The sequence below is a fragment of the Algoriphagus sp. Y33 genome (assembly GCF_014838715.1).
Classification (GTDB): domain Bacteria; phylum Bacteroidota; class Bacteroidia; order Cytophagales; family Cyclobacteriaceae; genus Algoriphagus.
In genome coordinates this window covers 115,343-173,013 of sequence record NZ_CP061947.1, presented here as the reverse complement: position 1 = coordinate 173,013, position 57,671 = coordinate 115,343, and the positions used below count along the sequence as shown (strand labels likewise).

Annotated in this window: 43 protein-coding genes and 2 pseudogenes (2 of these 45 running past the window's edge); 16 read left to right on the top strand and 29 right to left on the bottom strand. The window is 42.7% G+C overall.

Annotation, left to right across the window (positions count from 1 at the left end; genetic code table 11):
- Positions 1-101: the 5' end (the start) of an HAD family hydrolase gene (locus ID165_RS00710; protein WP_192348500.1), read on the bottom strand. 484 nt of this gene lie to the left of the window's left edge; 101 of the gene's 585 nt are visible here — the first part of the coding sequence; its start codon is at positions 99-101; its stop codon lies beyond the left edge, outside the window.
- Positions 83-1,624 (bottom strand): carbon-nitrogen hydrolase family protein, encoded by a 1,542-nt coding sequence (locus ID165_RS00705; protein ID WP_192348499.1) that lies wholly within the window; start codon positions 1,622-1,624, stop codon positions 83-85. The genes ID165_RS00710 and ID165_RS00705 overlap by 19 nt, the downstream gene beginning before the upstream one ends.
- Positions 1,625-1,941: 317 nt before the next feature.
- Here ID165_RS00705 and ID165_RS00700 point away from each other — a divergent pair, with 317 nt between their 5' ends.
- Positions 1,942-2,844 (top strand): mechanosensitive ion channel family protein, encoded by a 903-nt coding sequence (locus tag ID165_RS00700; RefSeq protein WP_192348498.1) that lies wholly within the window; start codon positions 1,942-1,944, stop codon positions 2,842-2,844.
- A gap of 51 nt (positions 2,845-2,895) precedes the next feature.
- The gene (locus tag ID165_RS00695) at positions 2,896-3,819 is read left to right on the top strand and encodes a DUF6089 family protein (RefSeq protein WP_192348497.1); all 924 of its coding nucleotides are present in this window, start codon (positions 2,896-2,898) and stop codon (positions 3,817-3,819) included.
- Between the two features lie 29 nt (positions 3,820-3,848).
- On the opposite strand, the gene ID165_RS00690 is transcribed toward ID165_RS00695, so the two are convergent.
- Positions 3,849-4,310, bottom strand: a complete 462-nt coding sequence (locus tag ID165_RS00690; RefSeq protein ID WP_192348496.1) for a GNAT family N-acetyltransferase — start codon at positions 4,308-4,310, stop codon at positions 3,849-3,851.
- 76 nt (positions 4,311-4,386) lie between these two features.
- On the opposite strand from ID165_RS00690, the gene ID165_RS00685 reads away from it, so the two are divergent.
- Positions 4,387-4,893: a RidA family protein gene (locus ID165_RS00685; protein WP_192348495.1), complete on the top strand. Its 507-nt coding sequence runs from the start codon at positions 4,387-4,389 to the stop codon at positions 4,891-4,893.
- A gap of 74 nt (positions 4,894-4,967) precedes the next feature.
- Here ID165_RS00685 and ID165_RS26830 read toward each other — a convergent pair whose 3' ends face one another.
- The 5 genes from ID165_RS26830 to ID165_RS00665 all read right to left on the bottom strand — a co-directional run bounded on the left by ID165_RS26830 (position 4,968) and on the right by ID165_RS00665 (position 7,913).
- Positions 4,968-5,096: a hypothetical protein gene (locus tag ID165_RS26830; RefSeq protein WP_255505111.1), complete on the bottom strand. Its 129-nt coding sequence runs from the start codon at positions 5,094-5,096 to the stop codon at positions 4,968-4,970.
- Positions 5,097-5,158: 62 nt separating this feature from the next.
- Complete coding sequence (locus tag ID165_RS00680) at positions 5,159-5,884, bottom strand: hypothetical protein (RefSeq protein WP_192348494.1); 726 nt, start codon at positions 5,882-5,884, stop codon at positions 5,159-5,161.
- Positions 5,871-6,248 (bottom strand): GntR family transcriptional regulator, encoded by a 378-nt coding sequence (locus ID165_RS00675; protein WP_192348493.1) that lies wholly within the window; start codon positions 6,246-6,248, stop codon positions 5,871-5,873. The genes ID165_RS00680 and ID165_RS00675 overlap by 14 nt, the downstream gene beginning before the upstream one ends.
- Before the next feature lies 1 nt (position 6,249).
- Positions 6,250-7,065: a hypothetical protein gene (locus ID165_RS00670; protein ID WP_192348492.1), complete on the bottom strand. Its 816-nt coding sequence runs from the start codon at positions 7,063-7,065 to the stop codon at positions 6,250-6,252.
- Positions 7,062-7,913, bottom strand: coding sequence for an ATP-binding cassette domain-containing protein (locus ID165_RS00665; RefSeq protein ID WP_192348491.1), 852 nt, complete (start codon positions 7,911-7,913; stop codon positions 7,062-7,064). Before ID165_RS00665 ends, ID165_RS00670 begins: the two co-directional genes overlap by 4 nt.
- A gap of 104 nt (positions 7,914-8,017) precedes the next feature.
- On the opposite strand from ID165_RS00665, the gene ID165_RS00660 reads away from it, so the two are divergent.
- Positions 8,018-8,551: a GNAT family N-acetyltransferase gene (locus tag ID165_RS00660; RefSeq protein ID WP_192348490.1), complete on the top strand. Its 534-nt coding sequence runs from the start codon at positions 8,018-8,020 to the stop codon at positions 8,549-8,551.
- Between the two features lie 124 nt (positions 8,552-8,675).
- Here ID165_RS00660 and ID165_RS00655 read toward each other — a convergent pair whose 3' ends face one another.
- Both ID165_RS00655 and ID165_RS00650 read right to left on the bottom strand, forming a co-directional pair.
- A complete protein-coding gene (locus tag ID165_RS00655; RefSeq protein WP_192348489.1) occupies positions 8,676-9,494 on the bottom strand; it encodes a ferritin-like domain-containing protein in 819 nt (272 codons plus the stop codon).
- A 25-nt stretch (positions 9,495-9,519) separates the two neighbouring features.
- Positions 9,520-10,224, bottom strand: coding sequence for a ferritin-like domain-containing protein (locus ID165_RS00650; RefSeq protein WP_192348488.1), 705 nt, complete (start codon positions 10,222-10,224; stop codon positions 9,520-9,522).
- A gap of 160 nt (positions 10,225-10,384) precedes the next feature.
- Between ID165_RS00650 and ID165_RS26825 the strand changes: the two genes are divergently transcribed.
- Both ID165_RS26825 and ID165_RS00645 read left to right on the top strand, forming a co-directional pair.
- The gene (locus ID165_RS26825) at positions 10,385-10,510 is read left to right on the top strand and encodes a hypothetical protein (RefSeq protein ID WP_255505109.1); all 126 of its coding nucleotides are present in this window, start codon (positions 10,385-10,387) and stop codon (positions 10,508-10,510) included.
- 382 nt (positions 10,511-10,892) lie between these two features.
- On the top strand, positions 10,893-13,547 hold the full coding sequence (locus ID165_RS00645) for a HEAT repeat domain-containing protein (protein WP_192348487.1): 2,655 nt from the start codon (positions 10,893-10,895) through the stop codon (positions 13,545-13,547).
- 356 nt (positions 13,548-13,903) lie between these two features.
- On the opposite strand, the gene ID165_RS00640 is transcribed toward ID165_RS00645, so the two are convergent.
- The 6 genes and pseudogenes from ID165_RS00640 to ID165_RS00615 all read right to left on the bottom strand — a co-directional run.
- On the bottom strand, positions 13,904-14,710 hold the full coding sequence (locus ID165_RS00640; protein ID WP_192348486.1) for a hypothetical protein: 807 nt from the start codon (positions 14,708-14,710) through the stop codon (positions 13,904-13,906).
- Between the two features lie 228 nt (positions 14,711-14,938).
- On the bottom strand, positions 14,939-15,856 hold the full coding sequence (locus ID165_RS00635; RefSeq protein ID WP_192348485.1) for a hypothetical protein: 918 nt from the start codon (positions 15,854-15,856) through the stop codon (positions 14,939-14,941).
- A 15-nt stretch (positions 15,857-15,871) separates the two neighbouring features.
- Positions 15,872-17,095 (bottom strand): porin family protein, encoded by a 1,224-nt coding sequence (locus ID165_RS00630; protein ID WP_192348484.1) that lies wholly within the window; start codon positions 17,093-17,095, stop codon positions 15,872-15,874.
- Positions 17,096-17,461: 366 nt separating this feature from the next.
- Positions 17,462-17,959, bottom strand: a complete 498-nt coding sequence (locus ID165_RS00625; RefSeq protein ID WP_192348483.1) for an RHS repeat domain-containing protein — start codon at positions 17,957-17,959, stop codon at positions 17,462-17,464.
- A complete protein-coding gene (locus tag ID165_RS00620; RefSeq protein WP_192348482.1) occupies positions 17,938-18,084 on the bottom strand; it encodes a hypothetical protein in 147 nt (48 codons plus the stop codon). The genes ID165_RS00625 and ID165_RS00620 overlap by 22 nt, the downstream gene beginning before the upstream one ends.
- A 68-nt stretch (positions 18,085-18,152) precedes the next feature.
- A pseudogene (locus ID165_RS00615) lies at positions 18,153-18,659 on the bottom strand (transposase); the annotation flags it as partial.
- Between the two features lie 294 nt (positions 18,660-18,953).
- Between ID165_RS00615 and ID165_RS00610 the strand changes: the two are divergent.
- Positions 18,954-19,229, top strand: coding sequence for a helix-turn-helix transcriptional regulator (locus tag ID165_RS00610; RefSeq protein ID WP_192351198.1), 276 nt, complete (start codon positions 18,954-18,956; stop codon positions 19,227-19,229).
- Positions 19,230-19,367: 138 nt separating this feature from the next.
- Here the strand turns inward: ID165_RS00610 and ID165_RS00605 are convergent, their stop codons facing one another.
- The 5 genes and pseudogenes from ID165_RS00605 to ID165_RS00585 form a co-directional block, all read right to left on the bottom strand.
- Entirely contained in the window at positions 19,368-19,595 is a 228-nt protein-coding gene (locus tag ID165_RS00605) for a hypothetical protein (protein ID WP_192348480.1), read from the bottom strand.
- 4 nt (positions 19,596-19,599) lie between these two features.
- Positions 19,600-20,514, bottom strand: coding sequence for an RHS repeat-associated core domain-containing protein (locus ID165_RS00600; RefSeq protein WP_192348479.1), 915 nt, complete (start codon positions 20,512-20,514; stop codon positions 19,600-19,602).
- 120 nt (positions 20,515-20,634) lie between these two features.
- Entirely contained in the window at positions 20,635-21,291 is a 657-nt protein-coding gene (locus tag ID165_RS00595) for a hypothetical protein (RefSeq protein ID WP_192348478.1), read from the bottom strand.
- On the bottom strand, positions 21,291-23,960 hold the full coding sequence (locus ID165_RS00590) for an RHS repeat protein (RefSeq protein ID WP_192348477.1): 2,670 nt from the start codon (positions 23,958-23,960) through the stop codon (positions 21,291-21,293). The genes ID165_RS00595 and ID165_RS00590 overlap by 1 nt, the downstream gene beginning before the upstream one ends.
- Positions 23,961-24,299: 339 nt before the next feature.
- A pseudogene (locus ID165_RS00585) lies at positions 24,300-24,467 on the bottom strand (transposase); the annotation flags it as partial.
- Between the two features lie 39 nt (positions 24,468-24,506).
- Here ID165_RS00585 and ID165_RS00580 point away from each other — a divergent pair.
- Positions 24,507-24,752 (top strand): DNA-binding protein, encoded by a 246-nt coding sequence (locus ID165_RS00580; RefSeq protein WP_225586920.1) that lies wholly within the window; start codon positions 24,507-24,509, stop codon positions 24,750-24,752.
- A gap of 243 nt (positions 24,753-24,995) precedes the next feature.
- Here ID165_RS00580 and ID165_RS00575 read toward each other — a convergent pair whose 3' ends face one another.
- The 4 genes from ID165_RS00575 to ID165_RS00560 all read right to left on the bottom strand — a co-directional run bounded on the left by ID165_RS00575 (position 24,996) and on the right by ID165_RS00560 (position 34,573).
- Positions 24,996-29,159, bottom strand: a complete 4,164-nt coding sequence (locus ID165_RS00575; RefSeq protein WP_225586919.1) for a DUF6443 domain-containing protein — start codon at positions 29,157-29,159, stop codon at positions 24,996-24,998.
- Positions 29,160-29,171: 12 nt separating this feature from the next.
- Positions 29,172-32,759, bottom strand: a complete 3,588-nt coding sequence (locus tag ID165_RS00570) for an RHS repeat domain-containing protein (protein ID WP_192348476.1) — start codon at positions 32,757-32,759, stop codon at positions 29,172-29,174.
- 205 nt (positions 32,760-32,964) lie between these two features.
- A complete protein-coding gene (locus ID165_RS00565; protein ID WP_192348475.1) occupies positions 32,965-33,696 on the bottom strand; it encodes a TMF family protein in 732 nt (243 codons plus the stop codon).
- A 10-nt stretch (positions 33,697-33,706) separates the two neighbouring features.
- On the bottom strand, positions 33,707-34,573 hold the full coding sequence (locus ID165_RS00560; RefSeq protein ID WP_192348474.1) for a hypothetical protein: 867 nt from the start codon (positions 34,571-34,573) through the stop codon (positions 33,707-33,709).
- A 1,525-nt stretch (positions 34,574-36,098) separates the two neighbouring features.
- On the opposite strand from ID165_RS00560, the gene ID165_RS00555 reads away from it, so the two are divergent.
- Positions 36,099-36,881: a glycerophosphodiester phosphodiesterase family protein gene (locus ID165_RS00555; RefSeq protein ID WP_192348473.1), complete on the top strand. Its 783-nt coding sequence runs from the start codon at positions 36,099-36,101 to the stop codon at positions 36,879-36,881.
- A gap of 163 nt (positions 36,882-37,044) precedes the next feature.
- Positions 37,045-37,437: a DUF1801 domain-containing protein gene (locus ID165_RS00550; RefSeq protein WP_192348472.1), complete on the top strand. Its 393-nt coding sequence runs from the start codon at positions 37,045-37,047 to the stop codon at positions 37,435-37,437.
- A 200-nt stretch (positions 37,438-37,637) separates the two neighbouring features.
- Here the strand turns inward: ID165_RS00550 and ID165_RS00545 are convergent, their stop codons facing one another.
- Positions 37,638-39,797: a S9 family peptidase gene (locus ID165_RS00545; protein WP_192348471.1), complete on the bottom strand. Its 2,160-nt coding sequence runs from the start codon at positions 39,795-39,797 to the stop codon at positions 37,638-37,640.
- A gap of 237 nt (positions 39,798-40,034) precedes the next feature.
- On the opposite strand from ID165_RS00545, the gene ID165_RS00540 reads away from it, so the two are divergent.
- The 6 genes from ID165_RS00540 (at position 40,035) to ID165_RS00515 (ending at position 51,216) form a co-directional block, all read left to right on the top strand.
- A complete protein-coding gene (locus tag ID165_RS00540) occupies positions 40,035-41,912 on the top strand; it encodes a 7TM diverse intracellular signaling domain-containing protein (protein ID WP_192348470.1) in 1,878 nt (625 codons plus the stop codon).
- Between the two features lie 264 nt (positions 41,913-42,176).
- A complete protein-coding gene (locus tag ID165_RS00535; RefSeq protein ID WP_192348469.1) occupies positions 42,177-45,191 on the top strand; it encodes a TonB-dependent receptor in 3,015 nt (1,004 codons plus the stop codon).
- A gap of 105 nt (positions 45,192-45,296) precedes the next feature.
- The gene (locus ID165_RS00530) at positions 45,297-46,781 is read left to right on the top strand and encodes a RagB/SusD family nutrient uptake outer membrane protein (RefSeq protein WP_192348468.1); all 1,485 of its coding nucleotides are present in this window, start codon (positions 45,297-45,299) and stop codon (positions 46,779-46,781) included.
- 167 nt (positions 46,782-46,948) lie between these two features.
- Positions 46,949-48,568 carry a glucoamylase family protein gene (locus ID165_RS00525; protein WP_225586918.1) on the top strand — a complete coding sequence of 540 codons (1,620 nt, stop codon included), beginning with the start codon at positions 46,949-46,951 and terminating at the stop codon, positions 48,566-48,568.
- Between the two features lie 815 nt (positions 48,569-49,383).
- Positions 49,384-50,628: a sodium:proton antiporter gene (locus tag ID165_RS00520; RefSeq protein ID WP_192348467.1), complete on the top strand. Its 1,245-nt coding sequence runs from the start codon at positions 49,384-49,386 to the stop codon at positions 50,626-50,628.
- A gap of 309 nt (positions 50,629-50,937) precedes the next feature.
- Entirely contained in the window at positions 50,938-51,216 is a 279-nt protein-coding gene (locus tag ID165_RS00515; protein WP_192348466.1) for a hypothetical protein, read from the top strand.
- A 556-nt stretch (positions 51,217-51,772) separates the two neighbouring features.
- Here ID165_RS00515 and ID165_RS00510 read toward each other — a convergent pair.
- From ID165_RS00510 to ID165_RS00500, 3 genes are all read right to left on the bottom strand, one after another.
- A complete protein-coding gene (locus tag ID165_RS00510) occupies positions 51,773-53,620 on the bottom strand; it encodes an alkaline phosphatase (RefSeq protein WP_192348465.1) in 1,848 nt (615 codons plus the stop codon).
- Positions 53,621-53,694: 74 nt separating this feature from the next.
- The gene (locus tag ID165_RS00505) at positions 53,695-55,248 is read right to left on the bottom strand and encodes a RagB/SusD family nutrient uptake outer membrane protein (RefSeq protein ID WP_192348464.1); all 1,554 of its coding nucleotides are present in this window, start codon (positions 55,246-55,248) and stop codon (positions 53,695-53,697) included.
- Positions 55,249-55,266: 18 nt separating this feature from the next.
- Positions 55,267-57,671, bottom strand: the 3' portion of a protein-coding gene (locus ID165_RS00500; RefSeq protein ID WP_192348463.1) for a TonB-dependent receptor. It continues 658 nt past the right edge of the window; only the last 2,405 of its 3,063 coding nucleotides appear in the window; the start codon falls outside the window, past its right edge — the gene reads right to left on this strand; the stop codon is at positions 55,267-55,269.

Below are 57,671 nucleotides of genomic sequence, written 5' to 3'. Positions count from 1 at the left end.
GCGTCTATATCAGTGATGATCAGTTTTATTTTTGCTGCTCTTTCCCACACATCTTCTGTAATATGCGCAAAGTAGTCAGCGACTATTTTTTCTGTTTCCATTGAATTGAATAAAGGTCGAGCCTTCTCTGCTCTAGGTTTCGTACACTTCCTGCTTTCCGCTGCTTGGTCAAAAGATCCAGATCCACATCAGCCACGATGATCGTTTCTTCATTTTCTGAAGCCATGGCTACGACGGCATCATGGGGAAAAGAGAAATCTGACGGAGAATAAATTGCTGCCTGGGAATACTGAATATCCATGTTCTCAACTTTCGGAAGATTACCTACAGAACCGGTAATTGCTACATAACATTCATTTTCTATTGCACGGGACTTCGCACAGGTATTTACCCTAAGGAAGGCGTTCTTGGTATCTGTCCAGAATGGTACAAATAAAATATCCATTTCTTGCTCAGCCAGGATTCTTCCCAGCTCCGGAAATTCCACATCGTAGCAGATCAAAATACCTATCCGTCCGGCATCCGTATCGAAAACATTAATTCCATTCCCCCCCTGAAGTCCCCAATAGGAAGCCTCATCCGGCGTAATATGAAGTTTGTATTGTTTATCCTGAGTACCATCTCTTCGACAGAGGTAACTCACATTTCTAAGTTTTTTACCATCGTACTCCGGCATGGAACCCGCAACAATATTCAGGTTATACGAAACTGCCAAATCGCTCATTCGGCTCACAATCTCATCGGTATAATCTGCCAGATTACGGATTGCTTCTGAAGCATCCATATCATTGAATTCTGCCAAAAGAGGTGCATTGAAGAATTCAGGAAGCAGGCAAAAATCTGATTTATAGCCGGAAACTGTATCCACAAAGAACTCTACTTGCTGCATCAAGTCATCCACATTGGAAAATCTACGCATCTTCCACTGTACCAAGCCCAAGCGGACAATTGATTTCTTATTTCCTATTAGCTTTTCGTCCTTTTCGTAGTAAATATTGATCCATTCCAGAAGCGTAGCATAAGCTCTGGAGTCTGTATCCGAAGGCAGGTACTTGGTAATTACTTTCCTTACGTGAAATTCATTAGCCAACTGAAAAGACAGCACCGAGTCAAAAATCTCTTTGTTTTTAACCAAATCGATGTATTTCCTAGGGGTCATTTCATCCGCGTAATTGGAATAACCGGGAATTCTCCCTCCGGCGATAATCGACCGGAGGTTTAGATTCTCACAAAGCTCCTTTCTCACATCATACAGCCTTCGCCCAAGACGCATACCCCGATAATCGGTATGCACAAAGACATCCGTGCCATACAGCGTATCGCCGTTCATGTCATGGGTGTCGAATTTGCCAAAACCCGTGATCTGATCGTAAGTATGGTTATCCCCAAATTTATTGTAATCCACCACCAAACTCAAGGCAGCAGCCACTACTTTACCATTGTCTTCGATAGCGATTTGGCCTTCCGGAAAAGCCTTAAGCTGATTTTTAAGCTCTTCTTTCGTCCACGCTCCACCTTGGTTTTTGTATATAGAAACCATGATTTCCCGGATATCATCATAGTCCGAGAGTTTTATATTTCTAAGCTTTAGCCTATGCTCCAGCTCCTCTTTTTGCTTGCTCATGGGGCAAAATTAGCCAAAATCAATTAATTATTTCTATTGACTCCTTTCTCGGGAAAAGAAATAGAGCAATGTGGAAAATAGCATGTTATCCTAGAATTATATTACTTTAATATGAATATCCGCAATGATGCCAGCAGCACTATTTCCCTTGTTTTACCGACAGGAAGATCCCTGCCCGAAGTGGCCTCAATTCTTGAGCTTAACAACTCTTAATGGTGCTTTTGAATTCCTACTGGCAGAAAAGCGGATAATCATATACTTTAAAACTATTCGAATTAGTTTTAGGATTGATAAACAGAAATGAAAGCAATAACTTAATGCAGCAGGACATAAAAGAAGTAGCTGAACAAAAGGCTCAGGGCTTTATCGAATGGATACAGGAACTATTCAGCTATAGTCTGGTCAGTCTGGGGGATTCTAAGCTGACTGTTGGCTTGATCCTAACTTTGATTATATCATTCATAATCCTTTTTGTAGTCACAGAATGGATACGTAGACTACTGGTTCACAATATATTAAGCAGGTACCAGATCGACTCCGGGACACGGGCTTCTATCGGCATGATAGTGAAGTACGTACTGATTTTGGCGGGTGTGTTTTCTATTTTACAGACCAATGGCGTTGACTTAAGTGCTTTCGGTATTCTTGCCGGTGCTTTGGGTGTTGGTATTGGTTTTGGTTTGCAAAATATCACGAACAATTTCATCTCCGGGCTTATTATTCTTTTTGAGCAACCGATCAAAGTAGGTGACCGAATCGAAGTCGGGGATGTCACGGGAGATGTGATCAGGATTTCGGCACGTTCTACCACCATTGTCACCAATGACAATATCACCATAATCGTCCCAAACAGTCAGTTTATAGACAGTCCTGTCATCAACTGGTCACATAATGACAGAAATATCCGCTTCAATTTCCCCGTGGGAGTAGCGTATAAAGAGGATCCTGAAAAAGTGAAAAACATACTGATTGAAGCTGCAAACGAGAATAAAGGAGTGCTTCAGACTCCATCGCCCGATGTGCTTTTTGATAGCTATGGAGACAATAGCATCAATTTCATTCTGCGTGTATGGTCATCGGAGTACATCAATCGTCCCAAGGTGCTGAAAAGTCAATTATATTATGCGATCTTCAAAAAATTCGGAGAACAAGGTATTGAGATTCCATATCCACAACGTGATCTACACCTCAAATCAGGATTTGAAAAATTAGAAAATTAGGTTATTTTTCATTGGAGCTCCTATCGGGGGGAAATCAAGTGAAGCCCAACTATGAAAAAGATACTCTTTATTTTTCTTTTCCTTTCCTCTTCCCTGGCCTCTTCCCAGAGCTTTAATCGCTTTCGATTTGAAGAACCTTGGTCTTTTTCGGCAAGCGCCGGAGCTACTCAGTATTTCGGTGAATTGTATTCTTTTTGGAAATATAATGAGGGTGTACAGCCTGATTGGAATGCCAACATTGCAGCCCATTATACATTTGGAACACACTTAAGAGCCCGTCTGGATTTCTCATACATCAAAATGTCCGGTCAGGACCCCCCTTCTGATCCCCGAGCACACAGAGTGGCCAGAAACCTTCATTTTAGAGCTAAAAACTGGGAAGCTACCGCAATGGCAGAATATTATTGGTTCCCAGTCAAGGTTCCTAATATTCACAGAAACCTCTGGAACCCTTATATTTTTGCGGGAATAGGGATGTCAACCAATAATCCAGAAACTCAGTTGGATGGCAAATGGGTAGACCTTAGACCGCTTCAGCTGGAAAACAATCCCTACGAAAGAAATATTGTGGTTTTCCCGATGGGCTTGGGCCTGAAGTATAAACTCAATGTGTATATGGATCTGACATTGGAGGGGAATTATCGCTTCACTATGACGGATTACATGGACGATATTTCCGCCTATAATATCAGTGAATTCTACCTTGATCTGGTAGATGACTATGTCACGGGCAACAACCCCGACCGCCTGAGATTGGCTGTCAGAAATCCCGGTTTCTTAGATGACAACGGTTTACCGGATGTGGACAAAATCCTGAGAAACGGCGGAAGAATACGAAGAGGTTCAGGCCTCACGCACAGGTATGATGGCTACATGACCGTAAATCTGGGAGTGGAAATTTACCTTTCTCCGGACATTTGGGACAACTTCTTCTTCCGAAATAGAGTGAATGAGAAGGCATTCCGATTCTGGTAATTTCAAATTTGAGATTTCAAATTTGAAATTTATAGATCCAGTTCCATCTTGATATCACATCTGCAATATTTCCCTTCTTCAAGTTCTGTCTCTTTAAAACCCAACTTATTGTAAATTCTCAGGGCGGGCGCAAGCTTGGAATGGCTGTAAAGCACAACCTTCTTACCTCCCATTTCCCTTGCTTTTTCTAGAATAGACAAGCCCAGTGCCATCCCCACTCCTTTTCCCTGAGCTGAAGATGAGACGCCCATTTTTATAAGCTCAAACTCGCTATCTGAAACTTTATGAAGACCCACTGTCCCAACAATTTCTTCTCCCAACTTTGCATAAATTATAGTACCTCCAGGTTTCACAATAGTATTCTCAGGACTGTCAAATTGAGCCTGATCAAATGGCTCGATAGAAAAAAGATCCTCAACCCAAGCTTGGTTGATAGATTTGAAAAAAGGGCTTAGTTCAGCTGAATAGGGTAATATCTCTATCTTGTCCATGAAAACAACATTGACGTCCGAGGCCAAAAGTAAAAAGAATGCCTTAGCTTAGAACTACTAAAAACCATACTTTCTTATGAAACTCATAAAATTCATTCCTGTACTGGCACTTCTGTGCATCCCATTTGTAGCACACTCCCAAACTCCTGAACAGCAATTGGAAAGACTTGGAGTGGCTCTTCCTGAGGTCGGTGTACCAATAGCCAATTATGTAAAGTGGAGACAAGTCGGTAACCTGCTCTATTTATCAGGGACAGGACCGAAGATATTTGGGAAAGTCGGTGAAGATTTGACTGAAGAGGAGGGATATCAAGCTGCAAGAGAGACCGGAATAGAAATCATAGCAATACTGAAAGCAGCGACCGGTGATCTAAGTAAGATCAAACAGTTTGTGAAAGTACTGGGAATGGTCAATTCTGGTCCGGATTTCACTAAGCAACCCGCTGTAATCAATGGATTTTCTGATCTGATAGTAGAAGTATTTGGTGACAAAGGCAAACATGCGCGCTCTGCTGTGGGTGTAGCTGCATTGCCTAATAATATGGCTGTGGAGATTGAGGTGATTGTGGAGTTGATTGAATAAAGGTTGGAAAGCAGAAAGTTGGAAGGTTTTAAAGTTGGGAAAATCAATCATCATAGTATTCTGGTGAAGTAGGACTACGACCATCCATCCGAAAGAGCATTCCCCTCATTCTGACTCTCAAAACCCAGATTGAATTTTTCAGTTTGTTGACTGTAGCAACTCATAGAAGTTACCGGGATTAGGAGTGCAAAAATCTTTTTCATGTTTGGGCTAATTAAAGATTTAAAAGTGAAAGCATCTTTGAGTAACTTAAGATTAGTTCTGATTATTGTTCTTCTTGATCCAATTCTATAGGTTCTGAATGAGTTACCTTACCTTTTTCAGAAGTGTTCACATCCAATTTCCCCAGTTCTGCGGGAACAATTAGATCTACATTATCTCTAATGTTTCCTGAGATCTCTTTTATCACTCCTCTAACCTTGCATTGATTTTCATCTAACACTAAGCTAAAACCAGTGGCCGAAGTAAAATTTAAATTCAGTTTTCCGGGAGAAGTCAAATTCAAATAAGAGAACCTTGAATCCTTTGAAATCCTTACTTTACTGTTCTCTGCTGTGATTAAAAGCAAATCTTGATTAAAGCCGACAATGTTTACCCTTTTGGTATTACTTACTATCAAATGCTTTAAATCTTTTACCTCAAGTAAAAAGCCCCCAGTACTTGTCGGAGTTAAATTTTTAATAAATAGCGTATCATTTCTTACAATATAGTCTTGAACGGCTTCATTTTCTGGAATTTCGATATCTGCTCCCGCAAGCCGTTGATAACTAAAACGATTTCTATTAATGTTAATGGAGACAATACTTATTTCATCTGCTTCTTCAATTTTGACCACCGAAAAATCTGCTAAATCAGTCTTGGTTATGACAGTTCTACGTGTTTCTGGAATGTTATTATAATTAGCAAATTGATGAGAAATCAACAGTGTAGCGATTATACTCAGCCAAGCAAAAGTCAAAAAGTAAACGATAATTTTATTACTGGTTTTCATGATCGTTGGATTGAATGAGTGTGAGTAGAGCGTTTAAATCATCAGAAGTCAATTTTAAGACCTCTACTTGATGTAGAATAGCAGGGAGTTCAGTTTCGAAAAACTCTTTTTTCCTTAGTTCAAGAAGATTATGCTTTGCATCTGCAGCCACAAAAAAGCCAATGCCACGTTTATTTTCGATGATTCCATCATCTTCCATCAGGCTATAGCTTCGCATGACCGTATTACGGTTCACTTCCATATCCACTGCGAGTTCACGCACCGAAGGAATACGATCACCGGGAAGGATTTTGTCCTGCATGATCTGATCTGCGAGCCAGTCACGGATCTGAAGAAAGATATTTTTTGAGTCGTTAAAATCCATCTTAGACCTGTCTTTCTTTCAATTTCAGATAGGCTACCCAATAAGCCCAAGGAATGGCCAACCAAACTAAAACGATGAAAACAACTATAAGCAAAGGCCCTTCAAATATCTCAAACTGGTATAATTCAAGCCTAATACTAAAAAATTCGTCAATTGCAGTTGGAAAACCAACAACTAACCATGACAAAGTTACAAATGAGGCTACCATAAGTAACCAAAAGATGAAAATTGATAAAGGCATAAAAAATGAATTCCATTTACCAAAAATAATCCCTCCTGCAAACATCAGTGAAATAAGTAATCCTCCAACCCCAAAAAACAGCAAGTATACTATCAATGGCTTATTCCAAGAATGGAAAACAAATATCATGCGGCTGACACTTAATTCATCTATTTCCAACACAGGGAAATCCCCTTTTATGGTTGTTATAGAACTCAAGTGAAAAAGTGCTTTGGAAAGCTCCACTCCCAATATAAATAACACCGTGAAAACAACAGGCAATAAAATAACTCTGGTAATAAACTGGATGAGGAATTTCTCTGCTGCAGAACCCGGAAGCAATAAGTAAATTTGAGCAGATGATTTATCCCTTAGGTCTAGAAAACTCTGCCCCACCCCAAAAATCACGATAAATAACAAGGAGAGATAATAGAAAGCACCGAAACCATTTGTAGTACTAAATACAACCAAAAAAGAAACTACAACCAGTAAAAACATTGCCGGAATACCTATAGCATACATTTTCTTGTGTATTATGAATTCATATCTGAATAAATTCATGATTCTTTTACCGGTTAACTGAGTGGCTGGATTCATGGGGTTGAGAATTTAAGAATGGCGGAAGATTTAGAAATCATTTTTCCTGCGATGACCGCATTAAACAAAAGCTCCAGATTCACGTCGGAAGGTTCTTCACCTGATTCTTTTGGGGCTATAAAAGATACACTTGTCAGATTATCCTCAGTAAAAACTGCGTTTGGTGGAGCCTCTGAAGCTTTACCAAAAGAATAATTGCACCCCATATCAATCAAATCGACATCTAGCTTTATTTGGCCTTCGGACAAGATCATTACACGGTCGATCAGTCTCTCCACATCTTTTACTTGGTGAGTGGATATAAGTAAAGTCTGCTCATCCGTTATACTACCCGCAACTATTTTTCGAAAAGCTTTTTTGGAAGGAATATCCAACCCATTAGTAGGTTCATCGAAAAGCAACAACTTGCACCCGGTACTTAAGGCAAATGCTATCTGTACCTTTTTTCGTTGTCCAAAAGACAAGTTGCCAATTTTCGAACTTCCCCTCAGGCCAAAATCCTCCAAAATTTGATTGAATTTTTCCGAAGCAAATAGAGGATAAAAGTTCGCATACAGGTTTTTATAACTTTCAATGCGAAGATCCAAAGGCAGTTTTATTTCCTCAGAGATAAAGAACACCTGTTCTAAAAAAGCAGGCCTTCTATCGAAAGGATTCTCACCCATCAATTTTATCTCCCCCCGTTTAGGAAAAAGTAATCCTGCTAAGATTCTCAGGAAAGTAGATTTACCTGTGCCGTTTTTTCCAAGTAAACCAATCACACTTCCGGATGATGCCTGCCATTCCAGATCAATAAAAATCGATGGCTTTTGGGGGTAACCAAAATCGAGATTTCGAATAAAAATCATAAGAAACAGTTTAGTGTTATAGTGTATTATGACACTAAACTACAAACTAAAATTGAAAATCAAACTTTTTATAAAAATATTTCTCCAAACGCTTAAATTCAGCCATGAATCCACCTTACCTCTTCCAAAGCCAAAGACTCGGTTTTCGCACTTGGCTTCCCCCTGATTTACCGGCTTTTTCCGAAATGAATGCGGATGAAGAGACCATGGCTTTCTTTCAGCATCCGTTGTCCAAGAAGGAATCCCAAGCAATGATGGACAGAATGAATAGACTCTTTGACGATCATGGCCATTGCTATTTCGCCGTTGAATTATTGGAGAGCCAAGAATTCTTGGGCATGATAGGTTTGGGCACGAAATCATTCAAAGCTGACTTCACTCCCTGCGTGGATATAGGATGGAGAATCAGAAAGGAATTTTGGAATCAAGGCTATGCCAGCGAAGGAGCCAAGAGATGTCTTGATTTTGGTGCAGAAATCGGCATTAAAGAAGTCTATTCGCTGGCATCTTCAGAGAATCTAGCTTCAATCCGTGTGATGCAAAAAATAGGAATGGAATACGAATATGATTTTGAGCATCCAGATCTAATGGAACACTCTAGATTACAGCCTTGTAGCTTATATAAAATTGAGCTTTGACTTCAAAATCGACTGTTAATTTCTCCAAAGTTTAGAACTTTGGAAAAGTTTGTATTTCAAAAAAAAGATGCCATCCCTAAACAGAGATGACATCTAACCACTCAACCCCAACTAATACCCCAAACTAGGCAAGAAAAAGGGAAGCGATTCCCAGCACTTGTTCTTTGCTAAGTGGCTCATCCCACCCTTCGGCTACGGCACCCGCATCTATTCCGGTCAAATTAACAACATTAACACCCCCATGGGTGACGTTGTCTTCGCCAGCATAAATAGGCTGGGTTGCAGCCGGAAGAGTTCCGATTGACGCATTGGTAATCCAACCCTTCACATCATCCTGCCCTTTCTTAGTTCTTAATCTTCTGACCATGGACGCATGTCTTGCTTCCACAGAATGTATCGATAGCGCCGCAGTCAAGACGACGTCGTTTTCCATTACATTGCCCGCCTGTCCCTTGTATGCTCTTACTCCCGTATCTTCAAAAGCCTGGGATAATGCTAAGAAAGTAGGATAATCACTGAATGGCATAAAGTTGCCGCCTGCAGTAAAATCAAAATCAGGTTCAGCTACAGGAGTCCCCATCAATACATTGGAAATCACTTCTTTCAGAAAATCCACATGTGCCAATTCGTGATCTCTAATTTTGGTAAAAATCGCCAAATCGGCATTGTCGATCACACCTGCCTCAATACCCATCTGATAATACCTGTACTCCAAATGCTCCAGGGTTAAGGCATAGTTCAATACATCAATCAAACTTGCCGTATCAGCCTTTGCCACTTTCGGCAATGCTGACAGAATCCCAAGCGGAACCGCAGCCATAGCCACTTTCTTACTCATGTCCCCAAACTGACGGAACGCCTCTCTTCTGGAGAAAAATAGATCTTTCTCTTCCGGACTTGTGGTATCCGGGCACATTTTATCTAGCAATTTTAATAAGTTCATGTCTTGTGTTGTTTAAAGTGGTGGATTAAGATGGCAACTGACTGAAGTCAATCGGTGTGGTTACAAATGAGCTGGCAGCTGTCAAAACCTCTGTGAAGTTTAGCGTTCGCTCAAGTCCATTTGCATCGATCAAATCGTCTCCCGCAAAATCAGCAGAACCGGGATTAATCAAATCTCTGATAGCAGCCGCATGCCGGGCTTCCACAGAGACAATTTTCCCCGCAATAAGCAGGTAATCTACACTCTCGATAAACTGACCTGCACCATTATAAGCAGCAACTCCCAGATCCTCAAAGGTCTTCGCAGCCATCAAAACGGATGTCCTACTGCTAAAATCAATTGCGCTAAAATCAACTTCGAGGTCAGCGATTGCAGCATCTCCCAACGCCGCCTTGAAAAACTCCCTGTGCGCTCTTTCGTGCTTCTCCAAATCTCCCATTATGGTTTTTTCTTCTGCGCTTGCATTGGCAAAGTAGCTTCCCTGCATTACAGTGGCATAGAATGCAGCCTCAAGTTGCTCCAAAGCATAGGCATAATTCAAAATCCCTATATCTCCTGCACCTAGCATTACCCCTTCGCCATCAGGCATTGGGCTCCTATCTTCTATATCATCGTTACAGCCCACCATGATTAATCCCGCAGCGGCTACCGACAGTGAGCCTGTCTTGAGGAACTGTCTGCGGTTAGCATTTTTCACCAGTCCCTTTGGCTTAATTAGTTCATTTTTCATTTTACTGAGTGTTTTAGGTTAATAATCCGGTTATGGTTTTCTTGAAATGGTATTATCAGTGCCGTAGTTGATCGATCAGGTACTTCACAATCAATTACGACACACCCCTCCCAACCGGATTTAGTACCTCCAAAAGTTTTTTGGGATATGGTGAAATTTATTGAAGAACTTACCTGACAGTGCAGGTGCTTATTGGACACAGGTGATGATCGCGCAAAACCGGATATATGTAAAAACCTCCGGTAAAAATGAACACTACTACACCATAGAAAACTTCGATGAGTAAAGAGGATATTAACTTTGTGTCTGCTGCCAATCAAGAAAAGCCCTGCATCCTTAAGATCCGGGAAAATCCTAAAGGGGAATATCACTTATGGTAACCTTGGGAGAAAAACATATAGGCGTTGGTCGGAAAGCTCTAAACAGATTACCTATTGTTACAACTAAATTCTAATTGGGTTAATGAATATCCATTCAACAACTGAAAATCTTAACTCAATATTCACTCAAACTGAGTGAATATTGACCACCTCTCACCATTTATCAACTAATACCCCCTATAAGCAAAGGAAACATGGAAAATATGCTCAGAAAGAGCAGAATCCAATATATTTGAGGGTGCAAACAGCAACCTCAAAAAAAATACATTTCAAATTTTATTTGCTAGCATGTCTCAAATTTCGTTTCCAGTAATACTATTGGCTGGTGGTCTATTGGCTTTTGGATGCTCTAGTCCCGACACAAGAAAAGCTGATCTAGAAGAGCTTTCAAATTTCTATCCTAAGTCAACAGGTGATACTACAGGTGCTGACAGTACTGAGCTTATATTAAGTAATTTCGCAGGCCCTGACATTGTACCAAGCCCGGCTGCATTGGCTGTATCTCCCAATGGAAATGTATTCGTGGGAGTAGATATGATGGGTTCTCTGGGCAAAGAGCCCGGTAAAGGGGCTATTGTCCGGTTGGTCGATAGCAATAATGATGGAGAATTGGATTCTCATACTGAATTTGTCAAAGTAGACAACCCAAGAGGCATCATTGCGGTAAGAGATCAGGTTTTCGTGCTTCACACACAGTTTTCGGAAGCAACAGGAGTGGCAGAAGGAATGAATCTGGTGGTTTATGAAGACAAAGACAATGATGGCGTGGCAGATGGGCCTTCCAAGGTCCTGATTGAAGGGATTTCATCCCCGGAATCTATCCGTTCACGTGGCACCGATCACTCTACCAACGGGATCAGAATGGGTATCGATGGATGGATTTATATTGCGGTAGGTGATTTCGGATTTCATAATGCCACTGACAGGGATGGGAAGAAAATGACCATGCTTGGCGGAGGTATAGTCCGTGTCCGTCCCGACGGCACCGAAATGGAAGAATACATCCATGGAACCCGAAACATTTATGATGTGGCTATTGATCCTTTTATGAATATTTATACCAGAGGCAATACCAATGACGGTGGCGGCTGGAATATCCGCTTTATTCACTACACCCAATCTGGAGAGTATGGCTATCCCAACTTTTTCCAGAATTTCACAGAAGAGATTATCCCTGCCCTTGCTGATCTGGGCGGGGGCTCCGGCACCGGTAGTTACTTTATGGACGATGACCGCTGGCCTGCCAAATACAATCACGTGCCGATGATGGCCGATTGGGGCAGAAGTCAATTGTACATTCATCGGGTAACAATGGATGGTCCGGGATTTACCCAGCAGGATGAAGAGTTTATCAAACTTTCCCAGATTACAGATATCGACGTGGATGCTTCAGGGAGAATGTTCCTTGCGGCATGGGATGGTGCAGGATACTTTGGCAGTGAGGAAAAAGGCTATGTCGTTCGTGTAGTTCCAAAAGGTTGGGAATACGAAGCTTTCCCTGACTTGACCACTGCCACAGTTGACCAATTGACTGCATTGCTGAAAGCAGCTAATTCCGTTTCACGTTTTCATGCCCAGCGTGAACTACTTGCACGTTTTCCAGATGAAGCAGGAGCTGCCGCACTTGCAGTAGCTACTGACAGAACCTTGCCACTGGAAGTGCGCGTTGCCGGTATTTACACCTATGCACAAGCTACCTGTGAAAGCGGTAATGGAGAATTGGTAAAATTGAGCCAAGAAGAAAAAGTAAGAGAGTTTGCCCTACGTGCTTTGGCAGACCGAAAAACCTGTCTTCAGGGAGTTCCTCTCGATCCATTTACCGAAGGCGTAACTGATCCAAACGACCGGGTGAAATCCGCTGCTATTGTAGCCTTAGGCAGAATTGGCAACCCCCAAGCGGCGGCGGAATTACTCAGAGTAAAAGTCCCTGCCTCGTTTAAGCAACAGGACAAAGGAACTGAAGGACCGCACGCTACGCCAAATTCCGCTATTATCCTTCCGCATATAGCTGTAAAAGCACTGGTAGAGCTTGACGCAGTAGATGCCGCTGTTAACGCAATCGGTACAGAAAATTCAAAAATTGCACTTTGGGCATTACGCTATATGCATGATCCAAAGGCAGTGGATGGGTTGATCAAAGCCTATGGCAAAACAGATGATATGGAGTTGAAAACAGAAATTTTGGGTACGCTTTCCAGACTTTACAAAAAAGAGGCCCCATACGACGGTTCTTGGTGGTGGGGAACCCGCCCGGATACACATGGTCCATATTACAAAGGAATCACTTGGGGGTCATCCGATAAAATCAAAGGTTTCTTGCTTGGCGAGCGCAATGCGTTTGATGCCACGAAAAGACAGTTCTTTGCGGATCTCAATGAACGTAACAGGATGGAAATTGAGGAATTTGGCTTGGAAGAATCAACCTTGGTGATCCAGGAAACTGAAATCGATCTGGAGGAGATAAAGAACAAAAAAGGTCAGGTTGGGGCTTCCTCTATCGAGGATGTAATGATCGCCGTACAAGATCTTGAAGGAGATCCGGTGAAAGGCAAAGCATTATTCACCAGCCAAGGATGCATAGCCTGTCACAGTATAGAAAAAGGTCAGCCACTAAAGGGACCATATATGGGTCAAATCGGCTCGATCATGAACAGGTCGCAGATCACCGAATCTATCCTGAAACCAAATGCCTCTATCTCTCAAGGCTTTGCTTCTGTACTGATTGATACAGATGACGATAAGAGCTACATGGGTTTTGTCACAGCAGAGACTGCTGATGAAGTGGTACTTCAGGACATCACCGGCACAGCTACAAAACTAGACAAAAGCACCATCAAAACCCGCAAGGTGATGGAGACGTCCATGATGCCTCCAGGCTTGGTCAATTCACTTTCCTTTGAAGAATTGGCTTCACTGATCACTTATTTGCAACAGCAGAAGTAAAAATTGACGCTATTTTGGTGACTAGCGAAACAATTTGGAGGTTTAGTTAATTGTTGAAAGTTAATTGTTAAAGGTTAAGGGTTAAAGATTCAGTTGTGTATTGGAAATGATACTGAAGTGCTTCCCACTTTCAGACGATGGGTAAAGGTTAATGGGTTAAAATATCATCCTGCCCTATTTGTTTTGACTACTGATCAAATATCTTGGTTCTATGCTCTTGCTACTTGCTATGCGGCTTTTGTCACTCTTTTCGGTTGAAAATAAAACTTCCGGTTTTGGGGAACCTTAACCATTGGCAGTCGGGAGACTGCATTGAGCTGAGCGCAAGTCTGGAGACTTGCGCTAGCTGGTTGATTTCAATTCGCACTAATCCTTTGGAGTTCTTTCTTCATCTTTTCCATTTCTTCCATTAGTTCGATCTGATACAGTGTCAGCTCTTCAATCTTCTTCAAAAGCCGCATGTTCATGTCTCCGAGGTCAATCCCGTTATTTTCCATTTCAGATGCAGATGGTATTTCAGGCAAATGCTTATTCTTGATGATATATTCCTTGGTTTCACTAAGGCTTCGAAGTTCATAATCAGGTTCGAAGACATAATCCGGGCCATTTATTACTTCTACTTTCACTTCTTCACTACTTATTCTTCCATCCACAATGAGCTCAGTGCTACTTAACCGCATCATAGCACTGACACCTAAGTCAGCATTTTTATGAATATACCAGCTATAGCCTCCTTTTGCCTTGTTGTACAATATTCCACCACTAGCTTCAACGCCAAAACCATACATAGCCGGATGTCCAAGCCTATCTCCATAAAGAGAAACAATATCTCCAACTGAAGATGAAGTTGATTGCAAACTCATGGTTCCTGCTGAAGTGAGTGAGCCCCTGAGTATTAATCCTCCTGAGTTAAGTTGCATTTTGAAGTTGCTTCCTCCATCAGCATTGGCTTCAATATACCATCGATGAGTTGAAGCAGACTTGTAGTAAAGAGTTCCGCTTTCTATACCGAATCCGTACATGTTAGTTTGGCCAAGTCTATTACCAATCAAAGAAATCTTATCTTCAATTTCATTGGTTCCATATAATTGGGAAAACTGTTGCTGAGCGCTAGTCACTGAACTCAACCCAAACAATAAGCATAGCAATAAAACATTTTTCATAATTAATATAAGTTTTATGTATATCCGCTTTTCTGCCAGTAAAGAGACTAAAGCATTATAGGATTTGGAAAACACTAGCGCCGAGGCCACTTCGGTCTTCTGTCATCGGTGTTCCAGCTGTTACACCAAAGAAAATGAGGTTACTGGCATCATTGCGGATAATCATATAAGTTTAAGAATGATCTAAAAAATTTACTCTTTTTGGCTGGCCTTGAAATTACCTTAAGTTTAAAGTGCTTTTTTCAATGAGGCAACTTCTATCTGAAGTTCTTCAACTTTCCTGTTTTGCTGTATAAGGTATAGTGTAAGCTCTTCTATCTTCTGCAGCAGTTTAACATTCATCTCACCTAAGTTGATTCCATTTTCCACTACTTGGTCTTCACTTGGGATATCCGGGAGGTGCTTATTCTTAGAGATAAATTTCTCTACCTCTTCAAGTGTCCGAAGCTCATAATTGGTATTGAACACGAAATCCGCCCAAACTGCTGTTTCAACTTTGACCTCTCTAGCTCCAATTGAACCGTCTACGGCTAATTTATGACTTCCAGTGGTTGAAGTGCCTATCCCAACATTGCCATTGGTCAATATTCTTATTCGTTCGGCTCCATTTGTAGAAAAACCAAGATAACCTCCTGATGAGCCAGCCCCTCTATAAAACGAGATAAAGCCATTGTTCTCCCCTTCACCATATTTTAATCCCAATCTAAAAGATTCAACATTTATCGGGTGGGTTGTCAAGGTTTTAGCATACAAAGAGAAATTGCTCTCATTTGCGCTTGCCAGAATAGTTCCGTACGAATTGTTTCCGTTTTTTACATGGAGCATGGCCTCAGGATATTGAGTCCCTATTCCTAAGTATCCATTAGAAAAAAATCTGGCCTTTTCCACTCCTCCGATTTTAAAGATAATTTGCCTATAATTTAAATCATTTTCACCCGCGTCTAAAATAATATGGTCAAATCTTGATTTAAAAAGCCAAGTGCCATATACACTCCCCCCATAGCTTTGTATTCTATTATTACCGCCACTTGCGCTTGGAAACTGAAGTTGATATAGACCCATATTTAAATTTTGCGTCTGAATCTGTCCATATGAAGCAAGACAAACAAAAAACAGCAAAACTACTGTAGTTAGTATATTTTTCATTTCTTTTTTTGATTTTCAGAATAATGAATACCCAAATACTATTGATAATGTTTTATATTCAGAATTCCAAAATAAGTAGTTCCTTAAAATTTCCCTATTGGTCTGATACCTTACCTCTAAACTATATCTATCATTTTGTTTGTAACCAATCCCTATAGCTAGGTTACTTCTTGTCTCAATTTCTATTGAATCTAAATTTGACCCATCGTTTCTGGTAAATTCAATTGATGACTTTGAACTTAAATCAAATATGTAAGAAGCATTTATAAAAACTTTAGAATTATTACTTAGAAATAAATAATGTCTTAATCCTACAGGAAATTCAATAGAACTGTAATCAACATTTGCTATCAATACTCCTCCAGAAACATTATTTACATTAGACCTTTTTTCCGACTTGAAACTTTGATAAGTTGGCTCAATTGCAATTGCCCATTTGTTCTTATTAAAAGGTAAAACAAACTCAGCTTCTAATCCAAAACCAACACCTACTTTATTCCCAAAATCAGTATCTCTAGAATCAGAAGTAGAGCTCTGAATTGTTAATGAAGAACTATTTATGCGAGGTCTGATTGTCATATTAAATAAATCTCTTTTTTGTTGTAGCTGGAAATTAATTATTTCGTCATTATGGCATTCACTGTACTCAATAAAAAATCTTACTAAATCATTTCTCGTATATTCTACATTCTCAATTTTACTCATTTTAAAATTTGGACAATTCAAATCAATCCATAGCTGCTGTCTAAATTTATTATTTTCTCCAATATAATTCTCAGGGGTTCTATATTTTTTATAGATTAATTGTTCAACATTAGAGTTCTCTTTAATATAAAAATATCTTTTTAAGTTACCATCAACGTATTCATATAAGGTAGCTTTACCATCAACTAAAACTTTTAAAAAAACCTCCTCTTCCTGAAATATAGGATTTTTATCATCGCTTAAATTATTAACACTCTCACTAGACCTGTCAATATTCACAGTGCTTCTAACGTATTTTGAACTATTATCAACACCAAATTCTTTGATTGATTTTATAGTCACCTTTTTAGACTCACTGTTTCCGGATAGTTTATATTCAAATTCAGTTGGATTATTTTTCCAATCGATATTTTTGATCAAACAATCAATTTTTTGATTATCGTCACCAATGTAATACCCCTTTTCAAAAGAGATTTGTGAATAGCAATTAAAGCTTAATATTGTTGCTAAAAAAAATAGTAGCTGTTTTTTCATAATTAATTTAATTTGTTAATATTTGTATAGTTAAATTATAATAACCCATAACCTAAGGAGTTTTTTAAATGCATTCCCGCAAAAAACTACCTATTAGACAAAACGTCACCCTGATTTCAATTCAATTCACTAAGGTGTTTCTCAATCTTCCTCCATTTTGAAGCGTTAAGAAAACTCCATTGACACCTTATTTTTTTTTAAAAAAAATGTCCATTTACTTCAGAACAAAGATATTAAATAAATAGTTACCACAGATAATAATAAAAACATACTAAAATGCAATATAAATTTAGATATTTGAAATTTGCTTCTTGCTTCTCAAGCACTACATAAGAATGCAAATAAACTCCTTAATCTTCAATTACTTTAAATTTTATCCCGAAAGAATTTGCTTTTTTTAATAAATAATTTTACCCTCTTCATTAACATAAAAAACAATTTCCCATTGGGGTCAATTACATTTATAGGATTATTGATTCCAAAGTTATAGGGAGAATAATCCCAATAAATAGATGTCATCGGGTCAACAACGCCCCATCTTCCCAAGTCACTCATATACATTCTTGCCCCGAAATCATCCCAACCCGTCAGTTCTTCCCTTTCCTTACCATTGAATTTAAATTTCTGCCCCACCCCACCCGGTGCTGAATAGGAATTGAATGTCAGCCCAAAAGGATAGTAGTCATCCTTCTGTACTATAGGGGTATTGGTATGGGTTACCTTAAAGTCGTCAAATGCCTGTCCCGAACTTGTTTCGGGAAACACTTCCACGGGGGTGGGATTCTCGTTGGACAGATAAATATACACATATCCGGGCTTTTGTATGGTAATTTGATTGGTTTTTAAGAGTTGGTGGGAGGACAAAGACGGGAGTCTTTGGGCCAGGGTGTGCGGCTGGTGCCTGTCTCCTTAGCTGCCAAGGTCACCGGTTTGAAGGTAGTCAGGTTCTCCCCTGGGCGTAGTTTCTTCTCAGCACCTTTAAAGTTCATTTGCACGCTGGGTGAAGTTTGCAACTTCACCCCAATATCCTTAATCTGCAGTTGGAAATAAGCCAAAATCACCAATAATCCACTTCTATCAAACCCTTTAGTCCTGAATAATTTCTCGCACCGGAATACAGATAGTCCTCAGGTTTTTCTACCAGCCCTGCTCTAACAGGATTATCGTGGATGTAGGCCATCCTGCTCTCTATCATTTCAGGTCGGTACAATTCTATCGCATGGTTTTCATGGGTCCAAAACTGCAAATCCCCAGAACGCTTGCTATACGCTGCATGATACTCAAATATCATCTTTAGCCATTCTCGCCTGCTTTCCTGAAGATTTTCAAGAATCATTCTCAATAACTTCTTGCCGGTGAACTTTTTGAAATCACGTACCCAACCCGAAAGCTTCCCGTCCTTGTGCTGAACCACCAAATGAATATGATTGCTCATGATGACATAACCATATAAGAATAATCCCTTTTCTACTCGGCAACACGAAAGGTTTTCCAAAATCAAATCCCGGTATATTTTTCCGGTAAAAACATCTGCCCAACCCATTACCTGGAAAGTAAGAAAATAGGGTAATTCAAATGATTTTAGTAAGTTTTAATGGCCATTTGGAATCTCGTACAAAGGTCTCTATAATAAGCTTTATCTTTACTTTACGCTCGATTTCTTTATCTCTTATCTGGTAGGCTTCTCCCATAAAATCATGTTTTTCGAAAGTAGCAAATTACAAATTTGTATCTATATAAAGGTAGAATCGAGCGTGAGAAAAAGCTTTGGCAAAGCTTTTTAGCGAGAGGTCGGTTTGCAGGGCAGGCAAACTACACCTAGTCCAATCCATGATCCGTCTACACTCAGGGGGGAAAACTGGCCGCAGAAAGCGGCGTGTCCAGGGAGATGATCGGCAAGTACGAGCGAGGGGATGCCGTCCCCTCCATCGAGGCGGCAAAAAAAATAGCCGATGCCTTCGGCGTATCGCTGGACTATCTGGTCGGTGAGGGGATCAACAGCTCCTTCGACAAAAAAACCGTCAAACGCCTGCAGGACATCGAAAAACTGCAGCCCGAGGACAGGGAACACATATTCGCCCTGATGGACGCATTCCTGTTCAAGTGCCAGGTGCAGAACTCACTCAGTGTATAAAACACAAAAGCCCGGTCAACACCGGGCTTTTCGTATTTAAACATCTAATAAATCTCTGACCTAAAAGATTCTACAGGATTTGTACTCTTTAGCCTGTTACCCATATTTGAGAATCAAAGCATACGATAATTTGTCAACTTACTTAGTGGTTTCCTTGTCAATAGCTACAAAAACTTTTTCCCCTCCAAGTTCTCTTTCTTCTACCACAACTTTGGTTCCAGGAAGAAACTCCCAATCCTCGTCATCTCCGTCGAATATTTCCTCGCCCCTTAATAAATGGATACTCCCATTTATTTGAGTAGCAGGAACAGGACGGTAAACAATAGTTCCTTCTCCTAAAAGCTGGACGTATACTATCTTTTCCATTTCGTTAATATTTAAAGCCAGGGCCTCCAACATGGAGTAGTTCCTTTGTAACATCATCGACAACTACTGATTGTCCAGTTGTTGGGTGAACGTACCTTGTTGCTGCATTAGCCTTATTTACATTATTTATCGCACTAAAAGTTTTCCCACTGGTAATAGCTTCTGTTATTTGCTTTTCGGTCCACCCTCTTTTTGCAAGCTGGTTAGCCCATTTGGTAAACGTTTTAAAACGTCCATAAATCCATTTACCTCCCCTTGCTGCACCTCCCCTGCCCACATCAGGCCCAACACCTGTAGTAGGAGTTAGTCCGATTATCCTTCCCTGCGCATTAACATCAAAAGGTCCGTAAGTCCTTTTACCAAAAAAATCTTCAAGACCAGAAATCCCATCTCTGTGCCCCATCACTTTATCACCTTCACGGAGCAGCCAGATTGGAATATTCTCTCTGGTCGCATCCGCAGGTTCATCTGATCCACCACTTGCAGAAACTACCACCTCATCCAGACCCACGACATCCACATCCGGATTGAAGGTTCGCATATCAAGGTTATTCACATTGACCGTATCCATTCCGGTCGGATCAATTACACTTAGCGGATTATTGGCTACCCAACTGTAAGGCGACAAATTGTAATAACTTTCCGCATGCGGATCCATCTGTATGGTTCTCCCAATCACCGGATCATAACCACGGGCTTCAAAATCGTAAATATTTAAATTATGGTCATCCATCATCTCTTTGCCCTGATAGAGGTACTTGTTTGCCTTGATGCCTCCATACTGATACCCAAGTCCCGTCAGCTCCAATCCCCAGGGATCATAATGAGTTTCTTGTATTATGGCCGAACTCACACTCATCACCATCATATTGTCAAACCATACGTCCTCAGAAGTTTCGTTCACCACAAAGGTTTCCATAAAGCCGTCTTCTTGAATTTACAGATTCTCCTCCAATACCTCATGCTGGTTCGCTGCACTTTTACTGAGGATTTTCTTACTTACTTCATATCCATTGCTGTAACTATCGTTTAAAGCATCTTACCATTTTATTAACTTTTTATAATTCCGAGGCAACCACGCAAGTATTTCCTCCTGTTCATTTTTCGGTAGTTTAAATTGCTCGATAAAATTGGAGGCTAATTCAGGTTTAAATCCGATTATTTCAAGAGGAGTGTATCCATAATTATTTGCTGTATATTTCCCCCACTTTCCACTATCACCAAAAACAAAAAAATTCTTTTGTGGATTGACAAGTAAGTCATAAGATGATATTTCAGTAGTCAAGTGCTTTTCATTATCATTACATAACTCATTCCAAGAGGTATTTACAGGATATGTAAACCTTAATCGAACATGATCACTTTCTATTGCATTCGCTGCTTCTTTGTTTTCTATAATTACAAAAAATTTATCTCCTGCAGCCAGCATACATTTTTGTAAAGCATAATATTCCTCTTTGGTAAATAATACCCCAGCTTTTTGAACTAAAAGTTCAAAATCCTCATTAAACATTTTATCAGGCAGATCTTTTGAAGTAGGATTAAAAATCTTGTTTTTTACTGGAAGCCAATTACTGTTAAATTCAGTTATATCTAACCAATATTTTTCTAAATATCGTTTGGATAAATCACGATCCTGGGAGCCTAGCTCAATACTATCGTATTCTCTTAAAATTTGTATTAATTCAATATCCATTATTCAAATCTAACTTTAGTTATTTTACCACCTTGATTTACCTGAATTGTTGGAGGACCAGAAGAAGCAGGATATTTTGTTAAAATTGTTCCATCCTTTAATGTTGTCTGAACCCGATCTCCCTTCAGGACTTCAGTCTTCCTTCCTTTAGATATCGAATTAAACACGTCATCAATATTTCCTTTAATTGAAATCTGCCCTCCCCCTTTAACCTTAGGTAACTTTTTCCCAGCTGCAAATAAGTCACGGACTGTTTTTATTCCCCTAGCTGGTCCTATTCTTCCTACGTCTGGCCCAACACCTGTCGTAGGAGTTAATCCGATTATCCTTCCCTGCGCATTAACATCAAAAGGTCCGTACGTCCTTTTACCAAAAAAATCTTCAAGACCAGAAAGCCCATCTCTGTGCCCCATTACCTTATCCCCACTTCCAAGCAACCACATTGGAATATGTTCTTTTGTTGCATCTGCAGGTTTATCAGACGCACTTGCGGACACTATAACCTCATTTAAAACCAACTCATCTTCATCTGTTTTAAAGGTTGGCCAATTAAGATTATTTATGTTTACCGTATCCATTCCGGTCGGGTCAATAACGTTAAGCGGATTATTGGCTACCCAACTGTAGGGAGACAAAGCATAATAATTATCCGCATGGGGATCGATCTGCAAAGTCCTACCTATGACGGGGTCATATCCACGGGCTTCAAAATCATAAATATTGAGATTTTGGTCATCCATCATCTCTTTACCCTGATAGAGGTACTTGTTTGCCTTGTATAATCCATGCTGAAAGCCCAGTCCTTTCAGTTCCAGTCCCCAGGGATCATAATGTGTTTCCTGTACTATGGCCGAACTCACACTCATCACCGTCATATTGTCAAACCAGACATCCTCCGAGGTTTCGTTTACCACAAAGGTCTCCATATATCCGTCTTTGGAAATATACATATTCTCTTCCAACACTTCATGCCGGTTTGCAGCATTTTTAGAAAGGACTTTCTTGCCCACCTCATATCTGTTGCTGTCCTGATCATAGAGTGCATACATCAGATAGGCCTCGGGAGCTTCTTTCTTCTGTAGGTCCTTGGCCAGGATATCCGCCAGATTCAGCAGGGCAATGGGATTTGCACCGCCCGCACGCTGGGTGCTCAACGCCAGTTCGTTCAGGTCTGCCACCAGTCTTTCCCTGCCCCCCGCTGCCATAAAGCTTGCGGCGTTCACTTTTTGGTTTTTGTCCTCCAGGTATTTGCCGTGTACCTGAAGTTTTAAACTGTCACCCGCATAGATTTCCTGGGTTCTTCCGGGTCCCACCATTCTTCCACGGTCGGCATTCAGCCAGGCCACCTTGTTTCCGCCCTCGGTCACATTATGCTCGGGCTCGGTCTGTCTGGATTCCGATACCATGGAAAACTCCAGCTCCTCTGACGCTGCACGGCCTGTCTCCATCGTGGCCGTAAAGGCCTGGACAGTAGGACTGCGCAGCACCTGTCTTACATTCCCCAGATGGTCCTTCACATAAAATTCACTCCAAAGTTGGTTCTCCTCCGCAACTATCCTTCCCTCCTCATGCACCAGATAATCCAGGGCTCCGTTCAGAAGCACTACCTCACCGATGTAATCCCGGGTCTTGGTCAGGGATCCGCTGCTGTCGTAAGCCTTCTGGGTCAGTTTGTTCCCTTCCGCATCGTAGGCAAATTTCAGCTTGCCTCCCGTGGAGAAAGTGATCTCTTCGGGAAGGTTCAGGTGGTTGAATTTGGTCTCCGAAATTCTCCTGTCTTTGTTCACCCGCTGGTTCCCGTTGGCATCATAAAGGTAATTCCCCGTTGCCCCGGTGTTGGGCTTGAAATCTTTGGAGGTAAAAGTATTGGAGCTTTGTCCGTCTGCCACTCCCAGCAGCCTGTTGGAATAGATATCCCCAAAGGTGGTGTTGGTCGCATAACTATAAGTCAGTGCATCGACTATGTTATAGTTCCCGGCAGCCCTTTCTCCCCGCCGGGTCATGGTCTTGATGTTCCCGTTGGCATCGTAGGCGATCCCGCTCAGGTTGTAGCGGCTGTTTTCCCCGGTGGCCGTTGAAGTGAATGTGGCTCCAGTGATCCTGTTCGCATTGTCATACGCATAGTTGTAGGTACGGGTGACCGGGGTGGTCTCCTGTCCCCCTGTCCAGGAAATCCCCGCTATGTTCCCGTTGAACCTGTTGGCAGTCACCCCGCTGTTATAATACAAGGTCTGCCTGAAGATTCCCGTATATCCTGAGCCCTGCCCTGTCAGCCAGCCCCGGATATTGTACGTGCCCGTCTGGTTGGCATTGGAGGCCACCGTCGGAAAGGTCTTGCCTGTCTGCCTGCCCAGGTCATCGTAGGTGTATTGGGCAAGGTTCTTTACGGACCCGCTTCCCACTTTATGGGTAATCTTCTCCAGCTGCCCGATCACGTTGTAGGTATAGGCGCGGAGAACCGTGTAATTGGAGGACAGGGAATTGGCGGTCAGGCGGTGGGTAGGCTGGTCCTCAAAGTTATAGGCGGTGGAAGACCGTACCGTTCCGCCAACCTGATGCTGCCCCAGTGTCTGGACCACCCTGCCTTTGTTGTCGTAATAAAAAGCCGTGGTATAAAAATGCCCGGTCTCCAGGTCCTTGACCTTTTTGCCTGTCTGTAGCCCGTGCACTCTGGTCGTGGCAGTTGACTGAAAGGGTGAGCCCGGATTGGCGTAGGATAAACCGGTCAGGTACTGGTAGGAGTCGTAATAGTTTACCGTCAGAATCTCCCCACTAAGTTATCCGAATTACAAATTCTATTTTATAGAAAGGAGGTTGTCTCATATTAATGTTTACTAATTGAAGACAGCCTTTTTTATCCAATAGACGCCGATTTCCTGATTTCGGCCTCTATTTTTTTGAACATCGTTTAACTCTAACAGATTCTTGGTTCTTGTAATTGCTCTGTGGATTGGGCTGATATTTCAGTCTTTTGGAATGGATTGGATGAAAAAATGAGGTTGCCCTGTTCACCCCGTCATTTTGGCCAGGTTGTGGGCAATGACCAGCAGGCCGGTTTCGATTTCGACTTTTTCTTTGCCTCTGAGCATATATCTGCCCCTGCCCTTGTTGTATTTGAGCTGTCCGAAAACAGGTTCTACATCTGTTGCCCGCTGTTTTCTTTTTTGTATTCCTTCCTCTAAAGTGAGTAGGGGTTTCGCCCTGGCTTTGTAGTTTTGAAGGTTCCGGTTTACCTGGGTGAAAACATCCCATCAATTGACGTGGCCGCAAAGATCGCCGACTCACTCGGGGTCACACTGGATTATCTGGTCAAGGATGGGGAGTACGAGCGCATTGACAACGAAACCCTCAAAAAACTCAAGGAGATACAAAATCTCGATCCCGAAAACAAGTCACACGTCTTCGCAACCATCGATGACTTCATCAAGGCCGCCAAACTCAAAAGTATCGCTGCGCTGTAATGAGAAAAAGCCCCAATTACGGGGCTTTTCTTTTAATAACTAGCTCTAACTTTTAGGATGTCAACCATATAATCAGCTCCCTTATGAACATTATAAATCCTACGGTCATTAACGAATAGATAAACAGGTTTCTTCTAATCTTATATTCAGAATTAAACTTATGAATACCCACCTTATCTCTCCTGATGATCCGAAAGTAGAGATATACACCCAAAATGAAAATTAATAATCCTATAAAAATCATCATCGTTTTTTAACTGCAGGAACTATCCCAATCCCAAGAATATCCATCGAACTATTATATATAGACCTTAATACCGTCTCATCTGTAGTGTTTATAAACTGCCTATTTTTGAGAACCTTAAGTCCTGATGACCCTGCACTCCCTAACCCAACCATCCCGACATCAATTGCCGCAGAACCAAAATTCCCTTCTAACGCGTTCATACCTGCACTAGCAAATCCTGACGCTGTAGACACAGTACCGCCAACAGCCAACAATCCCACTCCAATATGGGGGACAAAGGGGGTCACCACGGTCCCGACTGCTGTTATTCCTGCACCTGTATATCCTGCACCATCAATTGCACTTCTAACCATGTGCCGGGCAAAAGGTAACGCTTCGCTTTTAATCCGCTCGCTGTTTGCTCGCATGTTCTGTACAACTGGGCTACTCATTGTTCTCTCATGATCTGATTGAGTGGCTGACACTGTCACTTCTCCCAAACTCATCATTCCCTGATCTATTGACCCATCAGAATTGTACACCAACATATTCCCGGTCTGTTCGTCTATCCCTGTCCCGGATTTACCCAGATAAGTTTCATCAGTCTTTGTGGTTGCCTGGGAAGTTGCATTTTCATCCCAATACACTTCTCCCTCCCTATTGGCCACCCAGTCTAGTCTTCCATCAGGATCGATCCTGTTGAGAGGGTTGTTTTGTACAAAGTTGTAAGGAGAGACCCATGAGCGTTGGTCTGCCAACGGGTCAACAACTCCCCATCTTCCTATCGCCGGATCATACATCCTAGCCCCATAATCATAATACTGAAGACCTTCGTCCTCTATCAGCTCCTTCCCGTTATAAAGATACTTGTTTGCCTTGTATAATCCATGCTGAAAGCCCAGTCCTTTCAGTTCCAGTCCCCAGGGATCATAATGTGTTTCCTGTACTATGGCCGAACTCACACTCATCACCGTCATATTGTCAAACCAGACATCCTCCGAGGTTTCGTTTACCACAAAGGTCTCCATATATCCGTCTTTGGAAATATACATATTCTCTTCCAACACTTCATGCCGGTTTGCAGCATTTTTAGAAAGGACTTTCTTGCCCACCTCATATCTGTTGCTGTCCCGGTCATAGAGTGCATACATCAGATAGGCCTCGGGAGCTTCTTTCTTCTGCAGGTCCTTGGCCAGGATATCCGCCAGATTCAGCAGGGCAATGGGATTTGCACCGCCCGCACGCTGGGTGCTCAACGCCAGTTCGTTCAGGTCTGCCACCAGTCTTTCCCTGCCCCCCGCTGCCATAAAGCTTGCGGCGTTCACTTTTTGGTTTTTGTCCTCCAGATATTTGCCGTGTACCTGAAGTTTTAAACTGTCACCCGCATAGATTTCCTGGGTTCTTCCGGGTCCCACCATTCTTCCACGGTCGGCATTCAGCCAAGCGACTTGGTTTCCGCCCTCGGTCACATTATGCTCGGGCTCGGTCTGTCTGGATTCCGATACCATGGAAAACTCCAGCTCCTCTGACGCTGCACGGCCTGTCTCCATCGTGGCCGTAAAGGCCTGGACAGTAGGACTGCGCAGCACCTGTCTTACATTCCCCAGATGGTCCTTCACATAAAATTCACTCCAAAGTTGGTTCTCCTCCGCAACTATCCTTCCCTCCTCATGCACCAGATAATCCAGGGCTCCGTTCAGAAGCACTACCTCACCGATGTAATCCCGGGTCTTGGTCAGGGATCCGCTGCTGTCGTAAGCCTTCTGGGTCAGTTTGTTCCCTTCCGCATCGTAGGCAAATTTCAGCTTGCCTCCCGTGGAGAAAGTGATCTCTTCGGGAAGGTTCAGGTGGTTGAATTTGGTCTCCGAAATTCTCCTGTCTTTGTTCACCCGCTGGTTCCCGTTGGCATCATAAAGGTAATTCCCCGTTGCCCCGGTGTTGGGCTTGAAATCTTTGGAGGTAAAAGTATTGGAGCTTTGTCCGTCTGCCACTCCCAGCAGCCTGTTGGAATAGATATCCCCAAAGGTGGTGTTGGTCTCATAACTATAAGTCAGTGCATCGACTATGTTATAGTTCCCGGCAGCCCTTTCTCCCCGCCGGGTCATGGTCTTGATGTTCCCGTTGGCATCGTAGGCGATCCCGCTCAGGTTGTAGCGGCTGTTTTCCCCGGTGGCCGTTGAAGTGAATGTGGCTCCAGTGATCCTGTTCGCATTGTCATACGCATAGTTGTAGGTACGGGTGACCGGGGTGGTCTCCTGTCCCCCTGTCCAGGAAACCCCCGCTATGTTCCCGTTGAACCTGTTGGCAGTCGCCCCGCTGTTATAATACAAGGTCTGCCTGAAGATTCCCGTATATCCTGAGCCCTGCCCTGTCAGCCAGCCCCGGATATTGTACGTGCCCGTCTGGTTGGCATTGGAGGCCACCGTCGGAAAGGTCTTGCCTGTCTGCCTGCCCAGGTCATCGTAGGTGTATTGGGCAAGGTTCTTTACGGACCCGCTTCCCACTTTATGGGTAATCTTCTCCAGCTGCCCGATCACGTTGTAGGTATAGGCGCGGAGAACCGTGTAATTGGAGGACAGGGAATTGGCGGTCAGGCTGTGGGTAGGCTGGTCCTCAAAGTTATAGGCGGTGGAAGACCGTACCGTTCCGCCAACCTGATGCTGCCCCAGTGTCTGGACCACCCTGCCTTTGTTGTCGTAATAAAAAGCCGTGGTATAAAAATGCCCGGTCTCCAGGTCCTTGACCTTTTTGCCTGTCTGTAGCCCGTGCACTCTGGTCGTGGCAGTTGACTGAAAGGGTGAGCCCGGATTGGCGTAGGATAAACCGGTCAGGTACTGGTAGGAGTCGTAATAGTTTACCGTCAGAATCTCCCCCTCGTCCGTCGGCCATGCCCCTGCCGCCCCCGATGCGGGTGGTGTGCCGATCCTTGCGGTGAAGAATTGGTTTCCCGTCGCCTTCACCGTAAACCCGTTCTGCAGGATGATGGAGCTTGATGCCACATACTCCTGATAGCCGTCGTACTTGGCAGAGGTAATTGTCGTTCCGGTTTTTATTTTTGCGGTGTTCGCTTTCACCGTGGCGTTGTTGGCACCCATCGTGTTCAGCGTGGTCTGCAGGGAAGCGAATGTGGTCGTAGTCGGTACTGTGATAAGTCCTGTCATCACCGGCCTTCCCAAGGCATCATATTTGGTATAAAGCCATTTGCTTTCACTCCTCAGATTCCCGTCCTGAAAGCCCACCTGTCTGTCCTGAAGATCATACAGGTAGTACTCAACACCCTTTTCCGGAACATACTTTTCGGTCAGCCTGCCTCTTCCGTCATATTTATACCGGAAGTACTGGGCATTCGCCAGTGTCGCATTGGTTGAAAGGTTCCACCCCTTGCCCAGCATGATCTGGGTTGCCTGGGGTGGGATCACCACACGGAGCTGGCCCAGATCATCATACACATAATAGGTACACAGCCAGCCCGAATGTCCGTTTCCCGTGGCCGAGGCGGTATTCTGTACTTTTTTAAGGATCACCCTGCCCAGTTTGTCGGTGTATTGGACGGTGGTTTTGTCGTCTTCATCCTGGGTGATTTCCACCCACAGCAGGTTGTTCCCGTACGCGGCGGAGGTCACGGGAAGCCCCGCACTGTTTACCGTGAAGATCCTCACCCCTTCCCCAGAGGTGTTGGGCCTTCTGGAGAACTTCACTTCCTTCCCCGTGCCCAGTCTCCAGGCACTGCCCGGGGCGGCTTGCTTATCCACCCGGTTCAGCGGGGAGGGCTCGAAGTCTATTTCAGAATAGCCATAGGTATCCCCGTAAATAGGATTGGTCCTGCTGGAATGCATCGTTAATCCATTGGTTCGGAATCGGCCGTCTTGGGTGCCTGAAGATTCAAAATACGGGAGATACTCTTTTTTCTGACGTCCAAAATCATCATAGTCTATGGGTGTAATCAGATCCTTGCCCGTGATCGTGGACTGTTTGCCAACCGTCTGCTGGGGTCTGCCCAGGCCGTCAAAGTAGGTAAACGTCTTATAGGACTGCCCGGGCGTGCCCCCCGTAACAGTGGACACTGTAGCGGTTCCTGTGCGCGCACGGTAAGTCTTCACAAAGTTCTCCGTAGTCTGGCCAATTGAGGACGTTAGGGTAACCAAAAACAGAAAAAGGGTAGTATACAGATAGTGTCTCATCTTAAAAATGGGTTAGTTGCCGGCGTAGTTGTATTCGTAATGCTCCAGGATATTGCCGTCTTCATCCTTGATGGTCTGGAGACGGTTCGCAGTATCGTAAAAATAGTTTACCGTGTAGCCTCTCGGATCGGTCTGGCTGGTCATGCCAACCAAAGGTTCATAGGTATAACTGGTCATCATCGCATCAGCAGGATGAAGCCTGAGCTCATCTATAATTATACTGCTTCCCGATATGGTCAGGCTGGTCGTGGTAATGTTTTTTTCCACCCATTTCCAGACTGTTGTAAGGGATTCGCTCTGCCCCCCCACATTCACCGAACCGGTGCCTGACACTGTCTTTGCCCAAAAGCCAACACGGTAGGGGCTGGACGAGGAGGCGGAAATCCCAGTTTTGGTAACCGAACCGGAACTTAGATTATAGCCCTTCTTTCCTGTCTTGTAGGTTGTAACAGGGGCGCCTGAGTAAGTCCAGCCGCCTTTGTCCGACGTCTCGAACGAGGTGAAGGAAATTTCACTAAAAGTAGCATTTATGGCTTCAGCAACCGGGTATTGGAAATTATAGGACCAGAGGTAGGATTTTGATTCTCCTCCATCGGTAATCATCTGAGTAGGATTACCATAAATATCATAAGAACTAACAGTAAGCTTATCCCGATATCGGCTGTCCGTAGAAAAAGAAGAGGAGCTTCCTGAAGGAGGAAGTTGACCAACCGACTTATGACTAAATTTAAAAGATGACAAGGGTATGGGACTTTCTGTTTCCAAAATTTGTATCCTGTCAACCAAGCCTTGACCGGTTGAATTATATTTGGTCACAGTTCCTGACAGAATGGTTCTGTTAGTTCCTACCTCTCTATATTTCACTTGCTCTATAGGGTAACCAATCAGATACCTGTTTTTCATCGCTGCGATAAAACCGGTCGTGTTAGGATAGTCATGGGGATATACCGTGTATTCAACTTCCTTATGCCCGTCACTGCCTGTCACCTCCACCTTGGTCGGCAACATGTGCACTCCGTTGGCGTAAGAATACACGCTAACCCTAGTCATAACACTATTGTTTAGACCATAATCCATTACAATGGTCGAATCTCGATATTTCCATTTAGCACGGATTTCATATCTCATAGCATCATATGGATCAAACAAAACCTGCCAGTTGGTTCCTGAAGTTGCTCTAGGTTGATATCTCTTCCTCACCACATACCCTGGAACCACTACATCTGAAGAGGGATCCGCTTTATAGGTATGCAGTTCTTTTTTCACATATACAGGCAGTCCGCTAACCATTTTAAAATCAGACTTTTCAAGCAATAATCCGCTTTCATCTCCCCAATGGGCGAGGGATGCCCCAGGTATATCACTCCCAAAATCAGCTATCCCTTCAGCATCCGCCCGGAAAGTGTAACGGTAAAGAGTACCCCCATTGGCGAAATTCAAACCTTTAGACTCTCTTACTTCTTTGTAATAAATATGGGCTGAATACCCGCCTGTACTTACCCTCCCACCTGAGGTGGCAAAGATATATTCACATTCAACACCCAATTGGTCAATAGGAGGATCTTCACCGTCAATTTCACAAAATTGTCTGTCGGAAGAGGCATAGTAATACTCCGGTCTTGGAGCTGTCAGGGCTCCTGAAGATAATGATGGTGAAGTCCATCCGGAGTAGAAATATTCCCTTTCAGACAAGGATCCCGATCCATCGTTATCTGAGATCCTTTTTATCCTCACACCTCCAATGGGTACATTCCCCTGGCTTTGAGATCCTGCTGAACTGATATATTTGAACACTGCTGAACCCTCCATGATTTCCCCCCATGCGGTAAGCTCCATGACGTACTGGTTTCCCTGCTGAAGGTTTACCGAATCTGTCCTGGACTCATCCATTCCCAGCGTATATCCATATATATAGGTGTTGGTTGTTTGGTTTCTTATCCTGATTTCAACTTTATTGTGTATCGGGTCATAGGGGTAGAACGGATTCGCAATTGCCTGGCTTGCACTTACCGTAACCACACCTTTTCCTGTACCCGCCGAAATTACAGGAACACTGGTAATCGTCTGCGAAATATTGTCATCTATACCAGTAACCATTCTGCTTATACTGGATAACACGGGTAACGTATTCACTGACCCTTGTACTGTGTGACCTTCATAATAAAAGCTACTACTTCCCCCAGTAGGGTAAGTGACTTTCGACAATAATCCTTTGGCACCAGCGACCGGATCAGGTTCCCTGCTCCCCATATTGACGGGAAAAATATTCTGGTAACCCTGCGGAGCATTGGGAATAAGATAGAAATTGCTTTTTCCATTAAAATACCCATAATGATCCCTTGAAAATGATAGGCGACGAGGTAATGCACCTTTATCGTTATATTCGAACTCATGCACAAGTGGGTTATTACCACTTCCCAAATGTTCCGTCACCTTATTCAAATACATCCTTACATTCTCTGCATTGGAATTCCCTAGACCTCCCGGAGCACTGGTAACATAATCATATTCAAGATCTATCTGCTTTAATGTAACTGTCCCTATGGATAGGTTTATCCCCGTCAATAATCGATTAGGCAAATAACCGGGCTGTTGTGTATACTCAAATTGCGCAATACCCATTGTGCTTGATGTTATCGATGCCAAAACCTTCATATCAGATTGTAAATTTGAAACGCAGGTAATTGTCTCCTGGCGATCCATACATCTTTGGGTACCACATATAGCCCTCAAACGTGTAGCCGTTTGTGTGCGTACTAAGGTCTGGGAAACCCCAACGAAATAATCCGTCAATACAGAAGCATATGATAGGGTAAAGCTTTGTCCATCAGGGTACATTATTTCCGACAAATACCAGGAAGTGACAACGGGTTGGTCAAAACTACGCCCACACCCTTCGCTCCCTGCAGCTACAGTCTTGGACGTCTCTGTCACTCCAAAAGTATATTTTGTACCATCAGGTGTTGTTATTATGATTGTGCCAAGGTCGCCCATCAAAATCTTTAAATTCTTCTTTGGGAACATAACCACATTACCCGATCCATCTAAAACAAACTTACCTGAATAGGAGCCAAAATTGAAATTAAAAAGATCAGGCTCTAAATCCATTCCAGAAACCGGCTCCTCGTTTGACATTGCGGCCAAATTCAGAAAATCCAAATTCTGTTGATTATAACTCGGAAAGCCTGCGGGTAATGGCGAGGACCTTGGCAATACATCCGGGTGGCCCCTAACCGTTCTGCTAATAACCCCACCTGCACTCAATACCCATGTCATTCCCACCAAAGACCCTATTTCATCTACTTTGATCCCATTTGATCCATAGTTTAGGGAAATAGGCAAAACATGTTTACCCGCTCTAACTTCCATCAAAGGAATAGACAAATTTATAGACCCGGTAGATTGGTTAATGGGGATTTCCCCATACCTAGCAATAGCGGATGCATTCGGCGAAGGAGGAAGCACATCAGTCACATTCATTATCGATGCGTCCTGCGACATAGACTCTAATGAGAGTAATATAAAGAAAACTAAAAAAACACTTCTTACTATAATAACAGCCTTATCAAGTTTGTAATATTGATTCACTACCCTATTCATATTACTGCTTTTGGTTTAAAAATCCATTATTGGTTATACTGTTCAATTACTACACTCTTGGTTGGATTTCGGGTTTATATTGTTATTTTTGGGCACACCTTCCAATGTTATCTTGTTGATCCATTCGTAAGACTTGGGCAAATTAGCTTTCATAGTTTTCTTACTAACTAACTGTTCTTAAACACTTGCCTGTTCTTTTTATTCCCTATAGTCTTCCAGAATTCAAATTGCCTTCTTCAACTAATCTACTGAGCATTGAATCGATATTTTCAAGCTTGATAAACAATTTTTCAATTGTAGATTCTTGATTTTCAACCTTACTTTCCAACTCAATCACATACAGCGTCAGCTCCTCCACCTTTTCCAACAGCTTTACATTCATCTCTGCCAGATTGACCCCATTCTCCATCACCTCGGCTTCTGTGGGAACATCGGGAAGGTGTCCGTTCCTCTGTATAAAAGCTTCCAGTTCTGATAAAGGCATCAATTGATATTCAGGGGTGAATACATAATCAGCCCAGCCTGCGGTGGTCACGTTTACTTCCTGGGTTTTGATGGTTCCGTTTACAGAAAGCTTATAAGTTGGATTATTCGTTCCGATTCCCACATTACCATTATTTTGAATCCTCATTTTTTCCCGGGTTCCACTTGCGCTATTGGTAGAAAACAAAATATATCCACTACCTCTATGGGCATCCAACTGTAATCCATTTTGTGTTGTGGGATCTCCTATTGCCATTAAAGCTCCTGCCTGGTTTCCGTCTGAGGAATGCACTCTCACTGCTCCGTGCAACTTGATATCCCCTATTACATGTAGGGGGGAAGTAGGTGACAATGTCCCTATACCGGCATTTCCAGTAGTCGGAAAAGTATTTGACTGTGCTATTACGAATCCTGACAGGAACAACAAACACAAACTAATAATTATTTTATTCATGGTTCAGCCGTTAGTTCATTAGTGTTTTAATCAATTCATCCTGTTCTTCATTCTTTCTTTGTAGCTCCAAGACATACAGCGTCAACTCCTCCACCTTTTCCAGCAGCTTCGCATTCATCTCTGCCAGATTGACCCCGTTTTCCATTACCTCAGCCTCGGTGGGCACATCGGGAAGGTGTCCGTTCTTGTGAATAAAGGTTTCCAGTTCTGATAAAGGCATCAGTTGATATCCGGGTCTGAATACATAATCAAGCCAACCGGAAGCTGTGACATTGACTTCTTTGGTTTTGATCTTGCCATTGACATTTATACCCCCACTGTTGAACTCTGCCTGTACACCGTTTAAAGCATAACCTCTGATCAACCAGCTCTGTGTGGAACCGTCATTCCCATATTGTCTTAAATATTGGCCGCTTGTGTTAGAATTCACCTCGGTAAAACTGGATGCATTCCCAGTCCATTTGGAATTACCTGTCACCTGAAGCTTATATGTTGGGCTGGTATTCCCAATCCCCACATTCCCGTTGCCATGGATAATCATCCTGGTCTGCATAGCCCCGGAAGATTTCCCAGCCTGAAAAAATATATGACGGTCAGTCCCTGTCGGACCTGTGGGGGACACGCCAATCACCAGACTTTTCTGACCTGTACCTGGATGGTCAGACATTATTGTCGTATAACTCGCATTAAATGAAAAGTCTAAATAATTTGTGCTCCCACCCCTCTGAATTCGGGTATCCCCAACTACGTGAAGCTTTTTAAGCGGGGAACTCGTTCCGATTCCCACATCTCCTGTACTTGGGTTTGTATAAACCTGGGCGAAGCCTGAAATGGAAAAAACGCTCAGGGCAAGGGGGAGAAGTAATTTTTTCTTCATAAAAATTATGTTGTTGTTTAGTTTTCAAACCATTCTATTCCACCGGCTTCACATTGTTATTTGGGTTTTGCACTGCCGGACAAACAGCCGGATTCCAGATTTTACCGCTAGCCCCACCCTCCTTCCGCAGAGATTTTCACACGCCTCACATACAGCAACAGTAGACCCAGCTGGCCAAAAACAATCCGTTTTATTTTACGCTATTAAAACGGAGATTAATACTACCATCCTAAGTTCCCCACTATACCTAAACTATGGAAAAAAGTCCTGTCTAGTTCTATATAGTCTCCGATGTTTACTCTTGATAACTACAAAAAAAGACCGAAAAATTTATTGCCTTCGAAGTGAAACCTTGGCTTCTCTTGAGGAAATAGCTTTGATCAACCTAAATTTTCGACAATAGAAAGCATTTTTTTTCAAATAAAAAACTGACTCTGCAAAGGGCTGTGTACAAACCGGATACATGCGGAGTGAAAAAAATTCATGTTCAGATATTTTATGCATGGGAAATTCATTTTACCTAATTTAAAATAGCTTCAGACTGGGTTATTATTTTTGTGATTATTTTTTGGTCTAAAACAATCAAGACCATTCCTGAAGACATGGGCGGCACCATAAATAGACAACCTAGTTCTCCTGACTTGGACTAGTTGGAATACCAACTCCTATGTCCCGAGGGGAGGTGAAAAGTGAAAAGTTAAAGGGGTTACCACGGCGTGTTGGAATAACGCTTAACGGATTAACTTTTAACAAGAAAAGGTTGAAAGTCCACCTGCGGTGCGTGTGAGAATTTGGATGGATTGATCCCAAGACCCTGTAAAAACGAAGCAATGCCGTAGGCATGACAGATTTTTAGCCTGGGGTTTACCTCTAGGCCAAATAAGGAAATAAGTCCATTGTCTGCTGCCCCGGAGCATAGGCTGGAAATCAGGAATGGTGCAGGAGGTGGAAAAAGGGACGAGACATATATTTTAGCAATCCCCAATAGTCCTATTGACCCGAATCGATAGCGTTGAGGCCATTATCTTCAGCCCTTTTGGTTTAGCCCAAAAGGACCAAAAGCCCAAGACGCCAGCAATCTTCCACCACACAAACCAGCCGCACCCTCGTGCTGCGTCAGCCCAGCGCACCCTAAACACTAAACCAAGATGCTTAAAGTCAGATTGTCTAGTATAGAAGGTAAAGACGGGAAGCCAGGTAAGTACTGTGAACTACCTTCATACCATACAAAATGCCCGTAAAAACGAAGCAATGCCGTAGGCATGCCTGGATTGCCTTCAGCCAGGAAAATCCCTGGACAAAAAAACGGGATCTATCGGATTCTGTCTATCTGGGGGTTGTCTAGCAGGGAAAATCGCTTATACCTTGCAAATCCTTGAAGATTACTTACCAATTGCGAATTTTAAAGGCGATTTCCCTGCATCTTACTCCTTCATTAAGTTTCCGTGAATTCTGACAGACGGGACAGTTCCTATTCCCTGATTTTTTACTTTTGAAAACTAGTCTTTATTAAAAACCCATTCCCATGCGATTCACCCTTTTCACCATTCTCGCCATTTTTATAGCTAGTTCTGTCTCATTTGCCCAGAAATCCTTTCACAAGAATAAAGTAATCGCCCACCGCGGCGCGTGGAAAGCCCAGTCCCATCCCCAGAATTCCATTGCATCACTCAAAGAAGCCGTGAAATTAGGCTGTGAAGGTTCTGAGTTCGATGTTTGGATGACTTCTGATGGGGTTTTGGTTGTGAATCATGATGCGGATTTCGAAGGAATGGAAATTGAAACTTCCACTTATGAGGAACTTCTTTCCAAAAATCATGAAAACGGAGAGAAAATCTCCACAGTAGAGGAATACCTGAAAGCAGGCAAAAAGCAGAAAGGAACCAAGTTGATTTTTGAGATAAAACCATCCAAAATTTCTGTGAAACGAAGCCAGGAAGTGGCAGAAAAGTCAGTGATGGCTGTGAAAAAAATGAAAGCCGAGAAATGGGTGGATTACATCACCTTCAGCTATGAGGGTGGCCTAAAAGTAATTGAACTGGCTCCTAATGCGAATGTGGCGTATCTAACAGGGAACAAAACTCCCGCAGAACTGAAAGAAGCCGGTTTTTTCGGATTTGACTATAATATCAATTTGCTGAAGGAAAATCCTCATTGGATCAAGGAAGCTCAGGCTCTTGGATTGACCGTTAACGCATGGACAGTAAATAAGGAAGAGGATTTGAGATGGCTTTTAGATCAAAACCCGGATTTCGTCACTACAGATGAACCGGAATTGCTGCTAAAACTTATTGAGGAACGGCAGTAAGAAATACAGCAACTTCCAATAAAACTACAGGGAAAATCTCCGCCGATCATTAGTAGGTTCCTAGTCACGAAAACCCGGATTTGGTGTAGAGCAGCAATTCTTTAATTATATTTTGCTTTGTAAAATTGAGCCCACTATTTGGCCACGGCAATTTCTCAGGAAAATGAATAAAGAAATCCAAGCATATAACCAACGTTTAGAGCCGGAAAACAGCGAAATATGTGATTTGCTTGCCTTATCCATTAATGAAATTCTGACCGACGCTGAAAGTAAGATCTGGCACAGCCACCCTGTGTGGTTTTTGGAAGGAAACCCGATAGCGGGGTATAGTAAGCAAAAACCGGGTATACGGCTAATGTTTTGGAGCGGAGCTGATTTTGAAGAAGAAGATCTGAACATACGGGGCCAAAAATTCAAAGACGCTTCTATTTTTTACAACTCAAAAAGTGAAATTGACGAAATTAAATTACAGCGATGGCTTGAGAAATCAAAAAACATCCAATGGGACTATAAAAACTTAGTCAAAAAGAAAGGCCGGCTTGACCGATTGAGATGAAATGGCACCGAAATAAAACAAAGACAACCCCCTCCAATTATTAAAATCAGAGGGGTTAGTCATTTACTATAAAGACGAAGTATTTATATCCGCATTTTAGTAAAGGACAATACATCCTTAGTTTTAAGTTACTTTTACCTCACATCAGCCAGAGAGGCAAAATTATGACTAACGGCATCACTCCCTAATCATACTATTTATTAATTCGGATGCGTCACGTAGCGCTCGAAAAACTCAACGATTCTGCCAATTCTATCCAGTCTCCTGTGAACAGCACCTGATCGGGAAAGTTCGTGCCCTTCGTTAGGGTATCGGATATATTCCACCGGCTTACCCATGATTTTGAGACTTTTGTACAGCAACTCAGATTGCCTTACTCCCGTTCTGAGATCATTGTCCCCATGGAATATCATCAGCGGAGTTTCAATATTCTGCACATAAGTCTGAGGACTATTATATTCAAGAATTTCTTTCACTCCCTCTTCCCACGGGTACCCAAAATAATTTGGCACCAGCCTCCACGCATTTCCTTCCCCCATAAAGAATGTTAACTCATACACTCCTCTTTGTGTCAATGCAGCCTTGAATCGGTGGTCATGACCGACTATCCAAGCGGTAAGATACCCAGCATAAGAACCACCCGTGAGAACCAATTGATCCTTATCGATCCAGTCATATTCCTCCCCGGCTTTATCCAGTGCAGCCAGGACGTCCTTGGCAGGCCCATCGCCCCAATCTCTGTAATTCCCTTTTTGGAAGGCTTTACCGTAGCCACCACTTCCTCTGGGATTGGCATATACTATTCCATAACCTCTTCCCGCCAATACCTGAAACTCATGCCACATGCTCGATTCACCCGGCCCCCACATTGCAGTAGGCCCACCGTGCATTTCCAATAAAGTAGGATATTTCACTCCCTCTTTCAGCCCAAAAGGAGGCATTACCCAATAATCTATCCCAAACCCATCCTGCTCGAAATGATGTGCCTCTGGCTCTGAAACCCATCGATCAGTCAGCCAAGATGAATTGAAATCTGTCAGTGCTTTCTCATTTTTTCCTTCAATAGTAGAAAAATAAAGCTCGCTTGGATTTGACACTTGGGTCTTGGCATAGACTAACTGATCTCCATGTATGTCAAAACTGTTAATTCCAACCGGCCCAGTAATCGCCTTGCTTACTTTTCCATTAGAAACCGTCACTTTATAAAGCGTTATACCTCCTTCATTTGCTCCGGAAAAGAAAATAGACTTGCCGTCATCCGTCCATTTTGCTCCTCCTACCCTACGATCCAGTTCTTCGGTAAGCCAAGTCAGGCCTGAGCCGTCAGGCTTCACTACGCCGATCAGACTTTGATTAAATGATCTGTCCTCAGTAAGCTGACCTGAGATCATGATTAACTTCCCGTCAGGAGAAAACTCAGGGCCGGAAAGACGGTGATTTTCTTTCTGCAGAAACAATGAAACAATCTTGTCCGAAAGGTTGATCTTATAAATATTGGAATCCTCTATCTCGTCGGGATGCTGATCGCTCTCAAAACTGCTTGCCAATATAAATGTACCATCAGGTGACCAAACAGCTGAGCCAAAGCTCAGATAGCCTGAGGTCAGTGCCTCAGACTTTTTATCGGATAAATCTATTACCCCCAAATGCCTAAAACTGATATCAGTGGACAAACCCCGCTCGCCTAGAAAACTCAATCTATCGATCACTCTAGGATCATTTTTAGAGGCATTGTTAGCTAGCCAAGCTCTAAGCTCACTAAGATCTCCATCCATATTTTGCTTAATTGAGTCTTTGGCAAGCCCTTCCTTCATTGCCTGATAGTTGGGCTCGTCCCCATATTTACGACCCGGACGGGGATTGGCCCATGAAGGATCACCCTCTATCGCCCACATGGGAACAGAGAAAGAGTACAAAATCTTCTTGCCATCAGGAGACCATACCGGCCCCGAAGCACCATTTTTTTCTGAAGTAATCACCTGCGCCTCACCTCCGTCCAACGGCAAAATCCAAATCTGTGATTTACCTTCCCATTCTCTGGTGAAAGCCAGTTTTGTACCATCAGGAGACAAACTATAGCTAGACAGATCATATGAAGGACTATTCAGTACTTTGACCGATTCAGGATTTTGAATATCCATCATCAGTAATTGACTTCTGTAATCGTATTCACCGCCCTTGTTCGGTTCTAGGAAGTTCTTGACAAAAAGCACTCGCTTCCCATCCTTGGTGATCTCAGGATTGGTGACAGTCACTATCTTGACCATATCACTCAATTGAACCGGTTTTTTCTCTTGCGCCGATACAATACTGCTGCACAGCAGTAGGAGGCACAAAAATGAAGTGAATTTTATTCTCATAGGGTTATTATTACTAAATGGTTAGTATTATTGATGCCGGTGCTACTGAAAATGAACTTATCAAAAATACAGGTAGTGTAGAAATGAATCATGACTGATAGCATTATATGAGGACAATACGACTGAAAAAGGGTTCAGTGGAAACTGACTCTAATTTACAACAGTCCCTTCAGGATTTTTATCGATCCGATCAGGCTTTATTTTTGACGTTCTTAGCAGGAATAAACCCAAAATTATATGAATCACATTTTTAGAAATGTATTTATAATCTGTGCACTGTTTTTTTCATTTGGCCGGGGAGTCCACGCTCAATCATCCGATTACACCTTCCAGATCAATGATCAACTGGATGAACGGATCTATGCGATAGACCGGCTTACTTTCTACGAAGATGAAAGCAATGAACTGGAGCTTAGTGATATTCTAACAGGATCAGCATCGGAAAAACTCAAGATAAATTCTGACTTCTCCAAAAATCAATTTTCTACTAAAAACACCTATTGGGTAAAGGTAGCCATCCAAAAAAGCCCACGTAGCAATAAGAATTGGCTTTTGGAATTTTATGATCAGACCATAGATCATATTACGGCATATATTCCATCAGAGGCAGGTTATAAAGAAATAAAGCTGGGAGACAAAGCTCCGTTTGGCGATAGAATAATCTCGCATAAGAATTTTCAAATCCCCGTTCAAAACGAAAATACAGGGATTGACACCTATTATTTCAAGATTAAATCCTCCCAAAAAGCTGACATTAGAATAGCCTTCAGGTCTTATAATCGCTTCATCTACTATGCCCTAAACGAGTATTTTCTTTATGGGATTTTCTATGGGATGATCCTTATTATTTCCCTATATAATGGTCTGATTTATCTAGCCATCAAGGAAATCAAATACCTCTACTATGTATTCTATCTCCTGAGTGTCGGTATTTTTGCGGCTTGCGTGGATGGTATAGCATTTCAGTATTTGTGGCCCAATCATCCCGAGTGGAACCAACCCATTTCAGGGCTTTCCAGCTTTTTGATTGTGGTGTTTGCGTTGCTTTTCTCCACTCACTTCCTCAATTTGAAGAGGAGATTCCCCAGTATGCATCGTTGCTTTCAGCTAATTCTGGTCGTCAAGACATTGGTTTTTATAGTGGGAATAGTTTTTCTGCCTGCTTTTTTGGAGATTCAGATTTACGATATTATTCCATTTTTCCTCATTCTTTTTTCCAGCATTTATGTCTGGGTGAAAGGCTATAGTGTAGCGCGCCTGTTTGTCGTAGCCTATGCAATCCTATTTTTGGGAGTAGGACTGAAAGCTCTGGTACATACTGCCATTATCCCCCATAGCACCGTCTTATACTACAGTCTACATATTGCCTTCCTGGTAGAGATGCTTCTGCTCACCTTGGCTCTTGGAGATCGGGTTAAGATACTGAAAGACAACAGGGACCGTGCCTTGCTGAGATCTCTACGTCAAGCAGAGGCAAATGCCCAACTGAAAGAAAAAGTCAACAGAGAACTGGAACAGCGTGTAGCGGAAAGAACAGAGGAACTAGCCAAGAAAAACCAGCTGCTGCTGGAATACAACCGGCAGATTCTCGCAAAAGATGAGGAAATCAAGCGTATTAATTCTATTTTGGATAAAGACATCTGGAAGCTGAAATCCCAAATAAAAGAAAACTTACAGGCAAGAATCACCAACAAACGAATGAGTTATGCGGATTTCAAAAAAATCTTCCCTGACTCCAGCGCTTGTCTGAGATACTTGGAGCAGGTCAAATGGGAAAATGGCTTTTCCTGCAAGGCATGCGGGCACGGCAAATTTTCTAAAAGCTCGAAGATTTTTCACCGTAGGTGTTCCCGTTGCGGACATATAGAATCTGCTACTGCGGGTACGGTTTTCCATGGAATCCGACTACCCATTGAGAAAGCATTTTACCTTTCGTACACCGTCATCTCTGAGCATGATAAACTCACGCTTGAGGAACTCTCCCAGCTTTTGGAGCTTCGGGTAAATGCCATCAGTAGCTTTCGGGTTAAAGTAAAATTACAGCTTGAAATGAAAAATATCCATCAACCTGAGTGGGAAGATATTGTACTGGAGAGATCGCATGAACTCAACTGATTTTGCACTAAACCCAGTCAAAACCACATCCTGATATTAAAGCGTGAATGCATCAAGTAAAAAGGCTTCCATCTTAATCAGAATGCATTTTTTATTGAAATTAAAGCAGGAATTACAAAGGAAGCATCAGGGGTTTTTAAGGGATTTTTCAATCGATTTCGCAGCATTTTATCCCTAGGTGCTATTAGGTTAGTTAGTTTCATTTGTTGCCAAAGATGATATGCATCCTTGCTATGTAAACTAAAACCAAATCCAGTAAACCCGATGGAAAAATTGCTACCTGAGAAGGAAAATGCTTGGCACTTCAGCAAGTATTTGATTTTATCCCTTCTCCTATTCTCATTATTTATAGTCCATGATTCGGTTGGGCAAACCAATGTTCCTGTTCAGGGAACTGTACTCGATTCTTCCGGACAGCCACTCCCTGGAGTGAACGTGGTGATCAAAGGAACCACCACGGGAACCGTCACAGATTTGGACGGGAAGTATTCTTTGGAACTGCCTGAAGATGCTACAATAGTATTCTCATTTGTGGGATATCAAGCACAGGAAGTCCCTATTGGAGGAAGATCCACTATTGATATCACACTGGAAGAAGACTTGGGTGATCTAGAAGAGTTTGTAGTAGTCGGATACGGTATTCAGCGAAAAAGTGATCTGACTGGCGCCATTTCAGGTGTAAAGTCTGAAGATATCAGCAGACTGCCGGTCTCTGACGTGACACAATCCCTGCAGGGACGTGTAAGTGGCGTGCAAATTACCCAAAACTCGGGTGCTCCCGGAGCAGGATCCACTGTCCGTATCCGTGGTGTAGGTACACTGAACAATTCTTCACCGCTATATGTGGTGGATGGAATGCTGCTCGACGAGATCGATTTCCTCAATCCCAATGATGTGGAGTCAATGGAAGTGCTGAAAGATGCTTCCGCTACCGCTATTTATGGTTCCCGGGGAGCAAATGGGGTGATCATAGTAACTACGAAACAAGGTTCCTTTGATGCAGAAACCAAGATTACAGTGGATGCCTATACAGGTGTACAGCAAGTAGCGAACAAAATCAACTTGGTCAACGCGCGTGAATTTGCCCAGCTGGCCAACGAATTGGAGCAGAATGTAGGAAACCAACCTCTCTATAATGTAAATGATTATGGTGAAGGTACAGATTGGCAAGATTACATTTTCAGAAATGCCCCCATCAATAATGTGAATTTGGGTGCAACGGGAGGTTCTGCCAAGACAAATTTCAACCTAAGCGTAAACTACTTCAACCAGCAGGGGGTAGTCAAAGAATCCGAATATGAGCGGCTGACCTTCCGACTGAATAATCAATACAAGTTCAGCGATGCGATCACCTTCGGTCATAATCTTTCATTTATCTACTACAATCAGCAAGATGAGCCGGGTGTAATCGGTAATGCCTATCGGGCATATCCGATTTTTGGCCCAACGCAGACAGATGGCAGCTTTACTGACACAAGCCCCGTGGGGAATCCTGCCGCACAGTTCGAATACAACTCAAACAACCGGACCAATAATTACAGAGGTGTGGGTAACTTCTTTATGGATGTAAAATTCCTAAAGAACTTCACCTTCCGAAGCAATTTAGGTCTGGATCTGGCTTTTCAGGATTCCAAGTCGTTTACACCAGTCTATTTTGTATCACCGACTCAGCAAACCCCAGAGAATTCTGTCAATGTAGAGAACTTAAGAAACAGAAATATTCTGTGGGAAAACACAGTGAATTATTCCAAAGAGTGGGAAGATCACAGGCTGAATTTATTGGGGGGTATCACTACGCAGGATTTCTATACCGAAACCTTGGGCGGAATGAGAAGAAACCTTCCGGGAGAAGACCCATCACTTTGGTATCTGGATGCAGGTGAGCTTACTTCACAAACCAACGAAAATTTTGCCGGAGACTGGGCTATGCTTTCCTACCTCTTCCGGGCAAACTACACCTACAAAAACAAATTCCTATTCACCGGAACATTCAGAAGAGATGGATCAAGTAGGTTTGGTAGAGAAAGGAGATATGGCAATTTCCCTTCTCTTGCGCTCGGGTATAATATTATCGAAGAAGCTTTTCTTCATAATCAATCTTTCCTTTCCAACCTGAAGATACGGGGGAGTTGGGGAAAAATCGGTAACGACAAAATTGATTATTACGAAGGTCGTCCAGTGGTAACGGGTAACGAAAATGCTGTTTTTGGTGAAAATGAAGAGTTGATTTATGGAGCTACATTGACTAGACTAGCCAATCCATTTATTCAATGGGAAGAAACCGTTACTTCCAATATAGGAGTTGAGTTTGGCTTTTTTAACGAGAAACTGACAGGTGAACTCGATTATTACCAGCGAAGGACCAATGATATTTTAGTTGGTGTACCGATTCCATCCTATGTAGGATCTGCCAACAATCCTATTGTCAACGCAGCAAGTGTCAAAAATCACGGTATTGATTTGACTTTGAACTGGAGAGATCATAAAGGTGACTTTTCCTATAACTTCGGAATTGTAGCCTCTAGTGTAAATAATGAGGTATTAGATATCGGAGACGGTAATGAAGCCATTTTCGGAGGAGCAGTGGGTATTAGCGGATATCTAGGATCCAGAACGACAGTAGGACAATCCATCGGACATTACTATGGGTACAAAACCGTGGGTGTCTTCCAAAATGAAGCAGAATTGTCTTCTATTCCTAAGCGGGGCCCGGAAGTAGCCGGTGATTTGATATTCCAAGATACCAATGGAGATGGAATTGTGAACAATAATGACCGCGTGATATTGGGAAGTCCTATTCCTGACTTGATCTTCGGGTTCAACTTTGGGTTTGATTACAAAGGTTTTGATCTACGTGCGGACTTTAACGGAACTTATGGAAATGAGATCTATAATGCCAAAAAACAAACCCGTTTTAACACGTATAACTTCGAAACCAGTTTCTTGGACAGATGGACAGGTGAAAGCACCAGCGCCACTGAGCCAAGAGTGACTAATGGTGGTCATAACTATGAAGTATCTGACAGATTTATAGAAGACGGATCTTTTCTTCGCTTGAGAAATATCCAAGTAGGGTACAGCTTCCCGGAAGTAACGTTAAGCAAAATCAAGGTCCAAAACTTCAGAGTTTACCTTTCCGGAACAAATGTGTTTACCTGGACAAAATACTCCGGATATACGCCTGAAATCGGCGGTGGAACAGTGATCGGAACCGGATATGACAGTGGTCTTTACCCATTGGCAAGAACCTTCAATGTAGGCGTTTCAGCTAGTTTCTAAACCCAATGAAAACCATGAAATCGAGTATGACCCAAGCGGCACACAGTGTGATGATTATTGGCCGTGCGAGATTCCATGTGGCCTTAAAAAACAAATTATAAACACATGAAAAATAAGATAAACTATAAAATAGCAGCAGTCGCACTTGGCATTCTGATGAGTGTAGGTCTGATGTCCTGTGAGGATTACTTGGACAAGGCTCCAAAAGCTGAGCTTACTTCCGAAAACTTCTTCCAAGATGAACTGCAGGCAACACAGGCAGTGAATGCCATTTACGCGCACCTCAGAAGTTTTAACGTACATGTATTTTCCTATATAGGGATTACTGATATTGCATCTGATGATGCCGATAAGGGATCAGTCCCCGGAGATGCAGGATTTCTTCAGGACATCAACGATTTCACCTTTGATGCAAACAACTCAGCTGTAAACGGAATCTGGTCAGGATATTTTCAGGGAATTTTCCGTACTAACCAGGTGATAGTAAATGTGCCTGAAATTGACATGGACGAGGAATTGAAAACCAGACTTATCGGCGAAGCAAGATTCCTGAGAGCGTATTTTTATTTCTTCTTGGTGAGAACTTATGGCGATCTTCCACTGATTGACCGCCCGCTAAATCCTGATGAATACACCCAGTCTAGGGTTTCCAAAGAGCAGATTTATGAGTTTATTGAAGAAGATCTAAGCTTTGCTGCCGCTAATCTTCCGGAGAAATCCGAATATCCGGCTTCAGAACTCGGAAGAGCAACAACCGGTGCTGCCAAGTCATTTTTGGCAAAAGCCCATCTCTTCCAAAATGACTATCAAGAAGCGTTTGATTTGGCGCAAGAAGTGATTTCCAGTGGTGAATATGACCTTTATCCTGATTACGAAGGAATATTCCGAAGAGAAGGGGAGCATTCCTCAGAGAGTATATTTGAAGTATCCACTGTAGCCTTGGAAGCAGGCGGAGGAGGCTCTCAATTCAATGAAGTACAGGGGATACGCGGAGATCCAAACAACGGTTGGGGATTCAATAGCCCCTCAGATGATCTGATGGCAGCATATGAGCAGAATGATCCACGATTAATGGCTACTATCATCAATGACGGAGACACCTTGCCCTCAGGTGAAGTGGTGGCCGGTGATCCCAATATGGGTGAAAATGCACGTTTCAGCAGAAAAGCATGGCTACCGGAGAGACCACCGTCCGGATTTGGAAACAGTGGTGCAAATATCCGCTTGTTCAGATATGCCGACCTGCTGTTGATTGCAGCGGAAGCTGCCAATGAGATTGGAAATCCAAGCCAAGCACTGGAGTATGTGAATTTGGTTCGTGAGCGCGCACGTCAAGGTGATGATAGTGTGTTACCGGACTTGACTATTACGGATCAAGCCAGTTTGAGAGCAGCAATTTGGCATGAGCGAAGAGTTGAACTGGCCATGGAGCAGCACCGGTATTTTGATTTGGTAAGACAAGAACAAGCGCAAGAAGTATTTGCAGCTTTGGGCATTACCTGGACTCCCGGTAAGCATGAAGTTTATCCGATTCCCCAGTCAGAAATAGATATAAGCGGAGGTTCTATCACCCAAAACCCAGGCTATTAAGCCGATCAAATCCTGCCTGCATGTAGCGGGCAGGATTTTCACTTATTTTGAATAGTACGTTCAGATAAGCGATCATTAAGTTAATTACCATTCTTTTTCTAAAGCCATGAAATCGAGCATGTCGAAGACGACACACAGTGGGATGATTATAAACCGTGCGAGATTCCATGTGGCCAATAGAAAACAATTATAAACACATGAAATCCTATCCTTTACTCTCAGCATCAGTTGTCTCCATACTTTCTTTTGCATGCTCCAATGAAGCGGAACAAGAAAATACCATCAAAGCCACTCCCTACGATATTCATGTGGAGCTGGCTTGGAACCAAGCCCCCGAAGCAGAGTCCTATGGGGTGTGGGTAAGTATGGATGACAAGACCTACACCAGACGTGCGATGGTACAGGACACCCTTTATCTGGACTTTGTAAATGATCTGGGTATGGAACTTGACCTGGATTATGAGATCAGAGCCTATTCGGGAGAGGATTCTACCATAGTCGGAAGAGCAGCCACCGAGACTCATAAAATGACGGATGAGGAGCTTTTGGATATGGTCGGGTTTTACACTTTTCGTTATTTCTGGGATGGCGCAGAACCCAATTCGGGAATGGCGCCGGAGCGAATTCATATGGACGGTGAATATCCTCAGAATGATGCCCATATTGTGACTACCGGAGGATCCGGAATGGGTATTTTTGGACTTATTGCCGGGATGGAAAGAAAATGGATCACCAAGGAACAGGGAGTTGAGCGCTTTGAAAAAATCGTCGGTTTTCTGGAAAAAGCCGACCGATTCAAGGGAGTATGGCCACACTGGTTAGATGGTCAAACCGGCAAAGTTCAGCCTTTTGGACAAAAAGACAATGGCGGCGACTTGGTAGAGTCCGCCTTTCTAATGCAGAGTCTGATCGCAGTGCGGGAATACTTCAAGGATGGTGATGACCGCCAAAAGGCAGTTGCCGCCAGAATTGATCAGCTATGGAAAGAAATGGACTGGACTTGGTACACCAGGGGCGGTCAGGATGTACTCTATTGGCACTGGTCTCCCGAGTATGCTTGGGACATGAATTTTCCTCTGGAAGGATACAATGAATGCCTCATTACGTATGTGCTGGCAGCAGCCTCTCCTACCCACACGATAGATCCTGCTGCATACCATAAAGGCTGGGCAAGAGGCGGTGCGATCAAAGCCAAAAATGAAGCCTTCGGCTACGAACTACAACTCAAACACAACGGTGCTGAAAAAATGGGAGGACCGCTTTTCTGGGCACATTACTCATATCTCGGTTTGAATCCGATGGGGCTTAAGGATCAATATGCGGATTATCAAAAGGAAAACACCAATCATACATTGATCAACCGGGCTTGGTGCATAGAGAACTCAGGTGGGTTTGCAGGATATGGAGAGGATTTGTGGGGACTTACTGCCTCTTATTCCATTAATTTCTACAATGCACATTTTCCCGGAAATGACACCGGTGTGATATCACCTACGGCCGCCATTTCTTCCATTCCCTACACTCCTGAGAAATCCATGAAAGTGATCAAAAATCTCTATTACAATTATGGAGAAAAAGTATTGGGAAGATATGGATTCTACGATGCGATAAGTCCTGAGCATGACTTCTACCCTAATCGCTACCTTGCAATAGACCAAGGACCAATGGTCACCATGATAGAAAATCACAGGACTGGACTTGGATGGAAACTATTTATGGGAGCACCGGAAATTCAGCGAGGATTAAAAAAGCTTGGGTTTGAAAGTCCGGAATTGAAAGAAAAATAGTCAGTTGTTTACCCCGAAATATGCTCAATCCGTTGAGTTCCCTCAACAAATTGAGCCAGAATCTTCCCACTGCAATGCGCTGAAGATCCACCGGTAGGAATATCTGGCACAAATTGTTTCCCTATGGGGATTTCTTTTAGAAGTTTAAAAAAACCTTTTTAACCCGAAATATGCATTAGCATTTCTACGCCACGGCGGGCAAGTTATTGCGACCAATAATTGCTTCAAAATCAGCCACTGCGTTGCAATTTTCGACTTCACCATATCCGCCGCAGCGGACTCAGTCTCCAAACAGCCAGATTTTATTGCAATTAATGGTCTCTTAACAAAACCTAAGGCAAAATCCTGATTTAATTTATTAGACGGTCTCATTTCTATCGGCCATGAGTTGCTAAACAAAATAAAGACGTTTTAAGCTATAACCTTATTATTCCCGCCATGGCAGGCAAGCTCTTCGGGATTTAAAAGCCTGAATTTCTGAGATAGCTATAGAAAATGATGGATTTTGGTTTCAGGTAAACCCCAAAGAAGCTGTCCAGAGAATCGGCGGAAAAATAAATTTTAAACGCAATTTCCCTGAAATAAATGTCAATCAGAATTAAGTTTTATTGCTTTCAAACGCTTCCTGTATACATCTGAGCATCCGGAATTTTAATAATTGAGGGTTCCAGACTAAAATCATTCAATAAAAACTCTCCATTAGCAAAATGAAGTCATCTCAAAACAGATTGAAATCAATTCATGAAAGAAAACAGGACATAAAAATCAGCTAGGAATGAATTTGGCTTAACAACCCTACTAATTGTAAATGAGCAATGGATAAATTTATGTTTTCTCTGATGATAATAGGTATGTCAACTTTTGCTATGCCTTGGATTTTGCTTTTATCGAGAAAACTGGGGATTTCCTATGCTATTTTTTATCTGATTGGAGGGTTTCTGCTTTACACTTTTTTTTCTGAACATTTACCAAGCCCGCTTCCTAAAAACAATGACTCATCCATCCTGCATCTCACTGAACTAATTGTAATTATTTCATTAATGGGAGCAGGAATCAAAATCGATATACCTTTCTCTATCCGAAAATGGACTTCTTCCTTGAGATTGGTTTTCATTGCCATGCTACTATGTATTGTAGCCGCCGCAGCTCTTGGATATTACATGCTGGATTTAAATTTGGCAGCAGCAATTTTACTTGGTGCCGTTTTGGCTCCCACTGATCCTGTTTTGGCTTCAGATGTGCAGGTAGGACCTCCAAATGAACAGGATAAGCCTTTTTCTAAATTCATCCTGACAACAGAAGCAGGCATTAATGATGGGATGGCTTTTCCATTTACCTGGCTTGCTGTTACGGTTGCAAGTATAAGCATGGGAGAGAAAACGTCAATCTTATACTGGTTTTCCTACCATTTGCTGTACCAGATCATTGCAGGAATTGTGCTTGGATACATTTTGGGCAAAGCAACAGGATACTTTGTTTTTGATTTTTCCAAAAAATATAAAATGCTGGAAAGATTAGACGGTTTTTTGGCTATTTCTTTGACTTTGGCAGCTTACGGCATTACCGAATTACTTCACGGATATGGTTTTATTGCGGTCTTTGTAAGTGCAATTACCCTCAGACATTATGAAAAGGAACATAAGTACCACAAGTCAATGCATTCTTTTACAGAGCAGGTAGAAAAAATGTTTGTCGCTGTACTTTTGCTATTGCTTGGAGGATCTATCGTGCAGGGGATCCTTAGCTCTCTGAACTGGAAAATGGTGTTGTTTTCTCTGATGTTTTTGCTCCTTGTACGCCCGCTTTTAGCCTATATCAGCTTATTGGGAGTCAATCTTCATCATAAAGAAAAATTATTAATCAGCTTTTTTGGTATTCGTGGAATGGGATCACTGTTTTATCTTTCTTTCGCTCTCAATGAAATAGCCTTTGAATCTGAAGACACACTATGGTCAATCGTAACATTCTCCATAGCATTATCAATCCTGATTCATGGCTTCACCGCCTCGCCCGCACTAAGATATCTCAGCAAAAGCAAGGCGACCGGAAGTAGTATTTAAAGAATTTTTACGCTACACAGTTATTTACTCGTTAAGTAGTATTCTTACGTGTGTACGTACGCTTATCTGCACTTATGCGCATTAAATTAATGCAGGAAGTTCAAATTTGGCAACTCCCCCCTCCCCAGCGGAAGACCAGAGCCTGTCCTGAAGTATTTTGGGAGGGATTTTTTTCAGTAAAGACCCGGACATAATTCCAGTGCGTGCATTTATCCGGATACACACATATTCCTATAAACCATTGATAATCAGTTTTATTATCAATGGATTTTTCCTACTTTAGAAAAAGAGAACCAACTACCACTGACTATGAAGACTCTGACCCATCCCAACTATTATTTTATCAGTGAACACGAACTTAACCTTCACTTAAAGAAATCCAATCCTGTGTACAAAATAAACCTGTACAGAGAAAAGCTTGAGGAAAAGCCATTAAGTACAGTATACATCAAGTTCTTGGAACGTTCTAAATTGGAATTTCATCATATCGAAAAGGTTATCAGGTCTATCGTTAGAAATCACGCAAGCTATGCTTTAGCCTTTCAATTTGAGTGCTTAAATTTTAAAGGCAAAGATATAGTTAACTAGGTGATTATCAGGAAGGAGCCTTTTTCCCCTCAGCATATGGGTAACCTTTAGAATAATTAAAGGAACCTGAATATTCTGCAAAGCATCTTCAGTACACATCGTACCTATCTTCGCCTACTGCTGTTTAAACCAGGATGATTATCAACCGTTTGGGACAAGCTATCCCTGCCTCTTCGGTATAGAACAAGCTGTGATCTCTGAAAGCATAATCCAAACACATTTTATCTAACTCTTGGCATATCCGGATAAAAAAGCTGCCCCCCCCTGATGAGACAGCCTTCCCGGATTTTAGGATAAAGATAAACCAGTAGTATGAACTGGCATTTCCGCACCACGGCACAAAAATAATTACTTCCTAAAGTCACTTTAAAATCAGAAACTTCGTTCCAGTTTTCGTTTGAACCATATCAGCCGCGGACTCATTCTCCAAACAGGCTGATTTGCAATTTTAGTACTCTCCGAAAAAGGAAAGGGGCATGCTACTGCGAACACTAATTCCAACTCAGGGTTAAAATCAGATTTTTGCCGGATATTTTGCCCTAATCTCAACTTTCTCCTATTTCGAATGATACATCATAAGAGCCGTCATGATTTTCTCAAACACTTCCGTGTTTTCATAAACACCCGAGAAGGATTTGGAATGGGGACCAAAAGCGAAGACAGGAACCATAATTCCGGTGTGGTCCTCCGTAGAAAATTCCAGCTCAACCTCCCCATTGGCAAGACTGCCCTGTGGTATGGTCACACCGCCCGTCTCATGATCGGCTGTGATGACTACAAGCGTATTGGGATTTTCGGAGGCAAATTTCAATGCTGCAGCCACTGCCTGATCGAAGTCAATGACTTCCTCCACCACAGTTCTGGCATCATTGATATGCCCTCCTACATCGATATGGCCATTTTCCACCATTAGGAAAAACGGAGTCCCCTTGTTTTCCAAATAGCTGATTGCAGCCTCAGTACTGTGTTTTAAAAATCCCGTTCTCCCTTTTTCAATACTTGGCAGACCGTGGTTTGAAGCAAAATATCCAACTTTCCCCTCTGTAGAGCCCGCCACTTGATCCAGACTTCCCATCAGGCTAAATCCATTGGCCATAAGACTATCCAAGGCATGATTTTGATATCTGAGGAAATCATTTTTTCCTGCTCCTATAAATAGATTCAAGCTACTTCCATATAAATCCTGAGTAATCTGCCCAATCATATCCCTATCTTTCTGATGTGCATAAAAAGTGGCAGGAGTAGCACCGGTGATATGATCAGTACTGATAATACCGGTTCCAAAGCCCATTTCTGACAAGATATGCACCAGGCTTTCTACTTTGTTCTCCAAGCTATCCAAACCTACGCCCCTGTTGTTTGCCTTGTTGCCTGTGGCCAATGCCGTTCCTCCGGCAGCCGAATCCGTTGTAAAATCATCAGCAGACTGAGTTTTTGCCAACCCCACATTCTTGAGGCTGGTCATGTTCAGTGCATTTCCATTGGCATACATGCCTGCGGAAATATGGGCCAAGCCGTTCCCGTCACCTATCATTAGGATAACATTGTCTACCTGCCTCAGCACTTCATCGTTTTCGAAGTTCAATTCCAAAATCTCGCTTCTGATGGAGCTTCCAACATATCGTTGATCCAAGCTTGTCAGGTAACTGTTTATTTCAAAAGGTTTATCTGAATTGATGAAATCCACTCCTATATCATAGAGTGCTTTCCAAGATGATTTAGAATCCGGATTAGCCCAAAAGCGAATCGGCTTTCCTGCCTGATGTACCTTCTCGACGGCTTGCTTGACAGCATTAAGTTCTTCTTCCACCATTCTTCCTTTGCCTCCCCATTGGGAATAGCGGTCAAAGGGCAGACTGACCATAGCGACTTTGTCCAACGGAATTGTCTCCAGATCAGTTAACTCCTGATGGTCAAAAAAGATGTATTCAGGAAAATCACCATACTCCTGCGGAAGTGGCCTGTTGCCCGAAACAACAAGTTTCAACCCATTTTCATGCTGTGCGCTATACATTATATCTTGGTAAGGCATCACACTTTTCATTAACTGCTTCAGTGTCTCATATGGCTCAGATTTGATATCTACAGTTAGGAAAAATGACAAAGGCTTCGCAATCAAGCCTGTTTGCAAACCTTGCCGGATCGGTTGGAGATAAAGATTTTCAATGGTTCTGGCTTGATGAATACTTTCCTGTTCATGTGCCACAAAAAGTTTCTCTGAAACCAGCAGTACATCTACTTCTATGGAGGCACAGCCATTGGCATAAGCTTCCCAAAAGGGCACCTTTCTGAGATAGTCATTGTGGCTGTGGATTTTTGACTGCTGGCCAAAGGCAAAAACTGAAACTAAACAGGATAAACTGAGCAGAAGCAAAGGCTTCCATGAAAAGGCATTCGAATACATAGATAAGTAGCTAAAGATTGACCGGGGATAGTTCCCCGGTCATTTTATTTAGTGGTTCTTAAGATGGAAGTTTCTTACCACCCTTCATTTTGTGAAATCCCGGAAATAGCAATTGTATTCGGAGGAATCGGCCAAACGTGATGAATAGCGGGATTGAAATTTCTGGCAGGCCAGGTTTCATATACTTCAAATCCTGAATCCGGATTGGTTTTCTCCGCATGATTTCTTCCCGTTGCCGGCTTGGCATAAGCCGCCTGTGCGTCGCCCCATCTCACCAAATCCAGATGCCTGTCAGCATATTCAGCAGCAAGTTCTACCCTTCTTTCCTGCTTAAGATCTGCAAGGGTAGCTCCTGATATAGGGGTCAATCCTGCCCTTTGGCGTACCAGGTTTAGAGGTGCATCACCATTCTGTCCCATCATGATTAGTGCTTCAGATTTCATCAAAAGAACTTCAGCAAACCTGATCAGAGGGATATTCAGATTAGTGGTGGGATAGTTTCCATTGGGATTTAGATGTACTGACTCAGGAGTTCTATAGGGTTGCATGTATTTATTTACCTGAATACCCGTCCATGAGTTACCTGAATAATACCTTCTGGCATTGCCCAAAAACTCAAATGTATCTCCAAACTCCAAAAGAGTCGCTTTCTTTCGTTGATCCCCATCTTCAAACGCATTATACAACTCTAAGGTAGGAGAAAATGTACCCCAACCATTATACAGTCCCCATCCTGTGTTTTCAAGCATTACTCCTGGAAGAATCTGTCCCCGCTCATTGCTTGAGACTGTTGAAAATATATACTCTGAAGAAAAATTATTCTCTACATAGAAAACCGAGGCAAAATCCTCAGCAGGGTTACCTGTATTAATCAGGGATCTTCCCGAAGGAGAATTTATAACCAAATCTGAATAGGTCACCACATCTGCCCATTTGCTTTCGTCATATTGAGCCCATAGCAAATAGGTTTTGGCCAGATAAGCATGGGCGGCATCCTTGTGCGCCCTGCCAAGATCAGAAGAAGCATATTCTGTGAGATATGGCAATAACTCCGCTGCCTGTTTCAAATCCTGCTCCATTAAGGTATAATTTTCGATTACATGAGACGGCCTTGTAAAGTTGGTTTCATCCATGTTCTCAACCGTCACGATGGGAATTCCTGCTCTATGGTCACCGAATCTTGGCGCCAACCAAAAATAAGCATGTGCCCTGGCAAAGTATGCTTCTCCCAGCACTCTGTTTTTCACTGAGGCATCGATGTTCATCTCGGGAACATACCGGAGAATTGTATTGGCACGCTGGATGACTGTGTACATTTTAGGATAAATGTTGGCTATCCTTCCCTCTTGCCCCGTTGCCTGAAAATTCCTGATGGCCGCAGCAGCTGCATCATTTCTTCCCTGATGAAAATCATCACATGCTGCGATCAGGTACATAATTCCCCTTCCAAACAAGTCATCATCATCCCAGTGTTGGTAGAGTCCGTTTGAAGCGGTAATGGCATCTTCTTCAGTTTGCCAGAAATTGCCCGTGGTTACATTTCCCAAAGGTGTAAGGTCAGTGAAATCATCACTGCATGACCCCATCACCAGAAGGGCCATTATTAATGTATATATTCTTAATTTCATGATAGTGCTGATAATGGATTAGAAATTCATATTAAATCCGATGGTAAAGGTTCTTGGAGAGGGGAATACGCCATTGTCAATGACCTTACCTGATCCCACTTCAGGGTCTAGACCTGAGTATTTGGTGAACGTCACCAGATTTTCAGCAGATCCGTATAGCCTCACTTGAGAGCCCGTTTTCCATTGATCCAATGCAAAAGTGTACCCTAACGAAATGTTCTTGATTCTGAAATAATCACCGCTTTCGAGGTACCAGTCTGAGGCTGTGCCAAAATTGCCGTTTGGATCCTGTGTAGACAATACCGGGATCGAGGCATTTGGATTTTGGGGAGTCCAAGCATCCAACACTCTTCTGTCCAGGTTGTATCCCTGAAGTCCTGCATTGTAAGCGGTATGTTTGTAGCCGTTAAACAGCTCCACTCCACTTACTCCCTGTCCGAAGAGCATCAGATCGAATTTCTTGTATTCCAAAGAAATATTGATTCCATAAGTGAAATCAGGCATGGCATTGCCCATAAATACCCTATCCGAATCGCTGATTCTGCCATCCCCGTTTACATCTTGGAATATCAGATCACCCGGTCTAGCATTTGGCTGTATTTTCTCCCCATCACTGCTGAGGTAAGAATCGATCTGCTCCTGATTTTGGAAGATGCCAGTGTTGGGGATCAAATGGTAAGAATACAGTGGCTGGCCCGACTCACTTCTGAATGGATACACAGATGTCCTGATGTTGTCTTCATGTTGAATAAAATCATTGGTAAACTCATCCAAATCAACCAATTCATTCTTAATTGTTGAGAAGTTTCCACCAACTTGGTAGGACAATTCACCTGCATTTCCCGAATAATTAAGAGACATTTCCAATCCCTTATTCGAAACTGTCCCCACATTAGAGAGCGCACCTGTCGGTACTCCAGAATGGGGATCAGGTGAATTTCTCAAAATCAACCCGCGGGTGTATTTTTCATAGTATTCAGCAGTAAACTGCAACTTGTTGTTCAACAAGGCTGCATCAAGACCGAAATTCAAGGTTTCTGACCTTTCCCATTTAAGATTGGCGTTAGTCATCTCATTCAGAGAAACATGTCTGTTTCTAACTCCAGGTTCGCCCAGGATAACATCATTACCCGCTGACAAGGGCACATTAAAGGCATAATATCCCACTGAGGAAATATTGCCTATCTGACCCCAGGAAGCCCGTAGCTTCAACAGATCTATCAAGTTGCTTTGAAAGAAGGATTCAGAAGAAATCTTCCAAGCCCCTGATACTGCCGGAAAAAAATCAGTCCTTTTGGAGGGAGCCAACCGAGATGTCTGATCACGTCTGATACTTCCCATGATAAAATACCTATCATCAAAGTCGTAGGTTGCTCTTCCTATAGCAGAAGTCAAGGCATCCTCAAAAGCAGTATAATTTGGCACGTTGAGAATTGTATTGGCATTTCCGGGATACTGGAACCAATCGTCTTCCCTGTCAAAATCCTGAACGGTAAAGCTATGAGACTCTTCCTTTCTGAACTGAGCCGTATAAACAGCAGTAAGACCGACATTATGTTTACCAAAGCTTTTATTATAGTTAAGTTGCTGATCCCAAATCCATCGGGTAGAGCTTCCTGCACTCTGATCCAGATAGTTCATGTTGCTTGGACGACCGATTTCAGGAGCCCGTGGCGAGAACGTACGGTCACTCCAATCCCACAAGTCAAGGGAAAAACTTGATTTGAACGTCAGGTCTTCCAAAATATCATACTCGGCATAGGTGATGGCATTCACATTCAATTTAGGAGCCTTTCTGGTTGGGCGAAGCAACAGGGAAACAGGGTTGTAAGTATCTCCATAGGCTCCGGCAAACTGTGAAAGCTCAAAAGGCACTGTCCCGTGAAACTGCCCCTGTTCATCATATACAGGTGCGGCAGGATTCATATAGATCGCATTGATAATGGCCCCGCTGTAGCTACTGCTGGTATTCGCCCCATAGGCAGCCGAGTGGTTCAAGTACACATTTTGTCCTACTCTGAACTTGTTGGTGATTTCGTAGTCTCCTTTCAGTCGAAGAGAAAACAACTCGTAATCCGTATTCAACAATAATCCTTCTTTTTTGTGGTATCCGAAAGACGTACTGTATCTAGCTCTATCGCTTCCCCCACTTACTTGAACGTTGGCGTTTGTAATAGCCCCTGTCCTAAAAATTTCATCCATCCAATTGGTTCTGGTCACCTGACCCCACGGGTTGACATTGGGATCATGGGCAGGATTCGGAGTAGCTCCGGCATGTATGGCAGCCTGTGTATAAACTTGGGCATATTCAGCAGCATTTAATGCTTCCGGAGTCTTGTAGGCTGACTGCCATCCTTGATAGAAATCCAAAGAAACTTTTGGCGCTCCGGACTTGCCACTCTTAGTAGTAATTACAATGACAC

Excerpts from the sequence above, each read along its gene's own strand:
- ID165_RS00705 (WP_192348499.1), bottom strand. The coding sequence starts at position 1,624 with ATGAGCAAGCAAAAAGAGGAGCTGGAGCATAGGCTAAAGCTTAGAAAT.
- ID165_RS00700 (WP_192348498.1), top strand. The coding sequence starts at position 1,942 with ATGCAGCAGGACATAAAAGAAGTAGCTGAACAAAAGGCTCAGGGCTTT.
- ID165_RS00695 (WP_192348497.1), top strand. The coding sequence starts at position 2,896 with ATGAAAAAGATACTCTTTATTTTTCTTTTCCTTTCCTCTTCCCTGGCC.
- ID165_RS00690 (WP_192348496.1), bottom strand. The coding sequence starts at position 4,310 with ATGGACAAGATAGAGATATTACCCTATTCAGCTGAACTAAGCCCTTTT.
- ID165_RS00685 (WP_192348495.1), top strand. The coding sequence starts at position 4,387 with ATGAAACTCATAAAATTCATTCCTGTACTGGCACTTCTGTGCATCCCA.
- ID165_RS26830 (WP_255505111.1), bottom strand. The coding sequence starts at position 5,096 with ATGAAAAAGATTTTTGCACTCCTAATCCCGGTAACTTCTATGAGTTGC.
- ID165_RS00680 (WP_192348494.1), bottom strand. The coding sequence starts at position 5,884 with ATGAAAACCAGTAATAAAATTATCGTTTACTTTTTGACTTTTGCTTGG.
- ID165_RS00675 (WP_192348493.1), bottom strand. The coding sequence starts at position 6,248 with ATGGATTTTAACGACTCAAAAAATATCTTTCTTCAGATCCGTGACTGG.
- ID165_RS00670 (WP_192348492.1), bottom strand. The coding sequence starts at position 7,065 with ATGAATCCAGCCACTCAGTTAACCGGTAAAAGAATCATGAATTTATTC.
- ID165_RS00665 (WP_192348491.1), bottom strand. The coding sequence starts at position 7,913 with ATGATTTTTATTCGAAATCTCGATTTTGGTTACCCCCAAAAGCCATCG.
- ID165_RS00660 (WP_192348490.1), top strand. The coding sequence starts at position 8,018 with ATGAATCCACCTTACCTCTTCCAAAGCCAAAGACTCGGTTTTCGCACT.
- ID165_RS00655 (WP_192348489.1), bottom strand. The coding sequence starts at position 9,494 with ATGAACTTATTAAAATTGCTAGATAAAATGTGCCCGGATACCACAAGT.
- ID165_RS00650 (WP_192348488.1), bottom strand. The coding sequence starts at position 10,224 with ATGAAAAATGAACTAATTAAGCCAAAGGGACTGGTGAAAAATGCTAAC.
- ID165_RS00645 (WP_192348487.1), top strand. The coding sequence starts at position 10,893 with ATGTCTCAAATTTCGTTTCCAGTAATACTATTGGCTGGTGGTCTATTG.
- ID165_RS00640 (WP_192348486.1), bottom strand. The coding sequence starts at position 14,710 with ATGAAAAATGTTTTATTGCTATGCTTATTGTTTGGGTTGAGTTCAGTG.
- ID165_RS00635 (WP_192348485.1), bottom strand. The coding sequence starts at position 15,856 with ATGAAAAATATACTAACTACAGTAGTTTTGCTGTTTTTTGTTTGTCTT.
- ID165_RS00630 (WP_192348484.1), bottom strand. The coding sequence starts at position 17,095 with ATGAAAAAACAGCTACTATTTTTTTTAGCAACAATATTAAGCTTTAAT.
- ID165_RS00620 (WP_192348482.1), bottom strand. The coding sequence starts at position 18,084 with ATGAACTTTAAAGGTGCTGAGAAGAAACTACGCCCAGGGGAGAACCTG.
- ID165_RS00605 (WP_192348480.1), bottom strand. The coding sequence starts at position 19,595 with ATGGAAAAGATAGTATACGTCCAGCTTTTAGGAGAAGGAACTATTGTT.
- ID165_RS00600 (WP_192348479.1), bottom strand. The coding sequence starts at position 20,514 with ATGGAAACCTTTGTGGTGAACGAAACTTCTGAGGACGTATGGTTTGAC.
- ID165_RS00595 (WP_192348478.1), bottom strand. The coding sequence starts at position 21,291 with ATGGATATTGAATTAATACAAATTTTAAGAGAATACGATAGTATTGAG.
- ID165_RS00575 (WP_225586919.1), bottom strand. The coding sequence starts at position 29,159 with ATGAGACACTATCTGTATACTACCCTTTTTCTGTTTTTGGTTACCCTA.
- ID165_RS00570 (WP_192348476.1), bottom strand. The coding sequence starts at position 32,759 with ATGAATAGGGTAGTGAATCAATATTACAAACTTGATAAGGCTGTTATT.
- ID165_RS00565 (WP_192348475.1), bottom strand. The coding sequence starts at position 33,696 with ATGAATAAAATAATTATTAGTTTGTGTTTGTTGTTCCTGTCAGGATTC.
- ID165_RS00560 (WP_192348474.1), bottom strand. The coding sequence starts at position 34,573 with ATGAAGAAAAAATTACTTCTCCCCCTTGCCCTGAGCGTTTTTTCCATT.
- ID165_RS00555 (WP_192348473.1), top strand. The coding sequence starts at position 36,099 with ATGCGATTCACCCTTTTCACCATTCTCGCCATTTTTATAGCTAGTTCT.
- ID165_RS00550 (WP_192348472.1), top strand. The coding sequence starts at position 37,045 with ATGAATAAAGAAATCCAAGCATATAACCAACGTTTAGAGCCGGAAAAC.
- ID165_RS00545 (WP_192348471.1), bottom strand. The coding sequence starts at position 39,797 with ATGAGAATAAAATTCACTTCATTTTTGTGCCTCCTACTGCTGTGCAGC.
- ID165_RS00540 (WP_192348470.1), top strand. The coding sequence starts at position 40,035 with ATGAATCACATTTTTAGAAATGTATTTATAATCTGTGCACTGTTTTTT.
- ID165_RS00535 (WP_192348469.1), top strand. The coding sequence starts at position 42,177 with ATGGAAAAATTGCTACCTGAGAAGGAAAATGCTTGGCACTTCAGCAAG.
- ID165_RS00530 (WP_192348468.1), top strand. The coding sequence starts at position 45,297 with ATGAAAAATAAGATAAACTATAAAATAGCAGCAGTCGCACTTGGCATT.
- ID165_RS00525 (WP_225586918.1), top strand. The coding sequence starts at position 46,949 with ATGTGGCCAATAGAAAACAATTATAAACACATGAAATCCTATCCTTTA.
- ID165_RS00520 (WP_192348467.1), top strand. The coding sequence starts at position 49,384 with ATGGATAAATTTATGTTTTCTCTGATGATAATAGGTATGTCAACTTTT.
- ID165_RS00515 (WP_192348466.1), top strand. The coding sequence starts at position 50,938 with ATGAAGACTCTGACCCATCCCAACTATTATTTTATCAGTGAACACGAA.
- ID165_RS00510 (WP_192348465.1), bottom strand. The coding sequence starts at position 53,620 with ATGTATTCGAATGCCTTTTCATGGAAGCCTTTGCTTCTGCTCAGTTTA.
- ID165_RS00505 (WP_192348464.1), bottom strand. The coding sequence starts at position 55,248 with ATGAAATTAAGAATATATACATTAATAATGGCCCTTCTGGTGATGGGG.